Source organism: Corynebacterium sp. HMSC034B08, assembly GCF_001835805.1.
Taxonomy (GTDB): domain Bacteria; phylum Actinomycetota; class Actinomycetes; order Mycobacteriales; family Mycobacteriaceae; genus Corynebacterium; species Corynebacterium coyleae.
This window is the reverse complement of sequence record NZ_KV825971.1, coordinates 1-40,724: the sequence shown is the minus strand read 5'-3', so window position 1 is coordinate 40,724 and position 40,724 is coordinate 1. Positions and strand designations below refer to the sequence as shown.

General features: G+C 60.5%; 43 protein-coding genes, 1 other RNA gene, 3 pseudogenes and 1 riboswitch. Of the genes and pseudogenes, 27 read left to right on the top strand and 20 right to left on the bottom strand.

All coding sequences use genetic code 11. The annotated features are described in order from the left end of the window. The first annotated feature begins 78 nt into the window (after positions 1-78). From HMPREF2656_RS13570 to HMPREF2656_RS10400, 7 genes and pseudogenes are all read left to right on the top strand, one after another. Complete coding sequence (locus tag HMPREF2656_RS13570; protein ID WP_022862719.1) at positions 79-759, top strand: metal-dependent transcriptional regulator; 681 nt, start codon at positions 79-81, stop codon at positions 757-759. A 116-nt stretch (positions 760-875) separates the two neighbouring features. Continuing rightward, positions 876-1,325, top strand: a complete 450-nt coding sequence (gene nrdI, locus HMPREF2656_RS10420) for a class Ib ribonucleoside-diphosphate reductase assembly flavoprotein NrdI (protein ID WP_052093126.1) — start codon at positions 876-878, stop codon at positions 1,323-1,325. Positions 1,326-1,392: 67 nt separating this feature from the next. Then, positions 1,393-3,587, top strand: a pseudogene (gene nrdE, locus HMPREF2656_RS10415) (class 1b ribonucleoside-diphosphate reductase subunit alpha). Between the two features lie 51 nt (positions 3,588-3,638). Next, positions 3,639-4,664 (top strand): class 1b ribonucleoside-diphosphate reductase subunit beta, encoded by a 1,026-nt coding sequence (gene nrdF / locus HMPREF2656_RS10410; RefSeq protein WP_034666259.1) that lies wholly within the window; start codon positions 3,639-3,641, stop codon positions 4,662-4,664. After that, a complete protein-coding gene (locus tag HMPREF2656_RS12890) occupies positions 4,645-4,917 on the top strand; it encodes a hypothetical protein (protein WP_133065267.1) in 273 nt (90 codons plus the stop codon). Before nrdF ends, HMPREF2656_RS12890 begins: the two co-directional genes overlap by 20 nt. Before the next feature lie 40 nt (positions 4,918-4,957). After that, positions 4,958-5,539 carry an NADPH-dependent FMN reductase gene (locus HMPREF2656_RS10405; RefSeq protein WP_022862715.1) on the top strand — a complete coding sequence of 194 codons (582 nt, stop codon included), beginning with the start codon at positions 4,958-4,960 and terminating at the stop codon, positions 5,537-5,539. Between the two features lie 279 nt (positions 5,540-5,818). Next, the gene (locus HMPREF2656_RS10400; RefSeq protein ID WP_141761077.1) at positions 5,819-6,334 is read left to right on the top strand and encodes a cytosine permease; all 516 of its coding nucleotides are present in this window, start codon (positions 5,819-5,821) and stop codon (positions 6,332-6,334) included. A gap of 32 nt (positions 6,335-6,366) precedes the next feature. Here the strand turns inward: HMPREF2656_RS10400 and HMPREF2656_RS10395 are convergent, their stop codons facing one another. The 8 genes and pseudogenes from HMPREF2656_RS10395 to HMPREF2656_RS10360 form a co-directional block, all read right to left on the bottom strand. Then, positions 6,367-6,837 (bottom strand): hypothetical protein, encoded by a 471-nt coding sequence (locus HMPREF2656_RS10395; protein WP_070452108.1) that lies wholly within the window; start codon positions 6,835-6,837, stop codon positions 6,367-6,369. A 97-nt stretch (positions 6,838-6,934) separates the two neighbouring features. After that, the gene (locus HMPREF2656_RS10390) at positions 6,935-7,384 is read right to left on the bottom strand and encodes a hypothetical protein (RefSeq protein ID WP_070422538.1); all 450 of its coding nucleotides are present in this window, start codon (positions 7,382-7,384) and stop codon (positions 6,935-6,937) included. Between the two features lie 17 nt (positions 7,385-7,401). Then, positions 7,402-8,502 carry a ThiF family adenylyltransferase gene (locus HMPREF2656_RS10385; RefSeq protein ID WP_256381257.1) on the bottom strand — a complete coding sequence of 367 codons (1,101 nt, stop codon included), beginning with the start codon at positions 8,500-8,502 and terminating at the stop codon, positions 7,402-7,404. Positions 8,503-8,506: 4 nt separating this feature from the next. Further along, positions 8,507-9,298 (bottom strand): thiazole synthase, encoded by a 792-nt coding sequence (locus tag HMPREF2656_RS10380; protein WP_070816684.1) that lies wholly within the window; start codon positions 9,296-9,298, stop codon positions 8,507-8,509. Between the two features lie 2 nt (positions 9,299-9,300). Then, positions 9,301-9,495 carry a sulfur carrier protein ThiS gene (gene thiS / locus HMPREF2656_RS10375; protein WP_070816683.1) on the bottom strand — a complete coding sequence of 65 codons (195 nt, stop codon included), beginning with the start codon at positions 9,493-9,495 and terminating at the stop codon, positions 9,301-9,303. Next, positions 9,486-10,546 (bottom strand): annotated as a pseudogene (thiO, locus tag HMPREF2656_RS10370) (glycine oxidase ThiO). Before thiO ends, thiS begins: the two are co-directional and overlap by 10 nt. Positions 10,547-10,551: 5 nt before the next feature. Continuing rightward, positions 10,552-11,223, bottom strand: a complete 672-nt coding sequence (locus HMPREF2656_RS10365; RefSeq protein WP_070816681.1) for a thiamine phosphate synthase — start codon at positions 11,221-11,223, stop codon at positions 10,552-10,554. Positions 11,224-11,257: 34 nt separating this feature from the next. After that, entirely contained in the window at positions 11,258-12,193 is a 936-nt protein-coding gene (locus tag HMPREF2656_RS10360) for a cation diffusion facilitator family transporter (protein WP_070614448.1), read from the bottom strand. A 72-nt stretch (positions 12,194-12,265) separates the two neighbouring features. On the opposite strand from HMPREF2656_RS10360, the gene HMPREF2656_RS10355 reads away from it, so the two are divergent. Continuing rightward, positions 12,266-12,433, top strand: a complete 168-nt coding sequence (locus HMPREF2656_RS10355; RefSeq protein WP_070422543.1) for a glycerol dehydrogenase — start codon at positions 12,266-12,268, stop codon at positions 12,431-12,433. Positions 12,434-12,475: 42 nt separating this feature from the next. After that, the gene (locus tag HMPREF2656_RS10350) at positions 12,476-14,212 is read left to right on the top strand and encodes a BCCT family transporter (RefSeq protein ID WP_083319519.1); all 1,737 of its coding nucleotides are present in this window, start codon (positions 12,476-12,478) and stop codon (positions 14,210-14,212) included. Positions 14,213-14,232: 20 nt separating this feature from the next. Here HMPREF2656_RS10350 and HMPREF2656_RS10345 read toward each other — a convergent pair whose 3' ends face one another. Genes HMPREF2656_RS10345 through HMPREF2656_RS10335 form a run of 3 tightly spaced genes read right to left on the bottom strand, consistent with a single transcriptional unit; the run spans position 14,233 to position 17,178 of the window. Continuing rightward, the gene (locus HMPREF2656_RS10345; protein ID WP_070452088.1) at positions 14,233-14,667 is read right to left on the bottom strand and encodes a GNAT family N-acetyltransferase; all 435 of its coding nucleotides are present in this window, start codon (positions 14,665-14,667) and stop codon (positions 14,233-14,235) included. Beyond that, positions 14,642-15,928, bottom strand: a complete 1,287-nt coding sequence (locus tag HMPREF2656_RS10340) for a DUF418 domain-containing protein (protein WP_083319518.1) — start codon at positions 15,926-15,928, stop codon at positions 14,642-14,644. The genes HMPREF2656_RS10345 and HMPREF2656_RS10340 overlap by 26 nt, the downstream gene beginning before the upstream one ends. Positions 15,929-15,963: 35 nt before the next feature. Next, the gene (locus HMPREF2656_RS10335) at positions 15,964-17,178 is read right to left on the bottom strand and encodes an amidohydrolase (protein ID WP_070816679.1); all 1,215 of its coding nucleotides are present in this window, start codon (positions 17,176-17,178) and stop codon (positions 15,964-15,966) included. 132 nt (positions 17,179-17,310) lie between these two features. Between HMPREF2656_RS10335 and HMPREF2656_RS13140 the strand changes: the two genes are divergently transcribed. Further along, positions 17,311-18,186, top strand: a complete 876-nt coding sequence (locus HMPREF2656_RS13140; protein ID WP_070816677.1) for a chymotrypsin family serine protease — start codon at positions 17,311-17,313, stop codon at positions 18,184-18,186. Between the two features lie 46 nt (positions 18,187-18,232). Here HMPREF2656_RS13140 and HMPREF2656_RS10325 read toward each other — a convergent pair. Further along, positions 18,233-19,053 (bottom strand): annotated as a pseudogene (locus HMPREF2656_RS10325) (inositol monophosphatase). Continuing rightward, positions 19,034-20,863 carry a phosphomethylpyrimidine synthase ThiC gene (gene thiC, locus HMPREF2656_RS10320; RefSeq protein ID WP_070816686.1) on the bottom strand — a complete coding sequence of 610 codons (1,830 nt, stop codon included), beginning with the start codon at positions 20,861-20,863 and terminating at the stop codon, positions 19,034-19,036. Before thiC ends, HMPREF2656_RS10325 begins: the two are co-directional and overlap by 20 nt. Further along, positions 20,861-20,972: riboswitch (TPP riboswitch) on the bottom strand. Its footprint overlaps the gene before it by 3 nt. 57 nt (positions 20,973-21,029) lie before the next feature. On the opposite strand from thiC, the gene prfB reads away from it, so the two are divergent. The 7 genes from prfB (at position 21,030) to HMPREF2656_RS13135 (ending at position 25,851) form a co-directional block, all read left to right on the top strand. Further along, positions 21,030-22,139, top strand: coding sequence for a peptide chain release factor 2 (prfB, locus tag HMPREF2656_RS10315; protein ID WP_070816676.1), 1,110 nt, complete (start codon positions 21,030-21,032; stop codon positions 22,137-22,139). A gap of 17 nt (positions 22,140-22,156) precedes the next feature. After that, positions 22,157-22,849 carry a cell division ATP-binding protein FtsE gene (gene ftsE, locus HMPREF2656_RS10310; protein WP_070816674.1) on the top strand — a complete coding sequence of 231 codons (693 nt, stop codon included), beginning with the start codon at positions 22,157-22,159 and terminating at the stop codon, positions 22,847-22,849. A 2-nt stretch (positions 22,850-22,851) separates the two neighbouring features. Next, positions 22,852-23,754: a permease-like cell division protein FtsX gene (gene ftsX / locus HMPREF2656_RS10305; RefSeq protein ID WP_070816673.1), complete on the top strand. Its 903-nt coding sequence runs from the start codon at positions 22,852-22,854 to the stop codon at positions 23,752-23,754. Between the two features lie 15 nt (positions 23,755-23,769). Further along, positions 23,770-24,267: an SsrA-binding protein SmpB gene (gene smpB, locus HMPREF2656_RS10300; protein ID WP_070452075.1), complete on the top strand. Its 498-nt coding sequence runs from the start codon at positions 23,770-23,772 to the stop codon at positions 24,265-24,267. Positions 24,268-24,290: 23 nt separating this feature from the next. Further along, positions 24,291-24,941 (top strand): SDR family oxidoreductase, encoded by a 651-nt coding sequence (locus HMPREF2656_RS10295; protein ID WP_070816671.1) that lies wholly within the window; start codon positions 24,291-24,293, stop codon positions 24,939-24,941. A gap of 181 nt (positions 24,942-25,122) precedes the next feature. Next, positions 25,123-25,512, top strand: a transfer-messenger RNA (tmRNA) gene (ssrA, locus tag HMPREF2656_RS10290). 189 nt (positions 25,513-25,701) lie between these two features. Next, a complete protein-coding gene (locus HMPREF2656_RS13135) occupies positions 25,702-25,851 on the top strand; it encodes a hypothetical protein (protein ID WP_168167562.1) in 150 nt (49 codons plus the stop codon). 330 nt (positions 25,852-26,181) lie between these two features. On the opposite strand, the gene rhuM is transcribed toward HMPREF2656_RS13135, so the two are convergent. From rhuM to HMPREF2656_RS10265, 5 genes are all read right to left on the bottom strand, one after another. Continuing rightward, positions 26,182-27,168 (bottom strand): RhuM family protein, encoded by a 987-nt coding sequence (gene rhuM, locus HMPREF2656_RS10285; protein WP_070816669.1) that lies wholly within the window; start codon positions 27,166-27,168, stop codon positions 26,182-26,184. Position 27,169: 1 nt separating this feature from the next. Then, positions 27,170-27,577: an ImmA/IrrE family metallo-endopeptidase gene (locus HMPREF2656_RS10280; protein ID WP_070816668.1), complete on the bottom strand. Its 408-nt coding sequence runs from the start codon at positions 27,575-27,577 to the stop codon at positions 27,170-27,172. 9 nt (positions 27,578-27,586) lie between these two features. Next, positions 27,587-28,615: an XRE family transcriptional regulator gene (locus HMPREF2656_RS10275; RefSeq protein ID WP_070816666.1), complete on the bottom strand. Its 1,029-nt coding sequence runs from the start codon at positions 28,613-28,615 to the stop codon at positions 27,587-27,589. Between the two features lie 14 nt (positions 28,616-28,629). Beyond that, positions 28,630-29,193, bottom strand: coding sequence for a hypothetical protein (locus HMPREF2656_RS10270; protein WP_070816665.1), 564 nt, complete (start codon positions 29,191-29,193; stop codon positions 28,630-28,632). Positions 29,194-29,342: 149 nt separating this feature from the next. Continuing rightward, the gene (locus tag HMPREF2656_RS10265; protein ID WP_141761075.1) at positions 29,343-29,669 is read right to left on the bottom strand and encodes a hypothetical protein; all 327 of its coding nucleotides are present in this window, start codon (positions 29,667-29,669) and stop codon (positions 29,343-29,345) included. Between the two features lie 177 nt (positions 29,670-29,846). On the opposite strand from HMPREF2656_RS10265, the gene HMPREF2656_RS10260 reads away from it, so the two are divergent. The 3 genes from HMPREF2656_RS10260 to HMPREF2656_RS10250 all read left to right on the top strand — a co-directional run bounded on the left by HMPREF2656_RS10260 (position 29,847) and on the right by HMPREF2656_RS10250 (position 32,495). Beyond that, entirely contained in the window at positions 29,847-31,421 is a 1,575-nt protein-coding gene (locus HMPREF2656_RS10260) for a hypothetical protein (protein WP_141761074.1), read from the top strand. Positions 31,422-31,423: 2 nt separating this feature from the next. Further along, positions 31,424-31,744, top strand: coding sequence for a hypothetical protein (locus HMPREF2656_RS10255; protein WP_141761073.1), 321 nt, complete (start codon positions 31,424-31,426; stop codon positions 31,742-31,744). Positions 31,745-31,835: 91 nt separating this feature from the next. Then, entirely contained in the window at positions 31,836-32,495 is a 660-nt protein-coding gene (locus HMPREF2656_RS10250; protein ID WP_070816657.1) for a capsid assembly scaffolding protein Gp46 family protein, read from the top strand. A gap of 134 nt (positions 32,496-32,629) precedes the next feature. On the opposite strand, the gene HMPREF2656_RS10245 is transcribed toward HMPREF2656_RS10250, so the two are convergent. After that, entirely contained in the window at positions 32,630-33,010 is a 381-nt protein-coding gene (locus HMPREF2656_RS10245; RefSeq protein WP_070816656.1) for a hypothetical protein, read from the bottom strand. Positions 33,011-33,700: 690 nt separating this feature from the next. Here HMPREF2656_RS10245 and HMPREF2656_RS10240 point away from each other — a divergent pair. Next, the gene (locus HMPREF2656_RS10240) at positions 33,701-34,021 is read left to right on the top strand and encodes a hypothetical protein (protein WP_070816654.1); all 321 of its coding nucleotides are present in this window, start codon (positions 33,701-33,703) and stop codon (positions 34,019-34,021) included. Between the two features lie 316 nt (positions 34,022-34,337). Here HMPREF2656_RS10240 and HMPREF2656_RS10235 read toward each other — a convergent pair whose 3' ends face one another. Then, positions 34,338-35,405, bottom strand: coding sequence for an LLM class flavin-dependent oxidoreductase (locus HMPREF2656_RS10235; protein ID WP_070568969.1), 1,068 nt, complete (start codon positions 35,403-35,405; stop codon positions 34,338-34,340). A 155-nt stretch (positions 35,406-35,560) separates the two neighbouring features. On the opposite strand from HMPREF2656_RS10235, the gene HMPREF2656_RS10230 reads away from it, so the two are divergent. From HMPREF2656_RS10230 to HMPREF2656_RS10205, 6 genes are all read left to right on the top strand, one after another. Then, positions 35,561-36,115, top strand: coding sequence for an META domain-containing protein (locus tag HMPREF2656_RS10230; protein WP_070771111.1), 555 nt, complete (start codon positions 35,561-35,563; stop codon positions 36,113-36,115). Between the two features lie 52 nt (positions 36,116-36,167). Next, a complete protein-coding gene (locus HMPREF2656_RS10225; RefSeq protein ID WP_167617522.1) occupies positions 36,168-36,725 on the top strand; it encodes an META domain-containing protein in 558 nt (185 codons plus the stop codon). A gap of 185 nt (positions 36,726-36,910) precedes the next feature. Next, positions 36,911-37,939 (top strand): siderophore ABC transporter substrate-binding protein, encoded by a 1,029-nt coding sequence (locus tag HMPREF2656_RS10220; RefSeq protein ID WP_070614454.1) that lies wholly within the window; start codon positions 36,911-36,913, stop codon positions 37,937-37,939. A gap of 7 nt (positions 37,940-37,946) precedes the next feature. Continuing rightward, positions 37,947-38,924, top strand: coding sequence for an ABC transporter permease (locus HMPREF2656_RS10215; RefSeq protein WP_070816651.1), 978 nt, complete (start codon positions 37,947-37,949; stop codon positions 38,922-38,924). Continuing rightward, complete coding sequence (locus HMPREF2656_RS10210) at positions 38,917-39,918, top strand: iron chelate uptake ABC transporter family permease subunit (RefSeq protein ID WP_070816650.1); 1,002 nt, start codon at positions 38,917-38,919, stop codon at positions 39,916-39,918. Before HMPREF2656_RS10215 ends, HMPREF2656_RS10210 begins: the two co-directional genes overlap by 8 nt. Next, entirely contained in the window at positions 39,915-40,670 is a 756-nt protein-coding gene (locus HMPREF2656_RS10205; protein WP_070483094.1) for an iron ABC transporter ATP-binding protein, read from the top strand. Before HMPREF2656_RS10210 ends, HMPREF2656_RS10205 begins: the two co-directional genes overlap by 4 nt. Positions 40,671-40,724: the final 54 nt, after the last annotated feature.

The following is a 40,724-nucleotide window of genomic DNA, read 5'->3' as shown; positions in this document are numbered from 1 at the left end:
CACGACACTGCTACCAAATAACCGGTCGCAACAGCACAGCGCCTAAGGCGCATACGGAAGCTGGGTTAACATTTACTCATGTCTGTTTCTGAGCTGTCCACCAGTACCCAGAACTATTTGAAAGCTATCTGGGGGCTAAAGGAATGGTCATCCGAGCCCGTTACCGCCACACTTATAGCGAAACAGCTGGGACTCAAGCTCTCCTCGGTCTCCGATGCAGTGCGCAAAATGTCGAAGCAAGGGCTCGTGTCACACACGCCCTATGGCTCTGTGGAGTTAACCGAACTTGGCAGGCAGTACGCATTGGTCATGGTGCGCCGCCACCGATTGCTTGAGTCTTTTTTGGTTCAAGCATTGGATTATACGTGGGACGAGGTCCATGATGAAGCCGAAAATCTTGAACACGCGGTGTCTGACATGCTCATAGAGCGCGTGGATAAGTTCCTCAATTACCCCACTAGGGATCCACACGGCGACCCTATCCCTACGGTTGATGGACAGGTCACTATCCCCAGTGCGCACCGTCTCACCGACAGCGGCGCACAACCGCAGGTGACCGTGGAACGCATTTCTGATTCCGACCCACAACTGCTGGCCTTCCTCAAAGAGCAAGGCATCGTCATTGGGGCTGTTCTTACCACGCGCGAAGGAACGCCCTTTTCAGAATCGCTCGAAGTACAGGTAGCCGACAGTACTCAGTGGGTAGTACTTGGGCGCCCAGCTACGGACGCAGTGTTTGTAGCACACCACAGCCTGTAGTCTTTCCCTTTCTCATTAATCCTGTCCCTACCTGCCCTTTTAAAAACTACGGTGCGGCGTAGTTTGCAACTACGGTAGTACGTAGTTAATCTTTTCGATCATCACCTATCCCACTTATGGCTAAGGCCAGGATGAGCAGGATTGTCATGTCAGACTCACCAGATTTGGTGTACTTTTCTAGCGTTTCTGAAAACACAAAAAGATTCGTCGAACGCTTAGATAGACCCGCAGTGCGCATTCCACTGCGGCCCAAGAAAACCGGAATGATCCAGGTTTCACACCCGTACGTACTCATCGTTCCAACCTACGGCGGTGGCTCGCTCAAACGCGCAGTCCCCAAACAGGTCATCGACTTCCTCAATGACCCAATCAACCGTTCCTTTATCCGGGGCGTGATTACCTCAGGCAATACCAACTTCGGAAGCGCTTACTGCGTCGCCGGCCGCATCATTTCCGCTAAGTGCCACGTTCCAGAGCTGTATCACTTCGAGCTACTCGGCACGCAGAAGGACGTTGCCGCTGTAAAGCAGGGCCTTCACAAGTTTTGGGAGCAGCAAAGCAACTAACAATTACACCCCATTGATTTCCCACAAAATGAAGACCACATCCGCAACACACAGATTGGAAACCACAATGCCGCCACTTAAGGCCACCCCCACACAGCCCATTGGCCCTACGCCCCGCACCGCTTCAGCAGACGATGCCGGCGGTGTCGGTAAGCGCAAGAGCTACCATGCACTCAACGCGCAGCTGAACCTATTCGACGATTCGGGAAGAATCCAGTTCGACAAGGACATTGAGGCAACACAAGACTTTTTAGCGCACCATGTCACTCCCCGCATGCATCAGTTTGAATCCACCAAGCAGCGCTTGGAGTGGTTGGTTGATAACGAATACTACGAGCGGGAATTCCTTGAGCTTTATGATGACGATTTTCTGTGCACTATGTACGACAGAGCCCACCGAGCCAAGCATCAGTTCCGCACTTTCCTCGGCGCATTTAAGTTCTTTACTTCATACGCACTGAAAACCTTTGATGGCTCGCGATTTCTGGAAGGCTACGAAGAACGCGTCGCCACCACAGCTTTGTACCTTGCACAGGGCGATGAAGAGCTTGCGGAGAAGCTGGTGGATGACATCATGACCGGACGCTTCCAGCCCGCCACCCCTACTTTTCTCAACGCAGGAAAAGCCCAGCGTGGCGAAATGGTCTCCTGCTTCCTCCTTCGCATCGAAGACAATTTGGAAAGCATTGGCCGCAGCGTGAACTCTGCACTGCAGCTTTCAAAACGCGGCGGTGGTGTGGCCTTGTTACTGAGCAATCTGCGCGAATCCGGAGCCCCAATCAAAAAGATTGAGAACCAAGCTTCCGGCGTAGTCCCAGTCATGAAAATTCTGGAAGATAGCTTCAGCTATGCCAACCAATTGGGCGCTCGACAGGGCGCTGGAGCCGTCTACCTACATGCGCACCATCCAGATATTCTTCGTTTCCTGGATACCAAGCGGGAAAATGCCGATGAGAAAGTCCGCATTAAGACTCTTTCGCTGGGAGTTGTTATTCCAGATATAACCTTCCAGCTGGCCAAAGAGAACAAGGATATGCATCTTTTTAGCCCGTATGACATCGCTCGCGAGTACGGCGTAGCCATGTCTGACATGTCTATCACCGAGTATTACGACGAGCTGGTTTCCAATCCGCGAATTTCTCATACGACTATCAAGGCCCGCGAGTTTTTCACCACGCTGGCTGAGCTTCAGTTTGAATCTGGATACCCCTACATACTCTTTGAGGATACGGTCAACCGCGCTAATCCCCTCAAAGGACATATCAATATGTCCAATCTGTGTAGTGAGATCCTCCAGGTCAACACGCCATCCACCTACGGCGCCTCAGGTAACTACACCACCGTTGGCCAGGACATTTCCTGCAATCTAGGGTCGCTCAACATCGCTAAAGCTTTTGAATCACCGGACTTTGGGGAAACTGTTGAAACCGCGGTGCGCGCTCTCACGAAGGTCTCAGACCTAACAAATATCGAAGCTGTTCCTTCCATCGCTCACGGTAATGCATCCATGCATGCCATCGGGTTGGGCCAAATGAATCTCCACGGTTTCCTGGCTTCCAAGCGTATTCCTTATGGCTGCGCCGAAGCACTGGACTTTACAAATATCTATTTCCTGACCGTGACCTATCATGCGCTCCGTGCATCCCATGCGCTAGCGGTTGAGAAAGGTCAACGATTCACTGGCTTTGAAGAATCCACCTATGCCACTGGCGTCTACTTCGACAAGTACATCGACCAAGACTGGGCGCCGGCCACTGACCACGTAAAACAGCTATTCCATGAGGCTGGCGTGCAGATTCCTCAACGCGAGGATTGGCTACGGCTCAAGAACCAAGTGATGCAAGACGGCATCTACAACGCCTACTTGCAGGCAGTTCCACCCACTGGATCAATTTCCTACATCAATGACTCCACCGCGTCCATACACCCGATTGCCTCCAAGATTGAAATACGCAAGGAAGGCCGCTTGGGGCGCGTGTACTACCCCGCACCGGAAATGACCAACGACAACTTGGAGTATTTCGATGACTCCTACACCGTGGGGTACAAAAAATCATCGACACCTACGCTATGGCCACCCAACACGTGGACCAAGGGCTTTCCCTGACTTTGTTCTTCACCGCTGACACCACTACGCGGGACATCAACAAGGCACAAATCTATGCCTGGAAAGCCGGAATCAAGACCTTGTACTACATCCGTTTACGCCAACCTGCACTCCAGGGAACCGAGGTCGAAGGCTGCGTTTCCTGTGCTCTGTAGGAACACGGTCCTTCCTTCATTCACAACCATCCATCAAGAAAGAAAGAAGCTATGTCTTCAACATCAAACACTGCTGAGCTAACCAGCATCTCAGTTACGCCGCCAAGTTACCGGCATGACCCTTCAGCCCGCATCCGCGCCATCAATTGGAATCGGGTGAGCGATGAGAAGGATCTTGAAGTGTGGAACCGCCTCACCGCCAACTTTTGGTTGCCAGAAAAGGTTCCACTTTCAAACGATCTCCCGGCGTGGCAGAGGATGACACCGGAGGAACGCAACCTCACCATGCGGGTGTTCACGGGACTCACCACCCTGGACACCGTCCAGGCCACTGTGGGCGAAATCTGTCAGATCCAAGATGCCCGCACCGAGCACGAGGAGGCCGTGTATACCAACATCGCCTTCATGCAATCAGTCCATGCCCGTTCTTACTCTTCAGTGTTTTCTACTTTGAGCAGTACGAAGGAAATTGATGAGGCATACCGCTGGGCGGTGAATAATGACCTTCTCCAGGCACGCGCCAAAAAAGTGCTCACTCATTATTTTGGACCCGATCCACTCAAGCGCAAAGTGTCATCGACGCTGCTTTCCTCGCTGCTTCTCTACGCGGGTTTCTATCTTCCCCTGCATTTTTCCGTCCACGCCACCCTGACAAATACGGCAGACATGATTCGCCTCATTCTGCGTGACAAGGCAGTGCACGGTTACTACTCAGGCTACAAGTACCAGCGCGGACTGGAAACGTCTGCTCCACAACGGCAACAGGAGATGCATGATTTCACTATTTCCTTGCTCGAAGAGCTTTATGCCCTAGAGCTGGATTATTCCGGCGAGCTATATGAGCCGTTGGGGCTCATGGATGATGTAGCTGTATTCGTTCGCTATAACGCCAATAAGGCGCTCATGAATTTGGGCTACCCGGACTACTTCCCACCTGAAGAAACGGAAGTGAACCCGGAAATCCTCGCTGCCCTAGCACCTGGAGCAGATGAAAACCATGACTTCTTCTCCGGCTCCGGTTCCTCCTATGTCATTGGCACCGCTGAAGAAACGAGTGATGATGACTGGGATTTCTAAACCGTTTCCACGACCAGACCAAGGAAGCTGGCTTGAGACCATCGCGCTGTTTGAAGCCATCCGCGAAGGAAACCAACCAGCAGCCATGCGGCTTTTGGATACGTCCGCCGCACGGGAGGCCGTCCTCGGGGGACTGTTAGGACTCATCGAACTGTACTTCCGCCATGAAGAAGACAAAGTGGATAACTTTCTTACTGCCGCCCACGCCGCCGGGCCACCGCCTGCCTTTGGCTGCAAGCCTTTTCTCCCTTGATCGCACGTACCTACGCCCAACTAAGAAGAAAGGACTTCCTATGACCACCCCACGCATTAGTGTTATCGTCGGCAGCCTGCGCCGCGGCTCATTTGCGCGCAAGATTGCACACGAAGTGCTCACAATGATTCCTGAAAACTACCAGGCAGACATCGTTGAAATCCGTGACTTGCCGCTCTATGACTTCGACTACGATGACCCCTCGGTCACGGACAAGCCCATTCCAGCTGAGTACACCACTTTCCGCGACACCATCAAGAACTCGAGCGGCGTCCTCTTTGTTACCCCGGAAAATAACCGTACTATCCCTGCCTGTCTCAAGAATGCAGTGGACATCGGTTCCAAGCCCAACTCGGATGTGGCTTGGAAGAACCTTCCCGCAGGTATCATCAGTCACTCTGTAGGCCGCATGGGCGGCTACAGTTCACAGAAGAACCTCCGGCTCGCCCTGTCCTACTTCGATATGCCGCTTCCTGGTCAGCCCGAGGTATTCCTTGGCCAATCCCCCACCCTCTTCGAAGACTCCGGCCATCTCAATGAAGGCACCGCAGGCTTTGTCAAAGACTACGTTATACGCTTCCTGCAGTTGGTCGACATGACATTAACAGCCAAGCACAGCTAGCGACGGCGACTAACCCTAGCCACCGCCCTCTACGAAGTACTTGAAGGCTTCTAAAGGGCCTTCTCAAAGACACAAACCCCGGATTCACACTCATCCTTGAGTTACCTGAATCTGAACCCAGGACGCTTCAAAAACACCGCTCTAATTCTTCGATTTTCGCTGAATTAGAGCGGTTTTAGCGCTGTCGCTGGACACTGACCCTGGCGACATCCTGTTAGGCCGCTACAGGGCCATACAGGGCAGGGGAGACCCCCATCTACGGCTTGCCGCCGTCGGGGGGTGCTGGGCATCTACTCTTCGGGCCTGACGCTGCTCACGCTGGGGATTAAGATCTCGCGCCCGGCGGCTGCAGCTATCGACGGCGTCATTTTGACCATCGGCACCATCTGGGTGGTCTTCTTCTCCCAAAGCTTCCTTGGGCCGTTCCAGTCTTTCCTGATCACCCTCGGCGTGCCGCTGGCTAGCTGGGCGGGCATCCTCATTGCGGACATCTTCACCCGCACCAAGGATTACGACGAGCCGGCGTTATACGACTCGGCAGGTCGCTACGGTGCCGTGGACTGGACCTCTATTGGCATTCTCACCGTCGCCTCGGTGATCGGCTGGGGTCTTGTAGCCAACATGTTTGCGGAGGAAGCTTCCTGGAACAACTGGCAGGGATACTTCCTGCCACTGGTTGGGGAGCACTGGGCGGACGCGAACCTCGGTGTGCTCGTCGCACTCGTACTCTCCTTCGTGGCGGCGTGGTTTGGGCGCCGGGGCCGCATCCGCCGTCAGGAGGGGACTGCGGCCTAGGAGTCGCGCCCTGCCGTGCCCGACCCGGCGTCCTACCGCGCCGGGTTGCTGACCAAGATCCGATCCACCTGCTCGGCCAAATCTTCCGGCGCGGTGTCGAAGTCGCCGGGCAGTTCCCGATCCGCCTGCTCGAGCGCTTCCTGGTCGTGCTCGCCGGTGGCAAGGTGCGCCTCCGCCTCGTCGAGAAGCCGCTTCAACCGTGTCAGGTTGAGTTGGTAAGCACCGTCGTTTTCGGGGCCGGGGACCTCCTGGAGCCAACCCGTGCCGGTGAAGGTGGGCAGTGTCGCATCGATGATGTCGCGCTTCAGCCAGTTGGTCATGCGGGGCCCACCGAAGTTTTCCACCCGGCCCGCTGTTGCTTGGCGGACGGTGCCGGTGGGGGTGAGGGTGGGGCCAGTGGTGTCGTCTGCAAGCAACGCCACCTGCATCAAAATTTTCAGTTCTCGGGGAAATAGGGACGGGGCTTCAATGCACCCCACTGCGGCTTTGAGCAGTTCGCCCAACAACGCCTCCTTATTCGGTTGTGTTCGGACAAGGAGACATTATAAATCCGCCTCCGACACCGGGAGGCGGATTCTCGAACGGATGTGTGGTTTGTGGTTAGCGCTGCAACTTCCAGATCACGGAGTTCGTGGAACCTGCGCGCACGAGCGCGATGTTGGCGGTGTCGAAGACGTAGAGCTCACCGGTAAAGCCCGGGACAATGAACGCGGAGCCGAAGCGCTGCACCTGCAGCGGGTTGAGCTTCTTCGGCTGGCCCACAAAGCCTTGGTTCCAGCAGTGGGTGCCGGTAAAGCCTCGGCTGATGGACACTGCGGGGATGAGCTGCTCTGGAGGGTTGCACTCCGGCTGGGTTTTGCGGGCGGTGTCGGAGACACAAATGGTTTTGGTTTCGCCGCCGACTTGGTAGGACTCGCAACGCACGTTGCCGTTCTGGTTGGAGTAGGTACCAACGTTGTTTTGTGCGGCGGCGGAGGGGGCGAGGGCTGCGGTGGCGGTAAGGATCGCGACGGCAGCGACGGTTACTGGGGCTGTACGTGTGATCTGCATAACAGAAGTATTCCAGGCTATCCCCAGCGTTGCACGCCTCCTGGCAGCGATTTCAGCACAATCCCATGCTGTTTCGCCTGTTCCGCATAGGTTTTCACAAATTTTTCAGAACGCACTCCACCGGCGCAATAGACCACCACGTCGTCGCCTTCGGCGTACTGCGACAGCGCGCGAGAAACCGCCTCGGGGTCACGTTCGATCTGGGTCAGTGGCAGGTGGGTGGAGTTAACCGGCAGGTCCGCGATCGCCCGCTCGTGGGGTTCGCGGATGTCCAGGGCGTGAGCTTTGCGGGTAGTGATGTCGTCGTAAAGCAACTGCCCCTCGGTGCTCACGGCGCAGGCATCGGTGTAGGTGCTCAAGCGCGTGGTCAGTGGGCGCGCCGGGTCGCGGGGGACGGTGAAGCGGCGGATGGTGGTGGTCAGCGCGTCGTACATGTGCAGCCGGCCGATCTCCGCCTCGCCGATGCCCGTGAGGAACTTCACGGCTTCGGTGGACATCAGCGAGCCGACCACGGAGGTGGTCACCCCGAGCACACCCGCGGTGGCGCAATCCGGCACGGAATCCGCGTCCGGCTGGGTGGGGTAGAGGTCCCGCATGCCCACGCCGCCCTCGGGCGCGCCGGGGCCGGAGTGCCACAGTGCGATGTCGCCGCGGTAGCGCAGCACCGAACCCCACAGCAGCGGCGTGCCGGTGATCTCGGCGGCGTCGGCGGCGAGGAATTTGGTGGCAAAGGTATCGGAGCCGTCGATAAGTAAGTCGATGCCGTCAAGCGCCTCGATGAAGTTCTCGGCGGTCAGGCGGTCGTTCACCGGCGTGACGGTGATGCCCGGTTGGAGTGCGCGCAGGCGCTCGGCGGCCACCTCCACCTTGCTGCGGCCCACGTCCTGGGCGCCGAAGAGGATCTGGCGGTGGATGTTGGTGATGTCCACGGTATCGTCATCCCACACCGTGATGTGGCCAACGCCCGTGGCGGCCAGCGTCTGCATGACGGGGCAGCCCAGGCCACCGGCGCCGATGACCAACACGTGCGCGTCGTATAGGCGTTCTTGCTGCTCCGGGCCGAATCCGGGCAGGTTCATCTGGCGCGCGGTGCGCTTGAGTTCGTTTTCCGGCAGCACGGCCCTACAGCACCGCGTCTTCCCAGTCGGCCCAGCTGGCCAAACCGTCGAAGGTGGACGACGCCACGGCGTGCTCGCGCTTCGGGATGCGCCCAGCAGCGCGGGCCAGGCGGCCGGCCTCCACCGCGTGGCGCATCGCGTGCGCCATGGCCACCGGGTCCTGGCAACGGTTCACCGCGCTGGCGAGCAGCACGCCAGAACACCCGAGTTCCATGGCAAGGGAGGCGTCGGATGCGGTGCCCAGGCCGGCGTCGATAAGCACCGGTACCTGCGCGCGCGAGCAGATCAACTCAATGTTGTGTGGGTTGAGGATTCCAAGTCCAGTGCCAATCGGGGAGCCCAACGGCATCACCGCCGCAGCGCCGAGATCCTCCAGGCGCTTGGCGGCCACCGGGTCGTCCGAGGTGTACGCCAGCACCGTAAAGCCTTCGTCCACGAGCATCTCGCAGGCGTCGACGGTCTCCACCACGTCGGGCAGCAGCGTCCGATCGTCCGCGATGACCTCCAGTTTCACCCAATCCGTGCCCAGCGCCTCACGCGCAAGTTTCGCCGTGATTACCGCGTCGCGCGCGGTGCGACACCCCGCAGTGTTCGGAAGCGGACGGATATTTAGGCGCCCCAGCAGGTCAAACACGCTCTCGCCCGCGCCGGTGGTCGCGGAGTGGCGGCGCATCGCCACCGTGGTCATCTCCGTTCCACTTGCCACCAGGGCGCGCTCCAGCATGTCAAAGGAACTCGTCCCACCCGTGCCCATGATCAGGTGCGACTCAAACTGCTGGCCTGCGATTTCAAGCATGTTTAGCCTCCTTGGACGGCGGTGAGGATGTCCACGGTGGCGTCGTCGAGAAGCATCTGCCCCCACTGCGAGCGCGGCACGACCTCACCGTCGACCGCCACGGCAGTGCCTGCCTCAGGCGCGCCGACCTCCGCCACCAACTCCTGCACAGTCGTGGCTTCGGTGATGGTCCTTTCACCGTTGAGCGTTAGTTGCATTCGTGCCTCCTCGGGTCGCATGCGGATAAGTTTATGAATGGTGCTTGCTTTTCGACGACCCCAGCACCACACCGAGCCCCCAACGCCGCCAGCAAAATCCCGTGCCGGAAGTAACCGGTGGAGACCACGGTGCGCTCGTTAATACGACCGATGTACGGCAAATCATCCGGCGTTCCCGGGCGCGCACCGGCGCCGGCCTCGAGGAAATCGCACTCCTCAACCGCCGGCACCACCTCAATCGCATCCCGCAGCAGCTGGTGAACGCCCTGCACCTGCGGCTGGTCGCGGCCGTCCTCGCGCGTGGTCGCGCCGATAGTCAGCGTGTGGTCCTCGCGCGGAATGAGGTAAATCGGGCGGTCCTCCACAAACCCGCGCACCACATGGGTCAGCAGCGGGTACTGGTGGTCCGGCACGCGCACGTGCAGCACGTCGCCGTACACCGGGCGCAGATCCAGAAACGGGACCAGCTCGCGCGCGCCCAGACCATTAGCGACGACCACCTGATCCCCGTCCAGCTCGTCCGTACTATCCACGCGCTTGTGTATGAACGTCACCCCGGCATTCGCGCAGGCATCCATGAGCGCCTTGGTAAACAAGCGCGGCTGCACCTGGTGATCCCCGCAATCCGCACCGCACCGTTAATGGCAGGGGAGAGCGCCGGCTCAAGGCCGCGCGCCTGACGAGTGGTGACTTTCTCCACCGCCATACCGTGCTTTTCCTGGTACTCGCTGAGTTCGGCCAGGTGCGTCTTGTCCGCCACATCGCGCGCGACCACCAGCGTGCCCTCCGTGCGATAGCCCGTGGGCAAATCCGAATATTTTGCGGTCAGCTTGATCAGATCCGGGTAGAGCTCCGCAGACGCCGTCATCAGCGGAAAGAGCGGGTCTTGCTTATAGACGACCTCCGCCGTCGGCGCCAACATCCCACCCGCATAATGCGACGCCCCCGACGCCGGCGCCGGGTCGTACACCGTGACCGCGTGGCCCCGATCCGCCAACGTAAGCGCAGTAGACAGACCGATGATGCCCGCACCGACAACCGAGATATTCACAGCGATCAGGGTAGCGCTTTTGCCCGGTCCGTTTGGCCCCTTTCAAACTCCGCGACCACGCGCTCGCAATAGTCCTGGGAATCATCGGCGTGCATGATCCCGCGAACAATGGCCAACCCGTCCACACCCGCCATGGCGAGGTGGTACGCGTCATCCACCGTCACATCCCCGATGGCCACCAGCGGCACCTGCGCAGCCGCCACCAGGGGCGGGTAGCCGCCGAAGCCCAGGGGAGGCCGGCCCGAGTCCTTCGTCGGTGTGTCGCGGAAGGGCCCGCAGCCGATGTAATCGATTACGTCTTTGTATGCGTTCGCGGCCTGAACCAGCTCCATCGTGCCCGTGGTCAGACCGATGATTGCGCCCGGGCCGAGCAGGTCGCGCGCCACCTTAACGTCCAGATCGTCTTGACCCACGTGCACGCCGGCGATGCCGTGGTCGCGTAGTGCTAGGGCGACGTCGACGCGGTCGTCGATAAGCACCTGCGTCTTCGGGTTCACCTCGTGCACGGCCTCGGCCACATCGCGGGCAAGGTTGTACAGGTCGCGCGCACTAATCGGCTTCGAGCGCACCTGCACCACCCCGGCACCACCAGCCGCGGCGGCGCGGGCGCGCTTCACAATGTCGTCACCCTGGCCGGTGACAAAGTAACAGCGCAAATCGAGTTCGGGTTTGCCCATAAGCTGCGAATCCATGCACAACACCCTATGCGGTTTAGATCTGCAGCGGGCCGGTACGCGTCGGATGGCCCAGCGGCTCGATATGCACGATCGTCTCCGCGCCACCAAGCGCTGCGGCGATACCTTCCTCCACCGCATCCGCGTGATCGTGGGAGTGATCCACCGTCCAGGAGCCTGGCACCTGCATAACCAGGTTGACCAAGCGGTCGCGGCCAGCCTCCGCCGTACGCACCGACGTGAACGTCACGCCGTTGTCCTTGGCATAGGCATCCAGAAAGTTATGGACAACCTTCTGCTCATCCTCGGGCAGCGTGTGCGACAGCAGCCCCAGGATCGCACCCTTGAGCAACTTGTAGCCGGTGAACAAGATGTTCAGGCCAACCAGCAGCGCCACAATCGGGTCGAGCGGCTGCCAGCCAGTCAGCCACACCAACGCCATGCCGACGATGACGCCCACGGTGGTCCACACGTCCGTGATCAAGTGGTGCCCGTCCGCATTCAGGGTGGTGGAGCGGTACTTCTTACCCGCGCGGATGAGCGCGACACCCACGCCGAGGTTCAACAGCGTGGCCACGATAGAGAACGCCAGGCCGATGCCGAGCTGCTGCACCGGTACCGGGTTGATCAGGCGATCCACCGCCGTATAAATGATCACTATAGAGGCGATCAGGATGAGTGTGCCCTCCACCTGGGCGGAGAAGTACTCGGCGCGGGAGTGGCCGAAGTTGTGGTTGTCGTCCGCCGGCTTGGCTGAAAGCTTCAGCGCCCACAGGCCCACGGCGGCTGCGACGAGGTTGATCCCGGACTCCAACGCGTCCGATAAGAAACCCACAGAACCCGTCACCCACGCCGCGATTGCCTTCAGCACAATCGTGACAATGGTAGCGCCGATGGAGAGCCACATGAAGCGCTCTAAAAGTTTTTGTTCATCAACAGCTGCCCTGGTAGAGGCGGGTTCTTGGGTATTCATAGCGGGACGAATCGTAGCACTTGCGTACGCTGGTTGTCCACGTCAATGCTGTCTCATTGAAAGGAACACACCATGGGCCGTTGGGTCGTCGCAATCGCAGGTGCCGTCGTGGGCGCGCTGTTCTTTGGCTGGCTGCTGCAAATGCTCGGCGTCACCGGCATCCTTTACACCGTCGGAGTACTTATCGGGTCCGCTGTGACCTCCTCTGCCGCCGGTGCACTGATCAAGCCCGGGCGGTAACCCGGGCGCGTTGTTGTTTCCCACCAGTTAGGAACACCCCTTATGGCGCGCACACGCCGTCTCCACTCAGACCCCTTGATTTTCTTCTCCGCCTTGGGGTTCATTCTCATCTTCGTTGCGGGCACCATCGCGTTCGGCGATACCGCCCGCAAGACCTACGCCGCCGTCTCCGGCTGGCTGATGGACCACTTCACGTGGCTCTACGTCGGCGGCATCTCTGCCACGCTGGTCTTTTTGATCTGTGTGTTCGTCTCCCGCTACGGGAACCTGCGGCTTGGCGACGACGACGATGAACCCGAATACTCATACCCCGTCTGGTTCGCCATGCTCTTTGCCGCCGGCATGGGCGCAACACTCATGTTCTGGGGTGCCGCCGAGCCACTGAACCACGCCTTCAACCCGCCACGCGGCGGCTACGAATCGATGAGCCGCGACGCGATCATCCAGGCGTTCGAGTTCACCTACTACCACTTCGGTATCCACATGTGGGTGATTTTCACCTTGCCTGGTCTGGCGGTGGGGTACTTCGTCTATAAGCGCAAAATGCCCGCGCGAATGTCCTCCATGTTCGCGCCCCTGCTCGGCCGCCGCGTGTACGAAGCGCCGGGCAAACTTCTCGACGCCCTGGGCATCATCGGCACCGTCTTCGGCCTCGCCGTCTCCGTCGGCCTGGGCGTACTGCAGATTTCCGCCGGCATGAACATCCTCTGGGACGTGCCCCTGGTCACCCCGGTGCAAATCGCGATCATTTGCGGCATCACCATCGCCGCCTCCATCTCCGTGGCAACCGGCCTGGACAAGGGCGTGAAGATCCTGTCCAACCTGAACATCGCCGGCACCATCGCCCTGATGCTTTTTGTGCTGCTCACCGGCCCCACCCTGAAACTGCTCGGCCAGATCACCGAATCCTTCGGCATCTACGCCCAATCCCTGCCCGAGCTGATGTTCTGGGTCGACTCCTACAACGACAACCCCGGCTGGCACGCCACCTGGACCGCCTTCTACTGGGCCTGGACCATCTGCTGGTCGCCATTCGTGGGCATGTTCTTCGCCCGCATCTCCCGCGGCCGCACCGTCCGCGAATTCATCGGCGGCACTCTGCTGCTGCCCACCGCGTTCGACCTGGTGTGGTTCTCCATCTTCGGCCGCGCAGCCATCGACATGGAAGAGCACAACCCCGGCGTGCTGACCAAACCCGTGGTGGAAGACGGCGACACCCCACAAGCATTGTTCACCCTGCTTGCGGACTACCCGCTGTACACCATCACCGGCACCGTCGCCCTGATCGTGATCGTGTTCTACTTCGTCACATCCATGGACTCCGCCGCCCTGGTGATGGACATGTTCGCCTCCGGCGAGGAAAACAAATCACCCACCTACTACCGCGTCGGCTGGGTGGTCGCCGTCGGCCTGGTCACCGGCGCGCTGCTGTTTATCAACGACTCCGGCATCAACGCCCTCCAACAAGTCGTGATCATCATCGCCCTGCCGTTCTTCTTCATGTACTTCGTCATGATGTACTCCCTGATCAAGGCCATGAGCGACGACTCCGCCGCCGCCCGTAAGACCCGCTCCCGCACCTGGGAGAAGACCGACACCGCCGAGAAACTCGAAGAAGGCGAAAACAAACCCGCGCCGGGCTACGACGCGCAAGGCAACGAGGTGGAGCGTCCCGAACTCGAATACGACGCCGAGGACGACTCCTGGAAGTTCCCCGAAGGCTTCAAACTCGAGCGCGGCGACCGCGACACTATTGTCGACGAACGCCGCCAGGACTAGCGCTTGGCCTAGCGCCAGAACTAGCGCTTGATCCGCATCTTGCGGTGGGGAACTCCTGTATCCAGGAATTCCTCACCCTCGGCCACCAGCCCGAACTGCTCGTAGTAGCCGACAAGGCCGGCCTGCGCCTCGATGACCAAATCCCCGGGGAAGCGCTCCGTGTACTCGATACCCGCGCGCACGATCTCCGGGCCAAGGCCCGAGCCGCGGTGGTCGGGATGGACCACGAAACGCCCAAAGCGCGATCCCGTCTCGGTGGGGAAGACGCGGGCGCAGCCGGCGAGGGTGTCGTCGTCAAGCAATGCAAGGATGTGCTTCGTCTCGGGGTTAGCGTCCTGATCATCAATCTCCGCGTACGGGCACTGCTGCTCCGCCACGAACGTATCCACCCGCAACTTGTACAACTGATGGACCTGGCGCGGCGTCATCTCATCCAGCGATAGAAACCTGATCATGCTTCGGCTCAATCCTTCCTGTCTTGCCATACGAGAGGTGGCGGTGAGCCCACTCAAACGGACCCTGCTTGCCCGCGCGCTCCAGCAGCATCGCGAGCGCGATCGTGATCGCCCACACTAGCAAGCCAATGCCCAACTTGCCGGTCACCGTGGTGTCCAGACCGATGCCCAGAAACGCCGGGGTGCACAGCAAGATGAACAGCACCGACTGCGCCAGATACCCCGACATGGAACGCTTACCCAACGCCACGAACGCCCGCGCCCACCCCGGCACGTCGTTGTTCAGTCGGTGCGTGGCCAGCGCAAGTGCCGCCAGGATGCCCGGGCCCGTGAGGTAGCCCAGCGCCTGGTTCAGGATGAACAGCGGCAGCTCCCACTGTGCCGGCAGCACACCCGCGGCCGCCAAGCCCCACGGCAGGCCGATGCCGACGATGATCACCGCGGCGATAACGGTCCAGGTGATGAGGGTTTTGCGGTGCGTGGTGACGTCGACAAGCACCCGCTCCCGCGCCCACACAAACCCAATAATCGCCAACGCCCACAACTGCACCACAGCAAACGGCTGCATGGCCAACATGCCCACCGCCATCTGCAGGTTTGAGGAGAAATATGCCGCTGGCGTATCAAACGTGATCGTCGGATCCGGCTGTATGATCGCCTCCGAAGAATTGAAGAAAAACGCCGAGACGCCACCTAACACCCCGAACGTGGTGAACAGGCCCAGAATCGAATACGCCACAATGCGCAACGTCTTCGACGACCACGACAACCCCCACGCCAACAAGATGCCCACCAGGCCATACGTGAGCATGATGTCGCCATAAAACAGGCCAAGCATATGCGCCAAACCAAACAACGCGAGCACTGCGTATCGACGAACCAACACCCGCCGCGCATCCTTCAACGGATAGTGCTTGCGGTAGAGACTGGCCGCCACCAGCCCGAAGCCGAACCCCAACAGAGTGGAGAACATCGGCAGGCCACGCACGTGGATAAACATCGCGGCGAACACGGCACTGACCTGGTCGACGATGCTGTCCGGGCGCACGCCACCGACCGACCAGCCCGCACGCGACTGATCCTCCGACCAATCATTCGTGATCCACGTCTGCGCCACATTCGCCATCGCGATGCCCAGCAACGCCGTGCCGCGCGCCAAGTCAGGCACGATCAGGCGCTGCTTTTGGGGTTGTGCAGGTTGCGTGGCTGGCGCAGGTTGGGCGGAGTGCTGGTTCGGGCGTGGTGCCGCATGCGAATTCATGCGGCTCAACCTACACGGCTACCGCGACATATTCGCTACGGCATCAGCCACGGCGACACCGCCGCCAAGATCGTGCGGGTCGAATGATCCAGCACCGGGTCCAGATCCGGAGCGAACAGCGGCGAGTGGTTCGCCGGAGCGCCCTCCATTTCCTTCTTACTGCCCACCGCCCAGTAGAAGTAGGGCACGCCCCAGGCTTCCGCGATGGTGGGGAAGTCCTCCGAACCCGACAACCGGCCAAAGTTGCCCGCGCGCTTACCAAACTGCTCGCGGAACACCGCCATGACCTTCTCCGTCGGCTCCTCGTGGTTACTAAACACCGGGGCGCCGCCAATGACCTCGAAGGTGGGCTCCCGGTCGCAACCCGCAATGGCGCATTCTCCTTGGACGATGCGCTTGATGTCGCCGTTAAGCTTGTCCGAAATCTCCTGCGTAAACGCGCGCGTGGACACCTTGAGCTCCACCGAATCCGGGATCGTGTTCGGCGAATCGCCGCCGTGGACCGCGCCGACCGTGACTACGCCCATCTCCTGCGGATCGATGTTGCGCGAAATGATCGTCTGCAGGCTCATGATCACCTTCGCCGCAAGCACCACCGGGTCGATGCCATGCTGCGGCATCGAGCCGTGCGAGCCGCGGCCGAAAATCGTGATCTTGGTCTGCACGCACGTGGAAAACACCGGGCCGGACAGTGCGCCGACGCCATAATCGTCGATCCACGGGCCCACGTGCTGGCCCAACACCACATCCGGCTTGACGATCTTCTCCGCCAAACCCGCTTGCGCCATATCCACCGCGCCCGCGCCGGTTTCCTCACCCGGCTGGAACAGTGCGATAAACGTGCCCGACCACAGGTCCTTGTGCTGCGCCAACGCCTCCGCCGCACCCAACAGAGCAGTCGTGTGCATGTCGTGGCCACACGCATGCATCCGGTTCAGCGCCGGGTCCGCCGAGTACTCCAGGCCGGTCGCCTCGCTGATCGGCAGGGCATCGAAATCCGCGCGGAAGCACACCACCGGACCCTCGCCGTTTTCCAGCACGCCGACCTTGCCCGTCTTGCCCACCGCGGTGACGGTGTAACCGATCGCGGTGAGTACCTCCTCAATGCGTTGCGAGGTAGCAAACTCCTGCATCGACAACTCCGGGTTCTGGTGGAACCACTTGTAAAGGTCTTCGCGCTTGTCGCGTGTCTTGTCGATCGTGTCCTCGAAACCAGCGAGGCGTCCAGTGAGTTTCGGTAAGTCAGCCATGGGCCTACCTTACGTGCCCGAAAGCACCCCCGGGTGGGTCTTCGTATGGTTGAATGGTGCCAATGTTGCCCAAGTGATTACTGTGGCAAAAGTTGTCTTCACGCGCCTTCGAAACACTGATAGGGGATAAGTATGCGCCGCCTCCCATCGGCCCGCACCATTGTCGCTGCCGCCGTCTCCGCCCTCGCGCTCGTCGTCACGCCTGCTCTTAGCGCAGGTGCCGCGCCCGCGATGGCACAAAACGCAGCGCCCGTCGACACCGCCGACCCCAACTACATCTGGCGCACCGACATCATCTCCAAAGCCCTCGCCGGCAAACCCGGAGCCGACCGCGTCCTCCACCGCGTCCCCGGATCCTTCCACGACGCCCCCCGCGTCCCCGCCGAAGCCGACCAAGCCCGCGCACGCGGCAACGCCCTCTACGGACCCGGCACCCCGCTCTACGTCGGCAACACCCCCGGCTCCGAGTTCATGTGCACCACCACCGTCGCCGGCTACAACGACCGCGGCCAAAAAGTCGCCCTCACCGCCGGCCACTGCGGCAACGTTGGCGACAAGGTCAAATCCGCCGACGCACCCCAACTCGGCACCACCGGCACAATCACCCAAGTAGACAAACAAAAAGACTTCGCCGTGATCACCCTGGACAAAAACACCGAAGTCACCCGCACCTACGACGGCATCACCGCCAACCACGTCGGCGGCGCCCCCGTCCGCCCCGGCGGCACCGTGTGCAAGAAAGGCGTCGCCTCCGGCTACACCTGCGCACCCACCTTCACCGACTGGGACACCCACAACGTCAACCACGTCTGCGCCATGCAAGGCGACTCCGGCGCCCCACTCATGGTCGGCGACCGCGTCATCGCCATGGTCAACGGCGGCACCTGGCACGCACCATTCGACATCGCATGCCACAGCCCGCTACAAGGCCCGATCCACGCGCCAACCGCATCAGCGCGTCTCGACTCCGTCCTGCCATCCGTCAAAGGCGGGTTCCGGCTCCCGTAGTTCTTAGCGCCCGGGGCTTGGGGGAGTCGCGGGGAGGCAAAGACCACTAGGCGCGGAGGCGGGCGGCGATCTCGTCGACCACGCGGGGGTTACCCGCAACGCACCAGGTCACGCCACCGGCATCGACCTTGACGCAGCGGCCGCCGACGGCCTCCACGAGCGCCTTGCCGGGCAGCCAATCCCAGTCGGGGACGGAGTGCTGCATCCACGCACCCATTTGACCTGCGGCGATGTTGGCCAGGTCGACAGAGCCGGCGCCGAGCATACGGATCGTGGCGGCGCCTGAAACCACGCGCAGCCAGGGCTCACGAACGGCATCATCCGACATAAAGGTGGGGTGGAGGTAGGTCACCAGGGCGCTTTCGGCGAGCGGGGCGTCGGCAAGGGTGGGCAGGGCAACGCCGTTGCGGGTGGCCTCGCCGTCGGCGGCGACCCAGGTGGTGTCAAGTGCAGGGCGGTGGATGGCGGAGATGGTTGGGGTGGGGACGTGGAGTCGTCGATAAGAGCGAGCGCCGAACAGAAGTAGTCGGAGCCTTGCGAGAAGTTGTAGGTGCCGTCGACGGGGTCGATCACCCAGGTGCGGCCGGTGCGGGAGGGGCGGTTGGAGCCCTCCTCGCCGATGACGCCGTCGTCCGGGCGCAGTGCCTCGAGCGAGGTGGCGACGAAACGTTCCGCGGCACGATCTGCCTCCGTGACCACGTCGGACACGGAAGTTTTGAACTCCGTGCCCAGGCCCTCGGCGCGCATGCGCAGGGCAAGGCCGCCGGCGTGTTGGACAAGCGCGGCGGCCAGTTCGGCGTCGGAGGAGGAACGGTGTGCGTTGATAAATGCTTCAGTCACGCCGCCATTATGGCGCAGTCGGCGCACCCTCGCGGGTCTCGGGGAGGTAGACGTTGGAGCCTAAGTCGCGGAACTCCTGAGCCATCTCGCGCTCGCCGGCCTTGGCGTCGGGGCCTGCACCGCCAGCACCGCCAGCGCCGCCAGCACCGCCCGAGAAGTCGAATGACGGCATGCCGAGGTCTGCGATTTGGTCGGCGAACTCGTCGCGAATGTCCTGGCTGATGCGCATCGAGCAGAACTTTGGTCCGCACATGGAGCAGAAGTGGGCGGTCTTCGCGGGCTCGGCGGGCAGGGTTTCGTCGTGGTAGGCCTGCGCGGTGTCGGGGTCGAGGGAGAGGGCGAACTGGTCGTGCCAGCGGAACTCGAAGCGTGCCTTGCTCATGGCGTCGTCCCAGTCGCGCGCGCCGGGGTGACCCTTGGCTACGTCGGCGGCGTGGGCGGCGAGTTTGTAGGTGATCACGCCGGTCTTCACGTCGTCACGGTTGGGAAGTCCCAGGTGTTCCTTCGGGGTGACGTAGCACAGCATGGCGGTGCCGCCGGCGGCGATGTTGGCGGCGCCGATGGCTGAGGTGATGTGGTCGTAGCCAGGGGCGATGTCGGTGACCAGGGGGCCGAGGGTGTAGAACGGCGCGCCGCCACACCACTGTTGTTCCTTCTCGTTGTTCACCTGGATCATGTTCAGGGGCACGTGCCCTGGGCCTTCGATCATGACCTGGACGTCAAAGTCCCAGGCGCGGCGGCAGAGTTCGCCGATGGTTTTGAGTTCGGCGAATTGGGCGGCGTCGTTGGCGTCGGCGACAGAGCCGGGGCGCAGGCCGTCGCCAAGCGAGAATGCGACGTCGTATTGGGAGAAGATCTCGCAGAGCTCGTCGAAGTTTTCGTACAGGAAGGATTCCTTGTGGTGGGCGAGGCACCAGCCGGCCATGATCGAGCCGCCGCGGGAGACGATGCCGGTGACGCGCTTGGAGGTCAGCGGCACGAAGGGGAGGCGAACGCCGGCGTGGACGGTCATGTAGTCCACGCCCTGCTCGCACTGTTCGATGACGGTGTCGCGGAAGATCTCCCAGGTCAGGTCCTCGGCGATGCCGTCGACCTTCTCTAGCGCCTGGTAGATGGGCACGGTGCCGATGGGCACGGGGGAGTTGCGCAGGATCCACTCGCGGGTGGCGTGGATGTCGTTGCCGGTGGATAAGTCCATGACGGTGTCGGCGCCCCAGCGGGTGGCCCAGCGCAGTTTCTCTACCTCTTCGCGGATGGAGGAGGTCACGGCGGAGTTACCGATGTTGGCGTTGATCTTGGTCAGGAATGCGTTGCCGATGATCATCGGCTCGCTTTCCGGATGGTTGATGTTGTTCGGGATGATCGCGCGCCCGGCGGCGACCTCCGCGCGGACCTTCTCTACGTCGCAGTGTTCGCGCAGCGCCACGAATTCCATCTCGCGGGTGATTTCGCCGCGCCGGGCGTAGGCCATCTGGGTGACACGCTTGCCCGGCTTGGCGCGCAACGGTTTGCGGGAGGCGCCACGCCACTCTTCGCTGGCGGAGCCGCGGCGGACGGCAGCGCGGCCGTCGTCAAGCAAATTGGGCTCGCGGCCGACGTATTCCTCCACGTCGCCGCGGGCGGTGATCCACTCGCCGCGCAGGTTGGGCAGGCCAACTTCCGGCTCGGCCCAGGGGCCGCGGGTGCGGTAGATCTTGAACGGCTCGTTGGGGCCGGTAGGGGAGTCGTCCAGGTGGATCGCGGTTTCCGGAACCTCCAGCCCGTCCTTCAGAATCGGCGCGTATGCGTGCTTGGGGTGGATTTCCTGGGCATAAATATCGGCATGCGTTTCAGGCACGACCTTCTCCTTACTTCCTTCGCTGGTGCTAACCAGACAGGTTCGAACGGTGCTCGCGCAGGCGTAGCGCGATCTCAGCCCGATGCCTCGGGCGCCCGTGTGGGGTCGCAGCACACTCTATCCCGTCGTGGGGGCTGCGTCAGGCAGTTCGCTAGACTTCCCGGTTATGCAGCCCGAGACTCAAGCGCGGATTAAGGATCTTTCGTCCACACTTTCCACTATCGAGAAGGTGATGGACCTCGACGTGCTCCGCGAGCGCGCCCGCGAACTCGAGGCCCAAGCCGGCGACCCGTCTCTGTGGGACGATCCGGCGCACGCACAGCAGGTGACCACTGAGCTTTCCAATGTGCAGTCGCGGTTGAAGAAGGTCACGTCGTTGCGCTCGCGTATCGACGACCTGCCGGTCATGTACGAACTCGCCGAAGAAGAAGGCGACCCCTCGATGGCCGACGACGAGTTGGAAGACGTGGCCGCGCAAATCGATTCGCTCGAGGTGCAGACCATGCTCTCCGGCGAATACGACGAGCGCGAGGCCGTGGTCAACATCCGCTCCGGCGCCGGTGGCGTGGACGCAGCGGACTGGGCCGAGATGCTCATGCGCATGTACGTACGTTGGGCGGAAAAGGCTGGCCACAAGGTGGACGTCTACGACATCTCCTACGCCGAGGAGGCTGGCATCAAGTCCGCCACCTTTGTTGTGCACGGCGATTACCTCTATGGCCAGTTGTCGGTGGAGCAGGGCGCGCACCGCCTGGTGCGTATCTCTCCGTTTGATAACCAGGGCCGCCGCCAGACCTCGTTCGCCGAGGTGGAGGTGCTTCCGGTCGTGGAGCACACCGACCACATCGACATCCCGGATTCTGACATCCGCGTGGACGTCTACCGTTCCTCCGGCCCGGGCGGGCAGAGCGTGAACACCACTGACTCCGCCGTGCGCATCACCCACATTCCGACCGGCATCGTGGTGACCTGCCAGAACGAGAAGTCCCAGATTCAGAACAAGGCCTCGGCGCTCAACGTGCTGCAGTCCAAGTTGCTGGAGAAGAAGCGCCAGGAGGAAAAGGCGGAGATGGACGCCCTCGGCGCGGGCGGCAACGCCAGCTGGGGCAACCAGATGCGCTCCTATGTCCTGCACCCGTACCAGATGGTCAAGGACCTGCGCACCGACTACGAGGTGGGCGACCCGCAGAAGGTGCTCGACGGCGACATCGACGGCTTCCTGGAGGCTGGCATCCGCTGGCGCATGGCACAGCAGCAACAAGAGTCACACCAGTAACGGGTAAGGTGTGTCGCGTGATCCGATTCGACCATGTGACCAAGACGTATCCGACGTCCACGCGCCCCGCGCTCAACGACGTCACCCTGGAGATCCCAGACGGCGAGTTCGTCTTCCTGATCGGCGCGTCCGGCTCCGGCAAATCGTCGTTCTTGCAACTGATGATCCGCGAGGAAAACGTCACCTCCGGCGACATCTACTTCGGCGACTTCCACGTCAACGCACTGTCTGGCAAGCAGATCAACAAACTGCGCCAGTCCATCGGCTACGTGTTCCAGGACTTCCGCCTGCTGCCCAACCTCAACGTGTACGACAACGTGGCGTTCGCGCTCGAGGTGATCGGCAAGCCGAAAGACCGCATTGCCAAACTCGTGCCGGAGGCGCTCGAACTTGTCGGCCTCGGCGCGAAGGCGAATCGTATGCCGCGCGAGTTGTCAGGTGGTGAGCAGCAGCGTGTTGCGATTGCGCGTGCGTTCGTCGATAAGCCAAAGCTCATGCTTTGCGACGAGCCCACGGGCAACCTCGACCCAGGCACCGCCGACGAAATCATGGCCCTGCTTGCGCGCATCAACCGCATGGGCACCACCGTGATCATGTCCACGCACAACGCGCGTGCGGTGGATGACATGCGCAAACGTGTCATCGAACTGCAGTTAGGCAAGGTCGTGCGCGACGAACAAAACGGCGTCTACGGAGATGTGAGGAAGTAACCATGAATTGGAATTTCATCTTCCGCGAAGGCTTCAAAGGCCTCGGCCGCAACCTGACCATGACCATCGCGCTGGTGATCACCACGGCGCTCTCGCTCGCGCTCGTCGGCACCGGCATTTTGATCTCGCAGGCCACCGCCGATACGAAGAAGCTCTACCTCGACCGCGTCGAAGTGATGGTCGAGCTGGACGAGGATATTTCCGCTAACGACAAGGACTGCTCCACCGACGCCTGCAAGCAGGTGCGCGACACTCTGCAGGGCGACGACCGCGTCGAGCAAGTCACCTTCCGCTCCCGCGAGCAGTCCTACGAGCGGTTCGTGGAACTGTTCCAGGATGCCGAGCCGGAACTCGTGCGTGAGACCACCCCGGATGCGCTTCCGGCCGCGCTGCACGTGCGCCTGGAGGACCCGACAGACACGGCGCCGCTTGACGCGATCCGTGAGATGTCACAGGTCACCGTCATTTCTGACCAGGCCGACACCGTGCGCTCCGCCGCCGGCACCCTGAACACCTTCCGCAATGCCGCCTTCGTCATCGCCGCAGCACAGGCGCTGGCTGCCGTGTTCCTGATCGCGAACATGGTGCAACTGGCCGCGTTTAACCGCCGCGAGCAGATCGGCATCATGCGCATGGTCGGCGCCTCGCGCTGGTACACCCAGGCCCCGTTCGTGCTCGAGGCCGTGATCTCCGTGCTGCTCGGCGCGGTGCTGGCCACCTTCGGCGTGTGGGCCGGCAAGCAGTTCCTGGTGGACCCGCTGCTCGGCGACCTCTACGCATCCCAACTCATCGCCCGCGTCCCAGACTCCGCAGTGTGGGCCGTCATGCCACTGACCGGGCTCGTCGCCATGGTGCTCGGCGGCCTCGCAGCCCAGGTGGCACTTCGCTCCTACGTGCGGAAGTAGTACACTCGAGCGCCTATGTCCAAGAAGAACAAAAAGCAGAAGCTTTCCAACACCGGCGTCCTGGCGACCAACCGGAAAGCTCGCCATGACTACACCATCTTGGACACCTGGGAGTGCGGCATCGTCCTGCAGGGCACCGAGATCAAGGCGCTGCGCGAGGGCAAGGTGTCGCTGGTGGAGGCGTTTGCCACCATCGACAACGGTGAAGTCTGGCTGCGCAACATGCACATCCCCGAATACTCCAAGGGGCACTGGACCAACCACCCGCCGCGCCGCACCCGCAAACTGCTGCTGCACCGCCGCGAGATCGACTCGCTGGAAGGCAAAGTCCGCGACGGCAACCGCACCCTCATCCCGCTGTCGCTTTACCTCAAAGACGGCCGCGCCAAGGTCGAGTTGGGCCTCGGTCAAGGTAAGCAGGACTACGACAAGCGCCGCGCCATCAAGCGACGCACCGAGGACCGCGAAATCACCCGTGAGCTGGGCCGCAAGCTGAAGGGCATCAAGGCGTAGCGTTTTCAGTACGGTGGGGGCCTATGAAAAAGGCACTGATTACTGGAGCGTCTCGCGGCATCGGTCGCGCGATTGCTGAAGAACTTGGCAAGGACCACCACATTTACGCAGGGGCGTCTCGGGATGCGTCCGAGACTGTTTCGGCGCTGCCGAGTGCGGAGCCGTTCGAGGTGGACCTGACGGACACCGAAGCCATCTTGGAGGCGGCCTCCAAGATCGAGGACCTCGACGTCCTCGTGCTGGCCGCCGGCGTGATGGAAAACGGTTCCCTGGAAGAGGTTGGCGACGCCTCCTGGCGCAACATGATGGAAGTCAACCTCCACGCGCCCGTGACCCTGACTCGCGCGCTGCTTCCTGCTTTACGACGATCCAACGGCCTGATCATCACCATCAACTCCGGCGCCGGCTACCACGGCATCGCTAACAACTCCGCCTACTGCGCCTCCAAGTTCGCGCTGCGCGGCTTCACCGATTCACTCGCCCAGGAGGAAGCCGGCAAGGTGCGCGTGACCTCGCTGCACCCGGGCCGCACCGACACCGACATGCTCTCCGGCGACGACGGCCTGCCCAAGATGGCCGCCACCGAAGTAGCCAAGGCAGCCCGCCTTGCTGTCGACGCCGGCCCCGACGCCGTCATCGAATTCCTCCGCGTCCGCCCAGCGTTCACGGGGTAGGTTGCCGGCTGGGGCAGGGCTTGCCGGCTGGGGCGGGCTTGCGGGCGTTGCTCAAGCTCCGGCGCGCCCAGCCCCTTGTGCTCCGGCGCGCTCGGCTCCTTGGGCTCCGGTGCGCTCGGCCCCTTGTGCTTGTGCGCCGCGTCGGGTAACGTTTCTTCTCCTACGTTTCTTCGTAGTTGAAGGGGTCGATTTGGTTTCGACTTCATCACTTAGCCAGGGGAAGCGTGCCGGTGCAGGCAGGAGACCACCGAAAGCGTCGCTGTAACTAATAAACGCAGAGAAGAACTCTCAGCGTGACTACGCCCTCGCTGCCTAATTAGAAAGGTCCAGCGACCTGCGTGTCCGTCAGGCCGGGGATGTCCCCGACCCGGTACCTGGCGTCGACTTAGGGGACTTGCCTTCCGGCCCTGTCAGTGGGGCCTTGGAAGGGACATTTTTCACTGACTGGGCCCGTCATCCGGACATGTTCGCCTGATCCGGAGGGCCGAGCAGAGATTCTGTGCGAACTGCGCACGGAGAAGCCCTGGTGCGGTGGTGAAGGACCCGGGTTCAATTCCCGGCGGCTCCACCGAGTGCAAACCCCAGACCCTCACGGGCCTGGGGTTTCTTCTTATTTGTGCTGGTAGTGGTAATAAATGAAAGTGCAGGAAGGTGCACCAAAGCACAATGCCGTTCATTCCGTAGACCACGTTTAGACCACGAAAACGGCTATCGTGGACCACGTATAGACCACGCAGAGACCACGAAAAAGGACGAGAACATGGCACGCCGCCGCCCAACGAAACGACAGTTCGGCACGGTCTCCCAACTCCCCTCCGGACGCTGGCGCGCCCGCTACATCGGACCCGACGGCGTCGCCGACCTGGAGGAGAAACGCAAACAGCGCAAGACAGACGAACAGACCGCGTAGTGCCATAAGCGCGGATACAGTGGTGGACATAAGCAAGGAGGTTAGCTGTGACGTCAGGGGAGTCCGTGTGGCAGGAAGGCGAAAAGGAAGTCATCGCGACCACGAGCCACGGAGAGAAGATCTACATCCAGAAGCCTCCGAAGCCGGGCCAATTCGTTCGGCGAGCCTGGCGTAATACCGGTAGGAGGATCAGGACCTCGATGGAGTACGTCGAATAGACGGCGTTATTCCAGCTGACGTTGTCAAAGCGGTTGCCCGTTAGGTCCGAGGTGGCGCTTCGTGCCTATTTGGGGCGGTTTTCACTGGGCTGCCGGGCCCCGCGGGGTGCATTTATTTGTTCTTCATGTCTCGAACGGCTGCCTCTAGTGCGGCCATGTCTTTCGCGTCTACTTTGGCGTCGAGAGTCCGCTTGTGGGCTTCCCATTGCTCCATTGCGTAGTCGGTGGCTTGTTTGTGGCTGCGGCTACCGGCCCCTGTGAGGACCTCGCGTTCGTTGAATACAAGCCATTTGTCGGTGAGATCTTTCCAGTCGCTCAGCAGCATTCCTTGACGTTTATCAGCGCGGTCTTCGGCATAGTCGAGGTACATCGTGGTCAGTCGTGCCATCTCTCGCAGTTCGTCGTCGGTGAGGTAGTTCTTAGCGACGATGACATCCTTGGTTTTCGGCCCGTTGACACTGTCCCAGTTAGTCAGGCCCATGTTGTCCTTAGCAGCGTCGGCGCGCGCGATTATGAGCTCGGCAGCGGTCTTGCCGTGTACTGCAAAGTGCAGTTTGTTCTGTATCGAGGCGAAGAACTGTTGTACGTCCGTGCGCTTGGGGTTGTAGTCGCTACTGGAGGCGGCGATGACGTCACAAATCTTGCGGAAGAATTGGCGCTCTGACAGGCGGATTTCGCGGATCCGCTCTAGCAGTTCGTCGAAGTAGGTGTCGTGGTTGTCGCTTTTAAGGCGCTGATCATCGAGTGCGAAACCTTTAACTAGGTATTCGCGGAGCACTTGGGTTGCCCATGTGCGGAATTGGCTTCCGCGTGGACCGCGGACGCGGTACCCGACAGCGATAATCATGTCGAGGTTGTAGTGATTTACTGACCGGTTTTGACCAGGTACTTTCAAAAGTTGTTTGAAAGTAGACTCTTCGCCAATTTCCCTCGACAGCGTGACTTCTTTGATGTGGTGGGAGATGGCGGAGGTGGTGACGTCGAAGAGTTGCGCCATCTGCTTTTGGGTAAGCCACGCGTCGTGTTCGGCTACCTGGAGGCGCACCTGTGCCTTGCCGTCGTCAGTGTTGTAGATGACTACTTCGTCTGGATGGGTCATATCAGTCGTGTGTCCTTTCGTAGAGGTCCTGCCAGGCGGCAAGGATGTGCGTGGTCACGCCGAGCTCCCGCGCTATCAGGTTTGGGCTGGGCCCATAGAGACGTTCCGCAAGTTCGCATTCGACAGGGGAGATAAGCATGCGTGCCGCCCACCTGTCGGCGGCTCGCTCTTGGCGCTGTGCGAACCAGCCATTCTCGTGAGTTGTATGGCCGAGAGTCGCATGCCCGAGTTCGTGGGCGAGGGTGCACAGTTCCTCAACCGGGTGCAGCCCCGGAGCGAGCAGAATCAGGTCGTGCTGGGGGAACCATCCCCCTTTGGCGCGCGGGGAAAGCCACCCCACGTCGTCGACGTCGACCCACACATTGATGGCAGTGTCCATATCAAGCAAAGCAACGTGTTTCGATGACATTAGTGCGCCTTACTTGGAGTGAGTCGTCGGCAGTTGGGTCACACTGGCAATGCGTGGTTGCAACGCTGCCTCATGGGCAGAAGGAGCAAGATGGGTCAGATCAACCGGTTCGACGAAGGTGTTTTCAAGCAACACGTCGCCGGGCTCCTTGACCCGCCAACCACGCCCAGAGATCTGCATACGCAGACTGCGGTAACGCTTGTAATCAATAAGGTCGAGTTCATGCGCGCGCCGCACAATCGCCTGGATTGAGCAACCCCACTGCGCTTTCAGATTCGTATATTCAGCAAGCGTGGTCTCTGGCGTAATCTTCCCGCCAAGCAACCCGCGAGGCATCAGCAACGCACCAGCAAACTGGTTTGCCTCCGTCTCTAACGCTGCGATGTCGCGCCGGGTGGTCGCTGCGTGTAGGACGAGGTGGCCGAGTTCGTGGGCGAGGCTGAATCGGTAGCGGTCGCCGCTGCGTTGCCGGTTGAGAGCGATGACGCGAAGCGGAGCAGGCGTTGGGGTGGAAACGCCGTCGAAGTTGGTGTCTTCGACGATGTGGTCCGGCAGTGACGTGACGATGACGCCGCGTTGGTGAAGTGCTGCTGTGAGGTTGCCGATGGCGGTATCGGGGCTAAGTGAGAGGTGTTCGCGTGTGCGTGCGGCGGCGTCCTCAATGGCCACCTGGTCTAGCGGGCCGTGCGGCAGTTCAAGGTCGGGCAAGTCGCTGGTTTGATCGGGGTAGCGGAGTTTGAGGTAGTGCTCGGTGATGGAAAACGCGGTCGCGATTTTCTCGGTTTCGGCCCGCCCAAGCCGTGCTGTTCGGAACCGTAGGTCGGGTGCCTCGTAGTAGTCGATGGGTTCTTCGAAGAACTCGCGTGGAGCCTTGGTGACGAACTGGGCGGTAGACAGGAGCCGTGGCGATAGGTTGCGTTGCTGGCGTTCGACGCTGCTTAGCGTTGATTGCGAAACCCCGAGTTCTGCGGCGAAGGCTCCTTGCGTATAGCCGAGCAGAATTCTGATGTGCTTGAGGTTCGTGCTTTCAGTGGACATGAATTGGGTGCTTTCTAGCTGCCGAAGTTAAACCCTTGATCGTCGGCACGTGTTGGGTGGAACTTGTCTTCGGTGATCGTCTCGGTCGGTGTGTGCAGTGGGATGCGCTGGGACAGTTCGACTGCTTCTTCAAGGTTGCCTTCACCATCGAACAGTTGCATCGAGAACGCGGTGACCGCGTCCGCGCCGGGATTGGGAAACTCCCAGAACAAGACGATGCGGCGTTTGTTCTCAATGAGTGGCTGGTCGGTGTTGTCGGTCGGGGAACTGCGGAAACCGTTCTTGCGGCGCACGAGCAAAACGGCGTCGTCATTCTCGAACCATAGGCGGGTGGGAAACCATGATTGTTCGCGAAGCACGAGACCGCCGAGTCCTGTTTCTTGGAACTGTTCGTACAGTGCAACAAGCATGCAATCGCGGTCGAGGCTGGGGAACTCTTTCAGTTGGTGGCGGTACGGCAGTTTACGGCGGTATTCCTCTGCTCGGCCAACTGCTTCGCGTAAGTCGTCGTACTGCTTTGTCATCGCGTTGTGGACGCGTCGCAGCAGCAATGCGTTGTCTTGGCGCCGGTGGGGCATCGGTACTCCCTTCATATAACAATGCGAGTGATATTTTCGCATTTGTGTAAAAATATCACTCGCACTGTTATATGGCTATCCCTTTGGCCTGGAATCTTCGATTTCCCCACACCTCGAGCCTGCTGGCCATGTCGAGTAGGTCGACGTAACTAGGGGTGATCGTGGTACTCGTCGTCGCCCATCTGCGGCTCGCATGGGGACGAGTCTGCGGCATACGCGTCTCGTCCCGGTTTCGGTTTGCTGCGCCAGTCCGCGCCCTTGAACTGCTTGTCGACGTCAGCCTCGCGCTGCCTGCGCTTCTCCTCCAAGTCGGCAGGCTCGGAGATATGCACCGGCGAGTCGAGGGACAGTTCGAAGTCGCCCTCGAACATCGGAGATGCGTTCACACGCTTGGTGATCTCGTCGAAAATCTCTGACCGCTCTGCGCGTCCGAGTGCTTCCGGGGCGTTGACCTCGCTGGGTCTCAGGAATCCCATTTCAACGAGCGCGTCTGCGGGCGAGACGTCGAACGCGCGAGCAATCGCAATCGCATTCTCGGCAGCGGTCCTTCCGCGATTTGCGTGTCGCAGGAGGGTGGGACGCGGCAACTTTGAAGCCTCGTCGGCCCGCGAGGGGCGTTGGCGCGCCGGGCTGTAGACAGGAGGTGTGACGAAATGAGTACAACATGGTCATTTCGGGCGTTGCCGCCAGAAATGCGGGAGGAGGCTATTGAGCGTTCCAAGATTGTGCGGCATACGCTGCGCAAGTTGCGCATTGATCTGATGCCTCGGGCTTCTCCGATGGATATCGACGTGTGGGAGCGTGAGCTTGGCGACCAGGTGGTTCAGTTGATCGCGAGGGCACAGGCGGAAAACGCCGCCCTGGTGGACAAGACGATGAACCTGGAACTGATGGCCAACGGCTGGCAAGATAGTCCGATCGGCATGCTCAACCCTGACGCGTTTGCCGGGTATATGCCGGATGGGGATCCGTTGGAGATCATTCCGCGTGCAGTAGCCAAGCGTGTTCGTGAGCGGTTGGCGCTGTATGAGGAGCCGACGCCACAGGAGTATCGCCAAGCATGGGAAGCCGGCGGCCACCTCCTGGCGACGATTACCCAAACCGCGTTGATTGATACCCAGCGAATGGCGAAAGCAGTTGCCGGCCTTATGCGGCCAAAGACGCTCTACGTTCGTATGGCAAACCCGCCATGTTGCGCGCGATGCGCGATCTTGGCAGGCAAGCGCGGCTATTGGGACAGGCCGTTTCTGCGGCATCCAGGGTGCGATTGCACACAGGTTGCAGTCCCGGATGACGGTTCCGTCCGCTTCGAGGGGCCTGGTTTCGACGTTCAGGCCTACTGGGACTCGTTGAGTGCGGCAGATCAAGACAAGGTCTTTACCAAGTCTGGTGCTGCAGCGATTCGCGCCGGGGCTGATATCAACCAGGTGGTTAACAGTCGGCTGGGGATGTCGGCGGCTGGCCAGTCGTTTACGACGATGGGCACGACGTCGCGCTCGAAGACGATGCGGTACTACTACGGGCGCCCAAAGGGGTCTGTGAAAGGCTTGTCTCGTGTTCAGCGGCTCAGTGTTCCGGAGATTATCAGCCGCACGCAGGGCGACCAGCAGCATCGTGTGGAGTTGCTGTACAAGCATGGCTACATTCGCTCTGTCCGTCCTGGCGTATTGCCGGAGAAGGTGCGCGACTTGGTTGCTGACCCGGCTCGCGCGCGACATCAGGCACTGTTCGAGGAGTTTTCGAAGATTGCGCCGTCGATTGACCCGACATTGCCGGTAGAGCACATTACAAAGCGAAAGCCTGCGAAAATCACCAACAGTGGTCACATACGCGTGAGAGGAGGCCATGCGTATTCTCAACTTTCACCGATACGTGAAGAAATACAAGCAATTCGGCAGACACATCCTCAAGCGACTCTTGCTACTGAAAAGACCTTCTTCCCTGACCAAAATGACTCGGAACTAATCGAATGGTTGAGCACTGTAAGAATCGAAGGGTTTAGCGATCCTACAAATCTTGAGCGTTCTAAGTTCGGAGGATGGAACGTACAGAAATCAGTCGTTGACCGAAACGGAAATCGCATCCTGGTTGAAATAGGCATTGGCCCAACCTCAGATGGTGCCGATTTTGAATGGCAACTTACGACTGTATTTCCACGTTACGGTGATAAAGTATTAGCACTTGATAAGTCAGGCGAAGTGATAGATAAACCATGGAGAGGAGGCTGATCGTGGACCCATACGATGCTGAACAACATCTGATGGAAGAGTTCGGAGTGGAGGACCGGCATCCAGCAAACGAACTCCGCAGCGTTTATCTGTTAGGCGACTTTGTTGATGCCTGTGAACTGGGTGTTGTTCCTGATAAAGAAATAAAAAAGTCGTATCTTGCGCTTTGGGAAGACCCCGACGAGTGGTTCGATGATTCACTTTTCACCATCCCTGCCGTTGAACTTCTTTACACCGGCGTACGGCAATTCGCGGCCATGGAGCCGCCTGTCGATGTGAACCTTCCATCTATCAAGACGCTCTTCCCTGACGGGGATTCGTAGAGTCCAGTAAGCCATAAACCCATCACTGCACGTGGTGGGTTTTTTCATGCCCACCTACCGGTGGGTTTTCGTGATTTAAGGAGTTATCCACATGAAGAATCGTGTACGTCCGTGGGTGCGCATGTTCGCTGCCGAAGCCAATGCGGGCGAAGTTGCCGCCACTGGGCAGACAAGTGCACCAAGCCAGCACACACCCCAGGAGCCTGCCAAGGTCGCAGACCAGGACGGTGGCGTCGAAAAGCCAACTGAGACCGCGCCGGGCGAAGACGAAGGCGAAGATGACAACCCCGACGCGCGTGGCAGCAAACGCGCCGTGCTCAAAGACCTCGCGACAGAGCGCGATAAGCGCCAGGCCGCCGAAGCAGCCCGCGACGAACTTCAGGAACGGCTTGACGCAATCGACCGGGAAAAGATGACCGAACTTCAGCGTGCGCAAGCCGATCTGGAAAAGGCCAACGCACGAATCGCTGAACTTGAAGCCGCAGAAACCGAGCGGGCACGCGAGCAACTCGTCACCAAGGTCTTGTCCGAGGCCAAACTCCCCGCCGAGATGGCGGACCGGCTGCGTGGCGAAACGGAAGAAGAACTCGCCGCCGACGCCAAGGCCCTCGCAACAGCGCTCGGTTTCGACCGCAAACCCGTCGACCCCTCCCAGGGGCAGGAAACGCAGCGAGCAAGCAAAGCTCAACACCCAGGACGACTACGACGCCACCGTCATCGACGAGTTCCGCAAGAGTTCTGTCATCCTTGACAACCTCATTTTCGACACCGCAGTCAACCCTGCCGGTAGCGGCTCCACCGAGTGCAAACCCGCTGGCCGTTTGGCCAGCGGGTTTTCTTGTATGTGCGGGAACTGCGCGTATGCAGATCCCAAGGAATGGCGTATTAGAACGGCAGCGGCAGCCCCGGAACCAGACCGGAGTTAGCGACGATAGCAATCACTGCCAACAGAGCTGCAGTGATGCCGGTGCCTAGCAGCACATTTGCAGTGGTGCCGGGAGCCCAGCCTTGAGCAGCATCGGATTTTACAGAAGAGATCAGTGGCTTGAATGCATTCTCGCGTTCTTCCCGGGTCTTCTTTTCAGCGGCCTTCCGAACAAGCCCAGTGAGCTGGTCACTCTTTTCATTCGCGTAGTCGAAGGCGTCCTGGTCACTCAATTCGGAGGAAGACTTTTGACCAGTCGTCGGCTCCTCAGCAAAAGCCGGGTTAGCAACAAGAGTCAGTGCGGTGGCGACAGCGACTGCTGTGGCGGTGACACGCTTCATTCGAAGATCCCTTCATCATGAGAAGAAAACGGAAGATAATGATCTGACTATCCTTGCAAGGCAGGCCTGAAGGAGAAGTCAGTTCATACATCGGATTTTAGGTCGAGGGCGTTACAGGCGGTTTTGCCGGAATGAACATGCCTAAATAGCTACGTTGCTTGCACTCTGGGCGCGCTAGAAAAAGCTCTGGAGCCTACGCGGCTCCAGGCGACAACGCTCCGGTATCCGGCTCGTCGTGGTTTCTGACTTAGCCGAGAGTCAATCCCGTTGAGTTGAAAATCTGTAGGTCTATTCCGCGTGGTGTTGCCCACGGCAGGGGCCGTTCACCGTCTAGCTCCGCAACATCGTCTAGCTCCCCGTGAGGGCAACCAGACGATCAGCGCCATGTTGACGACCATCCCCAACATGACCTGGGGAAACGTCGGGGCCACTGCGAGATCGAAAAGCTAAATCCCAAGGTGAGCTAAAGGATCTCGTAGCTGGTGACCGGGCCCTCCGTGTTCGGCTGCAATCCCAGAGCCGAGTGTCAAGGCTTTTACCGAGCGAGCGCACAGGGTTGTAAAGGAAGCGGAATAGAACCCAGGGAGCTTCAGTGGCGGTAAGCCACGCTTTTTGCTCGTAACCGAGATTAATGTGAGAACCATAGCCATAGAAGGCGAACTCGTGGATGCACCATGGAGAGGAGTCTAGATGTTGTTTCGTGAAGCCATAGAGCAGCTGAACGACGAACTCGGGGTAGTTGATAACAACTATCTTTCTCCTCAGCGTGAAGAGCGCCTTCTGCGGGCTTACCTTAATGCGGTTCGATCAGGAAAAACTGTTACGAATGCGGAGGCTAAAAGGGAGTTCCTTGAGATTTTCGAAGAGCCGATCTACTTCGAGGAAAACTTCTATTCCCCGCAAGGGGTCTTGGACGCCTTTGAATTGGCGCGGACGTTTGGAGCAATGGAGCCGGTGGTTTCGTTAAAACTCCCGAGCCTTGAGGAGATGGACCTTTATCGCAGGCACTAGCCGACTACCGAAGAACATTCCATCCGTCACAACACCGCGGTGGGTTTTCGCGCTCACTTGGCAGTGGAGTTCGTGGTTGTTGGCGGGGAGATTACGAAGAACCGTGAACGGCATGTTTGCTGGAGAAAATCGTTCGAGTCGACTTTCGGCAACACCTTGATACGACCGATCGGCAGTAATGGTTGCTGGCGATCAAATCGTCTAGCTCCCCGCGAGGGCAACCAGACGATCAGCTCCATACTGAAAACTGTCCCCAATATGACCTGGGGAAACGCCGGGTCCACTGCGAGATCGTCTAGCAGAATCCGGAGGGGAGCTAGACGATCTCGTAGCCGGTGACCGGGCCCTCCGTGTTCGGCTGCCAACCGAGTGCTGGGGCGACGTGGGTGGCAAAGTTTTCCAGGATCTTTACGTTTACGTCCACGCCCATGCCGGTCGGGATGGTGAGCAGAAGGGTGTCGGCGGCCATGACGGCAGGGTCGGCCTTGAGCTGCTCGATGAGCTTGTCCGGCTCGGCGGCGTAGGTGCGGCCGAAGGTGGAGGCGCCGACCTCGGGAAGCATGCCTACCTGGTCGGAGCCGGAGGCCTGCATGCCGAAGCGTGCCATGTCGGCGCCGTCGACGATGGGGAAGATGGACCGGGACACGGACACGCGCGGGGTCCAGTCGTGGCCGGCTTCCTTCCAAGCTGCGCGGTAGCGGTTGATTTGGTCGACTTGGATCTCGCCAAGTGTCTGCGCGGTGGTCTCGGAAACCAGGGTGGAGGACATGAGGTTCAGGCCGTCGCGGGCGGTCTGCTCGGCAGACGCGTGGGTACCGGAGCCGTAGAAGATGTGCTTGCGCAGCTCGGGTGCCATGGGGAAGACCGGCAGGGCGGAGCCGGGCTGGAACATGTTGGGGTACTGGCGCTCGAGGGGCGCGGCGGTGGCGAAGCCGTGGCCGTCGACGGCGGCCATGAAGGTTTCGAGGTGGTTGCGGGCGACGTCGGCACCGTTCGGCGCTTCGCCCTTGTAGCCGAATGCTTCCCAGCCGCGCTCGGCGACCTCGGGGGCGCCGCGGGATACGCCAAGGGCGACGCGGCCGCCGGAGAGTTGATAGAGGGAGGCGGCTTCTTCGGCGAGGTAGAGCGGGTTTTCGTAGCGCATGTCGATCACGCCGGTGCCAACTTCGATGCGCTCGGTGGAGGCTGCAACTGCACCGAGCAGCGGCATCGGGGCGGAGGCTTGCGGGACGAAGTGGTGGACGCGGAAGGATGCGTTGTTGACGCCGATCTCGTCGGCAGCTTTGGCGATCTCGAGGTGGATTCTCGCTACCTTTTCTGCCGAGGGGCCGCGTTGGCCGCCGATGGCGTAGTGCCCGAAGCTCAAGAAACCGAATGCTTTCATGGGGTCCTCCAGATGAGTTATGTGACATATCAACAAATATCATAGCCTGTGCCGAGCAGCGCAACCGAAAAACGGCCTCAACGTTGTATTGGAGGAGCTTAAAAGGTTTATTAAATCCCTTGGCGCGACCACAGCCCGGCGCTACGGTCGTGCGCATGATTTCAAAGACTGCGAAGACGTTGTCCGCTGCAACCGCCCTAGCCGCCCTCGCCGGCGGCTTCATTGGTGCTGGCACCGCGCACGCACAGGTAGCGCAGCTCTCGTCGGCCAACCCGAACCTGGACCAGTTGGTGCAGAAGGGTTGGGACACCTACACCGGCGCCGTGCTGGGCAATAAGGGAGGCATGTTGCTGAAGGATCTGCCGAAGGACGCCAAGCCACTGGCAGCAAAGGATGCAAAGGAAGCTCTCGCACAGCCGCTGCAGGCGAAGGAAGATGCCGCGATCACCCTGACGTTCACTCCGCAGGGCCGGCTCAATTACGACGACGGCTGCAACGTCGGCAACGCGACCTACAAGGTCAACGCCCGCGGTGGGGTGAAGGTGGGCACGTTCGCTGAGACCCAGCGTCTTTGCGACCCAACCCGCATGAACAAGTCCGATGAACTGAAGTCGATCCTGCGAGCGGGTCCCGCTGTGTACAAACTTAACGACGACACCATCGCCCTTGGCGCCCAAGGCAAGATGATTGAGTTTCTTGGAGTTGCATAGGCATCCCATGAAACCCCTTGAACCCGCGAATCCGGCCGCTACCGTGTGGGGCATGGGTATCAAGACTCAGAAAACATTGTCCATTGCAACCGCGCTCGCGGCCCTGGCCGGCGGCACCCTTGGTGTCGGCACGGCTGGCGCGCAGGAGCGCTCGAGCAGCATTGACCAGTTTGTCCAGATGAGTTCCTCCCTGTTTTCTAACCCGGCGGGGCAGCAGCCCGCTGGCACTGGGCTGATGGTTCCGCTTGCGGAAGGCGCGACGCAGTTGCCTAACGACCAAGTCCAGCCCGCACTGGACACCACCTTGCGTGCCAAGAACAATGACAAGGTCACCGTTGATTTCCGCCCGGACGGCACGCTGACCTACAACGATGGCTGCAACGCGGGTAACTCCACCTACCAGGTGGATACGACCGGCAGGTTGCGCGTCGGTGACCTCAACGAGACTCGCATGGCGTGCCCTCCGGGTGCGGAGGTTGCCGCGAATGATCTAAAGACGATCCTGCGCGCCGGCCCGGCGGTGTTCCAGGTCGATCCGTCCACGCTTGCGCTGGCGGCGCAGGGGCAATCGATTGAGTTTGTGAAGTTGCCGGTGCGTGTCGTCGATTAGCAATCGCGACAGACTGCAAAGCTCCAGGTCATCCTGGGGCTTTTTGCTTTGCGACGACCCCACCTCGGCCATTTACAACACAGTTTTGTAGTCTAAATGGGCGGAAACCGGGGTGCCGGTTGACTTTAAGTATGGCTACCCTAATATGTTCCAGGTAACCCTTACCTAAGTCTGGAAGGACGACAATGATCCGTTTCCCGCGCACCGCGCTGATCGCCCTCGCAGCCGCAGGCTCGCTGACCCTCGGCGCTTGCTCCAATTCCGAGCAGGCCGCTGAGACCACCACCTCTGCAGTAGCCACCTCCGAGGCTGCCTCCTCCTCCGCCACCACCGACGGTGACACCGTCAAGGTGACCGACAACTACGGCGAGAAGGAAGTGCCGGCAAACCCGCAGCGCGTCGTCGCTCTGGACAACCGCACCTTCGAGCTCCTGGACTCCTGGGGCGTTAAGCCGGTCGCAGCAGCGCGCGACCTCGTCCCGAACACCATTCCGGGTATCGCGGACGATGAGAGCATTGTCAACATCGGCAACCACAAGGAGCCGAACCTCGAGGCCATCGTGGCCGCTGACCCGGATGTGATCGTCTCTGGCCAGCGCTTCCGCAAGTACGACGAGGAAATTGAGAAGCTGGTTCCGAACGCTACGCTCGTCGAGTTCGAGCCGCGCGACGGCGAGCCGTTTGACCGCGAGCTCATCCGCCAGACCCTGGCACTTGGCGACATCTTTGGCAAGCAGGCCGAGGCTGAGCAGACCGTCAAGGAGTTCACCGAGGCTGTCGAGCGCGCCCGCACCGCCTACAACCCGGACCAGACCGTCATGGCCGTGAACGTTTCCGGTGGCGAGATCGGCTACGTCGCACCGGGCGTCGGCCGCATGTGGGGCCCGCTGTTCGACCTGATCGGCTTCACTCCGGCGCTTCAGGTGGAGAACGCCTCTAACGACCACAAGGGTGATGACATCTCCGTCGAGGCAATCGCTGACGCGAACCCGTTCTGGATCTTCGCTCTCGACCGCGATGCAGCGATCAAGTCCGCCAAGGATTCCCCGGAGGCTCTGTCCGTGATCAACGACTCTGCCGCGCTGCAGAACGTTACCGCGGTGAAGGAAAACCACGTCTACGTGGCACCGAAGGACACCTACACCAACGAATCCATCCTCACCTACACCGAGATCCTCAACGATCTGGCAGACAAGTTCGAGGCTGCAAAGTAACCCCTGAATGACACATCCAACTGCGACCACCACCCGCCCCAAGCTTCTCGATTGGAAGCTTGGGGTGGGTGTTGTCGTTGTCGTTTTACTGCTGCTGACCTCGCTTGCGGTGGGGCAGTACGACATTTTGAATAGCGACGACGGCTGGGCCATGTTCCGTACTACCCGCGTCCCGCGCACCATCGCGTTGGTGCTCGCCGGCGCGGCGATGGCGATGAGTGGGTTGATCATGCAGATGCTCACCCAGAACCGCTTCGTCGAGCCGACCACCACCGGCACCACCGAATGGGCCGGCCTTGGCCTGCTCGCGTCGTTCGTGTTCTTTCCCAACGGCACGATCATGACGCGCATGCTGCTCGCCGTCGGCTTCGCATTCGTGGGCACGATGGTGTTTTTCGTCTTCCTGCGCAAGGTCACGCTGCGCTCCAGCCTGATCGTGCCGATCGTCGGCATCATGCTCGGCGCCGTGGTCAGCGCAGTCTCCACCTATTGGGCGCTGCAGGCCGACCTGTTGCAATCGCTCGGCGTGTGGTTTGCGGGCTCGTTCACCAGCGTGATCGCGGGGCAGTACGAGGTGTTGTGGATCGTGCTGTTCGTGGTCATCGCCGTGTTCTTCTACGCCGACCGGCTCACCGTGGCCGGCCTCGGCGAAGACGTGGCCACCAACGTTGGCCTGAATTACAACCGCATCGTGCTCGTCGGCACCAGCTTGGTCGCGGTGGCCGCCGGCGTGGTCACGGTTGTCGTGGGCAATCTGCCATTCTTGGGCCTGATTGTGCCGAACATTGTGAGCATGTTGCGTGGCGACGACCTCCGCTCCAACCTGCCATGGGTCTGCCTTACCGGCATTGGAGTGGTAACGGTGTGCGACCTCATCGGCCGCACGATCATCGCGCCATTCGAAATGCCCGTGTCCGTCATCCTCGGCGTTGTCGGCGCCGCGGTGTTTATCGCCATGATTGTGAGGCGGAGCCGGAATGCGTGAGATCGGGGCGTTCCAGTCGTCGACAAGCAAAAAGCGCTACTGGATTATTATCGGCGCGCTTGCGGTGGCCGCACTGCTATTTACCGCGGGGCTGCTCGCGTACGGCAACCCGATGGAGTTCGGGTCCACCGGCTACTGGCTGATCGCGCAACGTCGCATGAACGCGGTGATCGCGATGGCAATCGTGGCTGTATGCCAAGCGACAGCGACCGTGGCGTTTCAAACGGTGACAAACAACCGAATTCTCACCCCGTCCATCATGGGGTTCGAATCGCTCTACGTCGCTATCCACACCTCAACCGTGTACTTTCTCGGCGCAGCAGGGCTGATTAACGCCCACACCTTGCAGATGTTTGTCATCCAGCTTGTGCTCATGATCGGGCTCAGCCTGGTGCTATACACCTGGCTGCTCGCCGGCAACAACCCCGACATGCACGCCATGCTGCTGGTCGGCATCGTGCTCGGCGGGGGACTGGGTGCAGTATCTACGTTTATGCAGCGCATGCTCACACCCAGCGAGTTCGACGTGCTCACCGCGCGCCTGTTTGGTTCCGTGAACAACGCCGACCCGGAGTACTACCCGTTGGCAATCCCGCTGGTCATCGTGGCGGCGGGACTACTGATCTTCAACTCGCGCGCGCTCAACGTCCTGTCTCTGGGCCGCGACGTGTCGATGAACCTTGGCGTAGACCATAAAAAGCACGCGATTTACACGCTCGTGCTGGTGGCCATCCTCATAGCGGTATCGACCGCGCTGGTCGGCCCGATGACCTTCCTCGGCTTCCTCGTGGCCACACTCGCGTACCAAGCCGCGGATACCTACGACCACCGCTACGTCTTCCCCATGGCGATGCTGCTCGGATACTGCATCCTGTCGGGTGCGTACTTTGTGATGAACCACATCTTCTACGCACAAGGCGTGGTCTCCATCATCATCGAACTGGTCGGTGGCCTGACCTTCCTAATCGTGATTTTGAGAAAGGGACGCCTGTGATTCAACTCAAAGAAGTCCGCAAGGCCTACAGCAGCAGTGTTGACATCGGACCGGTCACCCTGGACATCCCCGAAGGCGGCATAACCGCCCTCGTCGGCCCGAACGGTGCAGGTAAGTCGACCCTACTGACGATGATCGGCAGGCTCCTCGACCTCGATTCCGGTCACATCGAAGTTGCAGGCATGGACGTCACCTCGGCGCGCTCGAAGGACCTGGCCAAAGTCGTGTCCATCCTGCGTCAGGAAAACCACTTTGTGACCCGCCTGACCGTGCGCCAACTCGTCGGCTTCGGCCGCTTCCCGTACTCGGGTGGGCGCCTGACCCCCGAAGATGAAGAGATCGTCTCGCGCTACATCGACTTCCTCGGCCTGCGCGAGCTGGAGAATCGCTTCCTCGACCAGCTCTCCGGTGGTCAGCGTCAGCGCGCCTACGTTGCGATGGTGCTTAGCCAGGAAACGAACTATGTGCTTCTCGACGAGCCCCTGAACAACCTCGACATCTCCCACTCCGTAGAGATGATGAAGCACCTGCACTCCGCATCCCGCGAGTTTGGCCGAACCATCGTGATCGTTCTGCACGACATCAACTTCGCCGCACGCTACGCGGACTACATCTGCGCAGTAAAGGACGGGGAAGTTGCCGCCTTTGGTGCGGTTGACGAGATCATGCGCGACAGTCTGCTGAGCTCCATCTTCAATACTCCGGTGGAGGTTATTGAAGGTCCGCATGGACCTATTGCGTGTTATCACTAAAACCTACGCTGTACTGCGGATTTGTGTTGTTTGTGAGTTCGTGGTTATATCTTC

Bases quoted from the DNA above. Each gene is read 5' to 3' on its own strand.
- HMPREF2656_RS13570 (WP_022862719.1), top strand. From the start codon at position 79: ATGTCTGTTTCTGAGCTGTCCACCAGTACCCAGAACTATTTGAAAGCT.
- HMPREF2656_RS10250 (WP_070816657.1), top strand. From the start codon at position 31,836: ATGAAGAATCGTGTACGTCCGTGGGTGCGCATGTTCGCTGCCGAAGCC.
- HMPREF2656_RS10295 (WP_070816671.1), top strand. From the start codon at position 24,291: ATGAAAAAGGCACTGATTACTGGAGCGTCTCGCGGCATCGGTCGCGCG.
- HMPREF2656_RS10220 (WP_070614454.1), top strand. From the start codon at position 36,911: ATGATCCGTTTCCCGCGCACCGCGCTGATCGCCCTCGCAGCCGCAGGC.
- HMPREF2656_RS10230 (WP_070771111.1), top strand. From the start codon at position 35,561: ATGATTTCAAAGACTGCGAAGACGTTGTCCGCTGCAACCGCCCTAGCC.
- smpB (WP_070452075.1), top strand. From the start codon at position 23,770: ATGTCCAAGAAGAACAAAAAGCAGAAGCTTTCCAACACCGGCGTCCTG.
- HMPREF2656_RS10275 (WP_070816666.1), bottom strand. From the start codon at position 28,615: ATGTCCACTGAAAGCACGAACCTCAAGCACATCAGAATTCTGCTCGGC.
- ftsX (WP_070816673.1), top strand. From the start codon at position 22,852: ATGAATTGGAATTTCATCTTCCGCGAAGGCTTCAAAGGCCTCGGCCGC.
- nrdI (WP_052093126.1), top strand. From the start codon at position 876: ATGGCTAAGGCCAGGATGAGCAGGATTGTCATGTCAGACTCACCAGAT.
- HMPREF2656_RS10235 (WP_070568969.1), bottom strand. From the start codon at position 35,405: ATGAAAGCATTCGGTTTCTTGAGCTTCGGGCACTACGCCATCGGCGGC.
- HMPREF2656_RS10245 (WP_070816656.1), bottom strand. From the start codon at position 33,010: ATGAAGCGTGTCACCGCCACAGCAGTCGCTGTCGCCACCGCACTGACT.
- HMPREF2656_RS10270 (WP_070816665.1), bottom strand. From the start codon at position 29,193: ATGCCCCACCGGCGCCAAGACAACGCATTGCTGCTGCGACGCGTCCAC.
- prfB (WP_070816676.1), top strand. From the start codon at position 21,030: ATGCAGCCCGAGACTCAAGCGCGGATTAAGGATCTTTCGTCCACACTT.
- HMPREF2656_RS13135 (WP_168167562.1), top strand. From the start codon at position 25,702: ATGGCACGCCGCCGCCCAACGAAACGACAGTTCGGCACGGTCTCCCAA.
- HMPREF2656_RS10350 (WP_083319519.1), top strand. From the start codon at position 12,476: ATGGCGCGCACACGCCGTCTCCACTCAGACCCCTTGATTTTCTTCTCC.
- HMPREF2656_RS12890 (WP_133065267.1), top strand. From the start codon at position 4,645: ATGATGACTGGGATTTCTAAACCGTTTCCACGACCAGACCAAGGAAGC.
- HMPREF2656_RS10210 (WP_070816650.1), top strand. From the start codon at position 38,917: ATGCGTGAGATCGGGGCGTTCCAGTCGTCGACAAGCAAAAAGCGCTAC.
- HMPREF2656_RS13140 (WP_070816677.1), top strand. From the start codon at position 17,311: ATGCGCCGCCTCCCATCGGCCCGCACCATTGTCGCTGCCGCCGTCTCC.
- HMPREF2656_RS10280 (WP_070816668.1), bottom strand. From the start codon at position 27,577: ATGTCATCGAAACACGTTGCTTTGCTTGATATGGACACTGCCATCAAT.
- HMPREF2656_RS10405 (WP_022862715.1), top strand. From the start codon at position 4,958: ATGACCACCCCACGCATTAGTGTTATCGTCGGCAGCCTGCGCCGCGGC.
- HMPREF2656_RS10355 (WP_070422543.1), top strand. From the start codon at position 12,266: ATGGGCCGTTGGGTCGTCGCAATCGCAGGTGCCGTCGTGGGCGCGCTG.
- nrdF (WP_034666259.1), top strand. From the start codon at position 3,639: ATGTCTTCAACATCAAACACTGCTGAGCTAACCAGCATCTCAGTTACG.
- HMPREF2656_RS10240 (WP_070816654.1), top strand. From the start codon at position 33,701: ATGTTGTTTCGTGAAGCCATAGAGCAGCTGAACGACGAACTCGGGGTA.
- HMPREF2656_RS10225 (WP_167617522.1), top strand. From the start codon at position 36,168: ATGGGTATCAAGACTCAGAAAACATTGTCCATTGCAACCGCGCTCGCG.
- HMPREF2656_RS10260 (WP_141761074.1), top strand. From the start codon at position 29,847: ATGAGTACAACATGGTCATTTCGGGCGTTGCCGCCAGAAATGCGGGAG.
- HMPREF2656_RS10380 (WP_070816684.1), bottom strand. From the start codon at position 9,298: ATGCTTGAAATCGCAGGCCAGCAGTTTGAGTCGCACCTGATCATGGGC.
- HMPREF2656_RS10265 (WP_141761075.1), bottom strand. From the start codon at position 29,669: ATGGGATTCCTGAGACCCAGCGAGGTCAACGCCCCGGAAGCACTCGGA.
- HMPREF2656_RS10360 (WP_070614448.1), bottom strand. From the start codon at position 12,193: ATGAATACCCAAGAACCCGCCTCTACCAGGGCAGCTGTTGATGAACAA.
- HMPREF2656_RS10340 (WP_083319518.1), bottom strand. From the start codon at position 15,928: ATGAATTCGCATGCGGCACCACGCCCGAACCAGCACTCCGCCCAACCT.
- HMPREF2656_RS10215 (WP_070816651.1), top strand. From the start codon at position 37,947: ATGACACATCCAACTGCGACCACCACCCGCCCCAAGCTTCTCGATTGG.
- HMPREF2656_RS10335 (WP_070816679.1), bottom strand. From the start codon at position 17,178: ATGGCTGACTTACCGAAACTCACTGGACGCCTCGCTGGTTTCGAGGAC.
- HMPREF2656_RS10345 (WP_070452088.1), bottom strand. From the start codon at position 14,667: ATGATCAGGTTTCTATCGCTGGATGAGATGACGCCGCGCCAGGTCCAT.
- HMPREF2656_RS10365 (WP_070816681.1), bottom strand. From the start codon at position 11,223: ATGGGCAAACCCGAACTCGATTTGCGCTGTTACTTTGTCACCGGCCAG.
- rhuM (WP_070816669.1), bottom strand. From the start codon at position 27,168: ATGACCCATCCAGACGAAGTAGTCATCTACAACACTGACGACGGCAAG.
- HMPREF2656_RS10390 (WP_070422538.1), bottom strand. From the start codon at position 7,384: ATGCAGATCACACGTACAGCCCCAGTAACCGTCGCTGCCGTCGCGATC.
- thiS (WP_070816683.1), bottom strand. From the start codon at position 9,495: ATGCAACTAACGCTCAACGGTGAAAGGACCATCACCGAAGCCACGACT.